This is a genomic window from Sphingomonas sp. AP4-R1, assembly GCF_013113735.1.
In the GTDB taxonomy this organism is placed as follows: Bacteria; Pseudomonadota; Alphaproteobacteria; order Sphingomonadales; family Sphingomonadaceae; genus Sphingomonas_I.
Genome location: NZ_CP053346.1, coordinates 509205 through 566350 on the forward strand (window position 1 = coordinate 509205; position 57146 = coordinate 566350).

The window sequence follows — 57146 nt, forward strand, 5'->3', positions numbered from 1 at the left end:
TGCGTCCGAGGATCTCCGACGCCGCATGGGCAAGCTCCGCTGCGTCGCCCGACGCGCTCAGGCGGTCGCCCAGCTGCAGCAGAGCCGCCATCCGCAGTTCCGCCGTCTTGCGCGCGTGGATATCGAAGCTGATCCCCGGAAAGCGCAGCGGCGTGCCGTCCGCCGCCATCTCGCAGCGCCCCTGCGCCAGCATCCAGCGCCAGTTGCCGTCGGGCCCGCGCAGCCGATATTCGATCGTGAAGGGATCGCCCGTCGTCATCGCGGCCTGCACGCCCAGCCGCGTCTGCTCGACGTCGTCGGGATGGATGCCGTCGAAATATTCGGCGATCGGCGCGCCCTTCGCCGCACGCTCCGGATCCACGCCGAACAAGGTCGCGGCGCCCACGTCCGCCACGACCCGATCGTTCGGGACGTCCCAGTCCCACACGCCGATGCTGCGTGCGGACGACGGGTCCGCCGCGCTCCGCCGCGCGCCCGCGCCGCGCTCGATCTCCAGCGCGGTCTGCCGGGCGAGCGCCTCCAGCGCCAGCGCCTGCCGCTCCGTCAGCCCCCCGGGCCGGGGCGCGGTATCGATCGCGCACAGGCTGCCGAATGCATGGCCGCCGCGCCCGACCAGGGGAAAGCCCGCATAGAAGCGGATATGCGGCGGATCGGTGACGAGGCTGAAGTCGCGCGTGCGCGGATCGGTGGCGAGATCGGGGATCACGAACAGATCGTCCTGCCGGATCGCCAGCGCGCACACCGACGTCTCGATCGGCGTCTCGTCGACATCGACGCCGCATTTGGCCTTGAACCATTGCCGATCGCGATCGACGAGGCTGACGAGCGCGATCGGCGTGTCGCAGATGGCCGCGACCATCGCCACGATATCGTCGAAGCGCTGCTCCGCCGGCGTATCCAGAATGTTCGCGTCGGCCAGAGCGGCCAGTCTCTGATCTTCCGAGGCGTGCGCCGCCTTGCTCACCCAGTCTTCCATATGAGGCGCATAACGAAGCTCAGGCCCTTCGGCTGCATCAAACTCTGTAAAGAGCCGCACCTCCGTTGAACGCGCGGGAGCATCGCCATAAGCTCGGTTTGGCGGCAGGACGGAGACAGAGATGGCGCTGGAGCTTCGGCCCAATTGTGAATTTTGCGACCGCGATCTGCCGCCGGATGCCACCGAAGCGCGCATCTGCACCTATGAATGCACGTTCTGCGCGGAGTGCGTGGAGACGCGCCTGTTCAACGTCTGCCCCAATTGCGGCGGCGGCTTCGCGCCGCGCCCGATCCGTCCCGCCACCGAATGGCGGCCCGGCCTCTCGGTCGCGCAGCGTCCTCCGTCCACGCAGCGTCGCTCGCTCAACTATTCTCCGGCCGAGATCGAGGCGCTCTCGCTCCGGCTGCGCGATATTCCGCCGGAAAAGCGATAGGCCCCGCGCGCTTCACAAGCGCGGCCCGCTATGCGAGCCATGCGGCATGGATGAGACGGACGAGCAGAAGGCCCGCGCCGCGGCGGCCACGGTGGGGATCGATCTGCCCGAGGCCTGCGTGCCGGGCGTGATCGACAATCTGGCGCTGCTGGCCGCGCACGCCGCCTTGCTCGATCGCTTCCTTGCCGAGCATCCCGACCTGTGAGCCGCCCCGCCGCGAGCATCGCCGCGATCGCCGCCGATGTGCGGGCAGGGAAGCGCAAGGCGGTCGACATCGCCCGCGAGGCGCTCGATCGTCTGCGCGCCGATCCTTGCGTGGCCGTCACCCGCATCCTGTCCGAACGCGCCTTGGCCGAGGCGGAAGCGGTGGATGCGACCGTCGCGGGCGGGGGCGATCCGGGGCCGCTGGCGGGCGTGCCATATGGCGTGAAGGATCTGTTCGACGTGGCGGGCCTGCCGACCACGGCGGGCAATGCGGCGCGGCTGGAGGCGGAGCCCGCCACGCGCGATGCCGAGGCGATCCACCGCCTGCACGCGGCGGGCGCGGTGCTGACCGCCACCCTCAACATGGACGAATTCGCCTACGGCTTCGCCACGATCAACGCCCATTTCGGCACGACCCGCAATCCGCACGATCCCGCGCGGCTGGCCGGTGGCTCCTCCGGCGGATCGGCGGCGGTGGTGGCGGGCGGTCTGCTCCCGCTGGCGCTGGGATCGGACACGAACGGATCGATCCGGATCCCGGCGGCGCTCTGCGGCGTCTACGGACTGAAGCCGACGCATGAGGCGCTGCCGCTGGAGGGCGTCTATCCCTTCGTCGACAGCTTCGACGATATCGGCCCCTTCGCCGCCGACATCGAGGGCCTGCGCCTTGCGACCGAGACGCTGCGTGGCGCCCCGCTCCAGGCCGCCATGCCGCGCAGCATCGCCCTGCTGGGTGGCTGGTTCGCCAGCAATCTCTCGCCCGACATGATCGCCGCGCGGGCCCGCATCGCCGCGCATCTCGGCGCCGGCGAGGCGGAGCTTCCCGCCGTGGATGTCGCGCGCTCTTCCGCCTTCCTGATCACCGCATCCGAGGGCGGGCGCTTCCACGCGCCGATGCTGGCCGATCGCGCGCTGACCTATGATCCGGCCACGCGCGATCGGCTGATCGCGGGCGCCACCCTCTCCTCCGCCATCGTCGCGGATGCGCGGCGCTTCCGCCGGTGGTTTGCGGCGCAGGCCGATGCGCTGTTCGCGGAGTGGGACGTGCTGATCGCGCCCGCCACGCCCTGCGCGGCGCCCCCGATCGCGGACCCGATGATCGCGGTGGGCGGCCAGCGCGTGCCGGCGCGCGCGCATCTCGGCATCCACACCCAGCCGCTCAGCTTCATCGGCCTGCCCTCGCTCGTCGTGCCGCTCCGCGACTGCGGCGCGCTCCCGCTCGGCCTGCAGCTGGTGGGGCCGCCGGGCGGCGAGGCGCGGCTGTTCGCGCTGGCCGCCCGGCTGGAGGCGGACGGGCTCGTCGGCGGGTGGCCAGCGTGCGGCGCGTAAGGGCGGCTTGTAAGGGCAAGGCCGTGTGCTAGACCTTCCCGACAAGGGACGAGAGCCCGGCCGGGAGAGGCGGAGATTGCGATCGGGGGACGGAATTTGGCGACATCGTCGGGGAGTGACCTGGGCTTTACGGGCTGGCTGGAGCGCCGCTTTGGTCTCGCCGAACGCGGCACCGACCTTCGCACCGAGATCGCCGCCGGCACCACCACCTTCCTGACGATGGCCTATATCGTGCTGGTGAACCCGGCGATCCTGGGACAGGCGGGATTGCCCGTCGCCGCCGTCGCCGCCGCCACCTGCTTCGCCGCCGCCTTCGCCAGCATCCTGATGGGCTTCGTCGCCAACGTGCCGCTCGCGCTGGCGCCGGGCATGGGGCTCAACGCCTATTTCAGCTTCACCGTGGTGCAGGGCATGGGCGTGCCCTGGCCGGTGGCGCTGGCCTGCGTGTTCATCTCCGGGCTTTGTTTCCTCGCGCTGACTTTGGGCGGCGTGCGGCAGGCGATCGTGCGTGCGCTGCCGCCGCATCTGCTGGCGGCGACGGCGGGCGGCATCGGCCTGTTCATCGGCTTCATCGGCCTGAAGAATGCGGGCATCGTCGCCTCCTCGCCCGCCACCGCCGTCACGCTGGGCAACCTCCACGCGCCGGGCGCGTGGCTCGCCATCCTCGGTCTGCTCATCATCGCCGGCCTGAGCATCTGGGGCGTGCGCGGCGCGATCCTGATCGGCATCGTCGTCACCACGATCGTCGCCTGGGCTTTGGGCGAAGTCTCGATGACGCCCGCGCCGTATGATCTGGGCGCGATCGCGGGCACCGCCTTCAAGCTGGATTTCGCGGGCGTGCTGGGCTTTGGCGGCAAGGCGGGCCTCGGCGTGTTCGAGATCCTGTTCGTGTTCCTGTTCGTCGATCTGCTCGACAATATCGGCACGCTGGTGGGCGTCACGCGCCGCGCGGGGCTGATCGGCGCGGACGGGGAGATTCCCCGGCTCAACCGCATCCTCGTCGCGGATTCGGTCGCGACGATGGTGGGCGCGGTGGCGGGCACCTCCACCGTCACCTCCTATGTCGAGAGCGCCGCCGGCGTGGAGGCGGGCGGCCGCACCGGGCTCACCGCGATCGTCACCGGCCTGCTCTTCTTCCTCACCATGTTCGTCGCACCCTATGCGCAATTGGTGCCGCTCGCCGCGACGGCCCCCGCACTGATCCTGGTCGGCGCGCTGATGATGGCGCCTTTGGTCGATATCGAGTGGGACGATCCGATGGCGGCGATCCCCGCCTTCCTCACCGTCGCCCTGATCCCGCTGACCTTCTCGATCGCCAACGGCCTCGCCTTCGGCATCACCGCCCATGCCGCGCTCCGCATCCTGCGCGGGCAGGCCGGGCGCAAGGATGCGGCGCTGCTGATCCTCGCCGGCCTGTTCGTGGTTCGCTTCGTCTGGCTCTCGGCCGGCTGATGCTGGAAACGCCGCGCAGCCTTAGGGGGATGGTGACGTCGCCCCACCATCTCGCCAGCCAGGCGGGGCTCGACATATTGAAGGAGGGCGGCAGCGCGATGGAGGTGGCGGTGGCGATGGCCGCGTGTCTGGCGGTCGTCTATCCGCACATGACCGGGATCGGCGGCGACGGCTTCTGGCTGATCGCGGAGCCCGGCGGCGCGGTGCGGGGGATCGACGCCTGCGGCCGCGCGGCATCGGCTGCCGATCTCCCGCTCTACGCCGGGTATGAGACGATCCCCACGCGCGGTCCGCTCGCTGCCAATACGGTCGCCGGCACCGTCTCGGGCTGGCAGGCCGCGCTCACACTGTCCGGCTCGACCCTGCCGCTCGACCGCCTGCTGCGCGATGCGATCCATCATGCCGAGCAGGGCGCGCCCGTCACGCGCAGCTTCACCGAGACGCTCGCCACCAAGCGGCCCGAGCTGGAAGCCCTGCCCGGCTTCCTCGACAGCTACACGGCCGAGGGCACCCGCCTGCGCCAGCCGCGCCTTGCCGAGACACTGCGCCGTATCGCCGCCGAAGGCTGCGAGAGCTTCTATCGAGGCAGTCTCGCCGCCGACATCGCCGCCGATCTGGCCGCCATCGGCAGCCCCGTCGTCGCCGCCGATCTCGCCGCGCACCGCGCGCTGGAGGTGACGCCGCTCTCGGTCGAGGCATTCGGCGCCACCCTGTACAACATGACCCCGCCGACGCAGGGCCTCGCCTCGCTGCTGATCCTCGCCGTGCTGGACCGGCTGGGCGACCTCGGCCCCGAAGACGGCTTTAGCCATCTCCATGCTCTGGTGGAGGCGACCAAGCAGGCCTTCCTGATCCGCGACAAACATGTCGGCGATCCCGATCATATGACGATCGATCCGCAGGCCTTGCTCGACGATGCCGCCGCGCTGGATGCGATCGCCGCGCGGATCGATCCCGCCCGCGCGCTGCCCTGGCCACAACCGCCCTCGGCGGGTGACACGACATGGTTCGGCGCGATCGATGGCGAGGGCCGCGTCGTCAGCGTGATCCAGAGCATCTTCTTCGAATTCGGATCGGGCATGGTGCTGCCGAAGACCGGCATCGTCTGGCAGAACAGAGGCTCCAGCTTCCGGCTGGCCGAAGGCGGCTGGAACCCGCTGCGTCCCGGCGCCAAGCCCTTCCACACGCTCAATCCCGCGCTGGCGCGCTTCGCGGACGGGCGGACGATGGCCTACGGCACGATGGGCGGCGAGGGCCAGCCGCAGACGCAGGCGCAGATCTTCGCGCGCCATGTGATCTACGGCGCGTCGCTGCAGCAGGCGGTGACGGCCCCGCGCTTCCTGCTCGGCCGCACCTGGGGCGAGCAGAGCGTGACGCTGAAGCTGGAGGATCGCTTTCCGGCCGGGACGGTGGCGGCGTTGCGCGCGGCGGGCCACGATGTCGAGATGCTGCCGCCCTTCACCTCGACGATGGGCCACGCCGGGGCGCTGATCCGCCACCCGGACGGCCTGCTGGAAGGCGCGACCGATCCGCGCAGCGACGGTCAGGTGGCGGCATGGTGAGCGCAGCTTCCGGCGCGCGGGCCAAGGCGCGCTGCGATGCGCTGGGCGTGGCCCCCTATAGCGACAGCGAAACCGGCCTGTTCCGCGCTTATCTGACGCCCGCCCATGCCCGCGCGCAGGAAGCGATCGGCGCATGGATGGTCGAGGCCGGGATGAGCGTTCGGCTCGACCCGGCCGCCAATCTGGTCGGCCGCTACGAGGGGAGCGATCCCGCCGCGCCCGCTCTGCTGTTCGGCAGCCATATCGACAGCGTGCGCGATGCCGGCCGCTATGACGGGCCGCTGGGCGTGATGCTCGCGATCGAGCTGGTCGCGCGGCTGAACGAGGCCGGGCGGCGCCTGCCCTTCCCGATCGAGGTGATCGCGTTCGGAGACGAGGAAGGCTCGCGCTTCCCCGCCTCGATGCTGACCAGCCGCGCCGTGGCGGGCACGCTGGAACCCGGAGCGCTGGCCGTGGCGGATCGGAATGGGGTGACGATTGCGGATGCTCTTCGTGCCTTCAATCCTGACGAGGCTAACGACGAAACTGCGATTACTCCGTGGCCCGATCGGCTAGGCATCAGCACCTTCTTTAAAGCCGCCCGTCCCCCCGGCTCGATCCTAGCCTACGTAGAACCCCATATCGAGCAAGGCCCCGTCCTCGAATCCGAAGGACGGGCGGTCGGGACCGTCACCGGCATCGCCGCCCAACTCCGCTATCAGGCGACCATCACCGGCACGGCGGGCCATGCCGGCACCACCGCGATGGGTCTGCGCCGCGACGCGCTGACCGCCGCCGCCGAGATGGTGCTGGCCATCGAGAGCGTGGCGCGCGGCGCGGGCGGCGATGTCGTCGCCACGGTCGGGCGGATGCAGGTCGGCCCCGGTGCGGTCAACGTGATCCCCGGCAAGGTGGACTTTTCGATCGACGTCCGCTCGGGCGACCCCGAGGCGCGCAACGAGGCGGCCGAGCGCATCGTCGACACGATCGCCGACATCGCCGACCGGCGCGGCGTCGATTTCCTGGTGGAGCGCGTGCAGGATCTGCCCGCCGCCCCCTGCGATACCGGGCTGATGGACCTGATGGATCGCGCGATCGCGGCGACCGGCCAGCCGCCGCGCCGTCTGGTTTCGGGCGCGGGGCATGATACGATGGTGATGGCCGCGCTCGCGCCCACGGCGATGCTCTTCATCCGCTGCGAAGGCGGCATCAGCCATAATCCGGCCGAGAGCGTGACGGGCGAGGATTGCGAGGTCGCGCTGGCTGTCCTCACCGCCTTCGTCGACCTGCTGGGAGAAGACTTCGTTGCCTAATTCCTTGGGGCCTGACCTGTTTCGTGAGATCGATCCGCCGCAGCGCCTGCTGATGGGCCCCGGCCCGATCAACGCGCACCCGCGCGTGCTGCGCGCGATGGCGGCCGATCTGCTCGGCCAGTTCGATCCCGAAATGACCGCGTACATGAACGAGGTGATGGCGCTCTATCGCCCGATCTTCGGCACCGACAATCGCTGGACCTTCCTGGTCGACGGCACGGCGCGCGCGGGGATCGAGGCGGCGCTCGTCTCGATGGTGACGCCGGGCTCCAAGGTGCTGGTCGTCCATTTCGGCCGCTTCGGGCTGCTGCTGACCGAGATTCTGGATCGCATCGGTGCGATCGTCGAGATCGTCGAGGCGCCGTGGGGCGAGGTGGTGCCGCTCGACCAGATCGCCCACACGATCGAGCGCTTCGGCCCCAAGGTGGTCGCCACCGTCCACGGCGACACCTCGACCACGATGGCGCAGCCGCTGGAGGGGCTGGGCGACCTCTGCCGCGCGGCGGGCGCGCTGTCCTATGTGGATGCCACCGCCACGATCGGCGGCATGGAGATCGCCGCCGATCGCTGGGGCGTGGACGTGGTGACGGGCGGCCTGCAGAAATGCCTCGGCGGCCCCTCCGGCTCGGCCCCGATCACGATTTCGGAGGCGGCGGCCGAGAAGATCTTCTCCCGCCGCCATGTCGAGCTGGGCCTGCAGACCCCCGGTGGCGCCAGCGAAAATCGCGGGCGGCGGATCGGCTCCAACTATTTCGATCTGGCGATGATCATGGATTACTGGTCGGACAAGCGCCTGAACCATCATACCGAGGCGACGACCATGCTCTACGGCGCGCGCGAATGCGCCCGGATCGTGCTGGGCGAGGGGCTGGAGACGCGCTTCGCCCGCCATGCGAGCGCGGGGCGCGCGATGACGGCGGGCCTGCGCGCGATGGGCCTCACCGTCTATGGCGACGATCGCTATCGCATGACCAACGTGACCGGCGTGCTCATCCCGGAGGGCGTGGACGGCGAGGCCGTGCGCCGCCGGATGCGCGAAGATTTCGAGATCGAGATCGGCACCGCCTTCGGGCCGCTCGCCGGCAGGATCTGGCGGATCGGCGCGATGGGCTACAATGCGATGAAGCATAAGGTGCTGATCACGCTGGGCGCGCTGGAGGCGGCGCTGCGCGCGGAGGGGCATAAGGTGCCGCCGGGTGCGGGCGTGGATGCCGCGCTGGCGGCGTGGGAGGCGTGAGGGGGATGCGGCCCCCTTATTATCCGTTCGTCCTGAGCGTAGTCGAAGGACGGGCTTCAAGCGCCGTCCTTTGCAGCACGTCCTTCGACTGCGCTCAGGACGAACGGGAGTTGGGGTGCGCGCGCCTCCCGCAAGCGGGAGGCGCTTAAGTGACCCGCGACTTGGTCGGTTACGGCGCCACCCCGCCCGCCGCGCACTGGCCGGACGGGGCGCGCATCGCCGTCCAGTTCGTGATCAATTATGAGGAAGGCGCGGAGAACAGCGTCCTCAACGGCGACGAACGCTCCGAGGCCTTCCTCTCCGAAATGGTCGGCGCCGCTGCGCACCCGGCGCGCGCGATGGCGATGGAGAGCCTCTACGAATATGGCAGCCGCACCGGCTTCTGGCGGCTCCACCGGCTCTTCACCGAACGCGCCACGCCCGTCACCGTCTTCGGCGTGGCCAAGGCGCTGGAGACGAACCCCGAAGCCGTCGCCGCGATGCAGGCGGCCGACTGGGAAATCGCCAGCCACGGGCTGCGCTGGATCGATTACCAATATGTCCCCGAGGAGGTGGAACGCGCGCATATCGCCGAGGCGATCGCGCTGCACACCCGCGTCACAGGTGCCCGCCCGCTCGGCTGGTATCAGGGCCGCACCTCGCCCAACACCGCGCGTCTCGTCGCGGAGGAAGGCGGCTTCCTCTACGACGCGGACAGCTATGCGGACGATGTGCCTTATTGGGACCGCCAGCATGGCCGCGCGCAATTGATCGTGCCCTACACGCTCGACGTGAACGACATGAAGTTCGTCGCGCTCAACGGCTTCACCGCACCCGATCAGTTCTTCGCCTACCTGCGCGACACGTTCGAACAGCTCCGCGCCGAGGGCGGTCGCATGATGTCGATCGGCCTGCACGGCCGCATCGCCGGCAAGCCCGCGCGCGCCGCCGCCGTGGTGCGCTTCCTCGATCATGTGATCGCCAGCGGCGACGCCTGGATCGCCCGCCGCATCGACATCGCCCGCCACTGGATGGAGGTTCACCCGGCATGATCTACAACGATCCCGATACCGTCGCCGCCGTCCGCAAGGCGTTCGACGCCTATGAGGCGGCCTTGATGGCGGACGATGTCGCCGCGATGGACGCGCTGTTCCACCATGCCGACACCACCGTCCGCTACGGCGTGGGCGAGGTGCTGTATGGCATCGACGAGATACGCGCCTTCCGCAAAGGCCGCGGCGGCTCCCCCCAGCGCGTGCTGGAACGCGTGGAGATCGCGACCTTCGACACCGACCTCGCCATCGCCAATGCCGAATTCCGGCGCAGGGACGATCCCCGGCGCGGCCGCCAGAGCCAGACCTGGGTGCGCTTCGAGGATGGCTGGAAGGTCGTCTCCGCGCACATCTCGATGGAAGGAGGCCATTCGTGAGGATCGAGGAGATCAACGCGCTCCCGCCCGACGCCTTCGTCGCCAGGTTCGGCTTCCTGTTCGAACATAGCCCGTGGATCGTGCGCGAGGCCGCTGCCCGCCGCCCCTTCGCGCATATCGTGGATATGGAAAATGCGATGGCGGCGGTGGTGGCCGGGGCCGCGCATATCGATCAGCTGAAATTGCTGCGCGCCCACCCGGAACTGGCCGGCAAGGCCGCGATCGACAAGACGCTGACCCACGCCTCCAACGAGGAACAGGCCTCAGCCGGGCTCGACCGACTGACGGAGGCGGAGTTCGACCGCTTCCACGATCTGAACCGCCGCTATCGCGACCGCTTCGGTTTCCCCTTCATCATCTGCGTGCGGCTGACCGACAAGGCCGGGATCCTTGGCCAGATGGAGGCGCGGCTGGGCCATACGGAAACCGAGGAGATCGCGACGGCACTCGCGGAGATCGGCAAGATCGTCCATCTCCGCCTGCGGGACGCGCTGGCGTGAGCAAGTCCTACACCCCACCCGTTCGTGCTGAGCGAAGTCGAAGCACGGGCTCCGAACGGTGCCGCCTGAAGCCCGTCCTTCGACTTCGCTCAGGACGAACGGTTTATGACGTGAGGACGGAGGCATGAGCCTCGCCGCGCTGGAGCAGCGCGTGCGCGAGGATCTCGCCGCGCTCGATCATGGCAAGCCTACGTGGGTGAGCCCGCGCGACGGCGTGCAGGATGTCGTGATCGTCGGCGGCGGCCAGTCCGGGCTCGGCGCGGCCTTCGGGCTGATGCGCGAGCGCATCTCCAACATCCTCGTGATCGACGAGAATCCGGCGGGCTATGAAGGCCCGTGGGACACCTATGCGCGCATGATCACGCTGCGCACGCCCAAGTGGATCACCTCGATCGACCTCGGCGTGCCGAGCCTCACCTTCCGCTCTTATTGGGAGGCGCGCGCGGGCAAGGCGGCGTGGGAGGCGATCGACAAGATCCCCCGTCGCGACTGGATGGACTATCTGCGCTGGTATCGCGCCGTGCTGGACCTGCCGGTGCGCAACGAGACGAAGCTGACCCGGATCGAGCCGCTGGAAGGCGGCGTGCATCGGCTGCATGTCGAGGGTGCCGGCGCGCCCGAAGGCGGCGTGATCCTCGCGCGCAAGGTGGTGCTGGCGACGGGCATTCAGGGCGGCGGCGAATGGCATGTGCCGGGCTTCATCCGCGCGAGCCTGCCCGCCGAGCGTTACGCCCACACATCGGAAGCGATCGATTTCGAGGCCCTTCAGGGCGCGCGCATCGCGATCCTGGGCGGCGGCGCCTCGGCGTTCGACAATGCCCAGCATGCGCTGGCCGAGGGCGCGGCCGAGGCGCATGTGTTCCTGCGCCGGAAGGAGATGCCGCGCGTCAATCCGATCCGCTTCATGGAAGGCTCAGGGCTGATCGGCCGCTTCGCCGCGCTGGACGACGCCGGCAAATATGAGGTGATGGAGAGCTTCTTCCGCCGCAACCAGCCCCCCACCAACGACACGTTCGGCCGCGCCGCCGCGTATCCGGGCTTCGCGCTGCACCTGGGCGAGCCGTGGGAGAGCGTGCGCGAGGAAGGCGACGCCGTGATCGTCGAGACGCCCAAGGGCGCCTATCCGTTCGATTTCCTGATCCTCTCCACCGGCCTGATGACCGATCCGAAATTGCGCCCGGAACTGGCCGATCTGGCGGACGACATCCTCCGCTGGCGCGACCGCCATGTGCCGCCGGCCGATCTCGCCAATCCGCTGATCGACGCGCACCCCTATCTGGGCTCCGGCTTCGAGATGCAGGGGCGCGACGCCGAGGCGCAGGCGCGCGTCCACGGCCTGTTCGCGTTCAACTATTCGGCGCTGATCAGCCTCGGCCTTTCGGCCGCCGCTCTGTCCGGCCTCAAATATGCAATCCCGCGCCTCGTGGAAGGGATCGCCCGACAGATCTTCCTGGATGACCGGGAGCAGATATTGGGCGATTATCATGCCTATGCGGAGGTGGAATTCGGGGGCGACCTCTCCGCCGGGGAGGTGCTGCCATGAGCCTTTCGACCCATGTGCTGGACACCACCCACGGCCGGCCGGCGGCGGGCGTCGCCTTCTTCCTCGTGCTGGCCGACGAGATCATCTTCCGGGGCTATACGGATGCGGACGGCCGCTGCCCCGACCTGAAGGGAATGAGCTTCCAGCGCGGCCGCTATACGTTGAGCTTCGCGGTGGCGGACTATTTCCGGGGGCTGGGGCTCGATCTGCCCGATCCGCCCTTCCTCGACCGCGTCCGCATCGATTTCGGCATTTCCGACGAGGCGGCGCATTATCACGTGCCCCTGCTCGTCTCGCCCTACAGTTACTCCACCTATCGGGGGAGTTGAGGGCTTGGGGCCGGTTTGCGAAATGCGAGGAAGATCGCATTTCGAGGCGGCACCGGCCCGCACCCCCACCCGGCCGCCCAAACAGAGTATCCTGGATGGGCGGTCGGGTGGGGGTGCGGGCCGGCCGTAAGGCGCATCCTCACGAAATGAAGAAGCGGCTCAGCCCCATTTCGCGCAGGCCACGCCGGTAGATCATCGAGCTCATGTCGGCCGGGATGTGCGCCTCCATCGTCGGATCGAGCGGCAGGCATTCGGGCATCTGCGCCTCGACGATCGCCTTGTCCTCCTCGAACACGCGCAGGTTGAAATCATAGACGTCCTGCACCGGCAGATCGGTGTCGAAATTGCGCGCCATCGGCGCGAACAGGCGCGTCACCCGCGCGGAGACGGGCGAGGCCGCGTTCATGATGACGAGCCGATCCGTGCCGGGGAAATGGATTTCCAGCGTCGCGGTGAAGGGCAGATGGCAGCGGAAATGGCGCAGCCAGTTGAAGCCCGGCACGCCGCGCCCCTCCACCCCGATCGGATAATTGCCGACCGTGCTCCAATATTCCGCCTCGAAGCCGGTATCGGTGCGCTTGGGCGTATAGTTGGGTACCTCGGCATTGTTCGCATCGCCGAACGTGGCGGTGTGGACGAAGGCGAAGTGGGCGACGTCGAGGAAGCCCTCCATCTGCCGCCCGGCAAAGCCGAAGATATCGATCCACGGGCACACGATCTGCTGGAATGCGGGCTCGTCCCAATGCGGCATGTCGACGACCTCGCCCGGCTGCGGCGCCGAGGCCGACGGGCGCAGGCAGGTCCAGATCAGGCCGTAGCGCTCGACATGCGGGAAGGTGGCGAGGTGCATGCGCTGGGGAATGTCCCGCGTCGGATGCGCGGGCACATGGGTGCAGCGCCCGCCCGCCCCGAATTTCAGGCCGTGATAGGCGCAGACGACGCCGCTTTCGGTCTGCGTCCCCATGCTCAGCGGAACGCCGCGATGCGGGCAGATGTCGGGCGCCACCACGGTCTCGCCATTCGCGCGATAGATGACGAGCGGCTGATCGAGCAATTTCGTGCGCACGGGCGCCTCGCCCACCTCGCGTACCAGCGCGATCGGATACCAGTGGCGGGCGAGGATCGCCCAATCCTCGGGCTCGAACGTGCAGTTGCGCGGCAGCACGATGTCGTTCGTCGAGTCCAGTGCGGTCGCCAATGCTGATCTCCGGTTCGGGTCTTTCCACCCTGCGGCGCTTGACATGCGGGATCAAACGCATTGATTTCCACGGAGCGTTGCAAAAAAGAGAGCGGTCATGCCGGTCTTCTCCCGTTTCCTTCGATATTTCGTCGCCGTGGGCCGCTCGGGCTCGATCCGCCGCGCGTCCGAGGAACTGAACGTCTCCGCCTCCGCCATCGATCGGCAGATTCTGGCGGCCGAGCAGGAACTGGGCGTGGCCCTGTTCGAACGCCTGCCGACCGGGCTGCGGCTGACGAGCGCGGGCGAGATGATGATGGCCTCCGCCAGCGGCTGGCAGAAGGGGCTCGGCGATCTGCGCGCACGGATCGAGGATATGCGCGGCCTGCGTCGCGGCCATGTCACCGTCGCCGTGATCGATGCGCTCGCGCGGGGAACGGTGCCCGCGCTGATCCGGCGGGTGCAGGCCGATTATCCGGGCATCAGCATCGATCTGCGCGTGCTGGACAATCGCGACGTCGCCGACGCCATCCGATCGGGCGCGGTCGATTTCGGCATCCTGCTGGATCCCCGCTTCTCGCGCGATCTCACCGTCTGCGCGCATGCCGACGTGATGCTGGGGTTCGTCACCCTGCCCGGCCATCCCCTCACCGAGGCGCCGCGCCGGCGTTTCTCGGCCTCCGCCGGGCACCGCCTGATCGTGCCCGCGCCGCCGCTGGCCCTCGCGGAGCAACTGGCCGTGCTTCAGGGCGTGACCGGCGTGGCGATCGATCCGGTGGTGACGGTGGACAATGTGCAGATGATCAAGTCGCTGGTGCAGGAGGGTGCCGGGGTCGGCATCCTCACCTCGCTCGACGTGCATGACGAGGTGGCGGCGGGCGACCTCGCCTTCACGCTGATCGGGGACGCGATCGCGCGGCCGATGACGCTGGCGCTCTGTGTCGGCTCGCCCCGCCAGCTGTCGGCCGCCGCGCAATTGCTGCTGGAGTCGTTCGGCACGATCTTCGCCGGGTTCGGCGGCCGCCTGCCCGCTTCGCCCGCCGCCCAGGCGGCACTGGAGCCGACAGCGTGAGCGCATGGGCCATTCGCGCCGAATTGCTGGCCGTGCGCGCCGATCCGGCGATCGCGGGGACGGAGGCGATCGTCCACCATGCGGATGGCATGCTGCTGATCGAGGACGGCATCGTCGCCGCCTTCGGCGATCATGCCACGCTGGCCGAACGGCATCTGGACGTGCCGGTCGAGGATCGGCGCGGGCTGCTGCTGGTGCCCGGCTTCGTCGACTGCCACGTCCATTATCCGCAGACCGAGCGGATCGCCGCCCACGGCGCGCAATTGCTCGACTGGCTGGAGCGGCACATCTTCCCGGCCGAACAGGCCTTCGCCGATCGCCCGCATGCCGATGCGGTCGCCGCCTTCTTCCTCGACGAGATGCTACGCAACGGCACGACCAGCGCGCTCGTCTTCGCCACCGTCCACGCGCAATCCGTGGACGCCCTGTTCGACGCGGCGCTCGCCCGCGACATGCGCATCATCTCCGGCAAGACCCTGATGGACCGGCAGGCGCCCGAGGCGCTGTGCGACACGCCGGAGAGCGGCAGGGCCGAGAGCGAGGCGCTGATCGCACGGTGGCGGGGGCGCGGGCGGCTGGGCTATGCGGTGACACCGCGTTTCGCGCTCACCTCCACGCCAGCGCAACTGGCGAGCGCGGGCGACCTGCTCGCCGCCCATCCGGACGCCCTGCTCCACACGCATCTGTCCGAAAATCTCGGCGAGATCGCCGCCGTGGGCGAGGCTTTTCCCGAGGCGGCCGATTATCTGGATGTCTATGCCCGCCACGGGCTGGTCGGCCCGCGCTCCGTCTTCGCGCACGGCATCCATCTGGACGACGGCGCGATGGGGCGGCTCGCCACCGCCGGCGCCGCCATCGCCTTCTGCCCCACGTCGAACCTGTTCCTCGGCTCCGGCCTGTTCGATCTGGCGCGCGCGGACGCGCATGGCGTGTGCGTCGGCATGGGGACGGATGTAGGCGCGGGCACCAGCTTCTCGATCCTCCACACCTTGGGCGAGGCCTACAAGGTCTGCCAGATGCGGGGGAGCAGCCTCGATCCCTTCCGCGCGCTCTGGCTGGCGACGGGCGCGGGCGCGGCCGCGCTCTCGATCGCGGATCGCGTCGGCGGGCTCGCGGTCGGCCAGGAGGCCGATTTCATCCTGCTGGATTCCGCCGCCACGCCCTTGCTCGCGCGGCGCACGGCGGCCCGCCCGCTGGCCGAACGCCTGTTCGCGCTGCAGATATTGGGCGACGATCGCGCGGTGGCGGAAACATGGCTGGCCGGGCGCCCGGCGCATCGGCGAGGCTGAACGCCCCCCTCCCTTCCTCGTCGTCACCCTGAACTTGTTTCAGGGTCCATCGACCGACCGGTGCGCCAAGCGGAACCGTCAGGTCATGGATGCTGAAACACGTTCAGCATGACCGGCCCTCTGCAGAAGGCCAGGCCGCATGATCCAAACCTAAACGCTCGCCACGGCCTCCGCCGTCATCATCGCCGCAGCCACCGCCGCCGAAAGCCCCGCCAGCGTGTAGGGCTTGCGCAGCACCTCATGGCCCGCGAAGCTCTCCGTTTCGCCCGCCTCGCCGACATAGCCGGTCACGAACAGCACCGAGACATGCGGGAAGCGCGGCCGCATGATGCGGACCAGTTCGGGCCCGGTCATGCCCGGCATCAGCACGTCCGTGATCATCAGGCGGATATCGTCGCGATCGTCGAGCAGGATCATCGCCTCGTCGCCCGATCCACACAGCAAGGGATGATAGCCCAGCTCGGTCAAAGCCTCGCCCGTGGCCGATCGCACGCGCACGTCATCCTCGACGACGAGGATCGTCTCGCGCGCCACCGGGTCGAACGCGGCGAAGGGCGTCGCCAGCGGCGTCGTTTCGGCCACCGTCGTCACCTCGCCCTTGTGGCGCGGCAGATAGAGCGAGACGGTGGTGCCCACGCCCTCGCGGCTCTGCAGGATCACGTCGCCGCCCGACTGGCGCGCGAAGCCGAAGATCTGGCTGAGGCCGAGGCCCGTTCCCTCGCCCACCGGCTTGGTGGTGAAGAAGGGCTCGAACACGCGCTCCAGCACGGCCTGGCTCATGCCCTTGCCATTGTCCGTCACGGCGATGCGGACATAGTCACCACCCGCCAGCACGCCGATCGCGCCCTCGCGCAGCCGCGCATTGGCCGCCGACATTTCGAGGATGCCCGCCCCCGCCATCGCGTCACGCGCATTCACGCACAGGTTCAGGATCGCATTTTCCAGCTGATAGGGATCGATCCACACCGGCCACAGATCGGGCTCGGCCTTGATCCGCACCTCGATCCGCTCGCCGATCGTGCGATCGATCAGATCCTGCATCCCGTGGATCAGCTGCCCCGCGTCGGTGGCGTGCGGCATCAGCGGCTCGGCGCGCGCGAAGGTGAGCAGGCGGCGCGTGAGCGCGGCGGCGCGCGTCGCCCCGTCCATCGCGCTTTCGATATGGCGCGAGGCTTCGGCCGCCTGCTCCACCACGCGCTTGCGCGCCAGCTCCAGCCCGCCGATCACCACCGCGAGCATATTGTTGAAATCGTGCGCGATGCCGCCCGTCAGCTGGCCCACCGCCTCCATCTTCTGGATCTGGCGGAGCTTGGTTTCGGCCTCCTCGCGCGTGGCCGCCTCCTCGACCAGCGCGCGGTTGGCGGCGCTCAGTTCCTCGGTCCGCTCGGCGACCGCGCGCTCCAGCGCGAAGGCGCGGTCCAGCTCCTGCATCGTCTCCTCATTGGCGATGCGCCGCTCGTTCATCGCGGTCACCAGCATCCAGCCCGCGGCGATCGCCGACAGCATCAGCACCGCGCCCGTGATCGACATCATCTGCGTGAGCCGGTTCGAGCGATAGGTGGAGGCGGCCGCCTGGCTGTCGCGCTTGTCGAGCTGGGCGCGCTCGGTGTCGACGATCTGGCGCTGGAGCAGAGCGATATCCAGCACGTCGTCCGATCGCGCGGCGCGGCCGAAGATCGCGAGCGAGGCGCTGTTCTGCTTGTAGTTCAGCCGCGTGGCGGAGGCGCGCAATTCCTCGCCGCGCTGATTGTAGAGCGCCTGCAGCGCATCGACGCGCGCCAGTTGCGGCGGATCATCCCGCACCTGATCGCGCAGCGCGGAGAGCTTGCTGCCCGCCGCCTGCCACTCGTCGTAGAACAAGGTTCCCTTCGCGCGATCCGTATTGATGATCGCGCGGCCCAGCGCCGCCTCCGCGCGCGCCATCGCGCCGTCCACCTCGCCGGTGAGCAGGATCACGTTGAAGCTGTGCTGCTTGCGCGCCTGCGCCGCCTCGCGCTCCTCGGCCGAGCGCTGGACCACGATGATCAGCGCCGCCAGCAGGAACGCGGCCAGCAGCGTGAACAGCCCGGCGAGGATGCGCGCGCGCAACGGTCCGCTATCGGACCTGGAAAAATCGCCCCTGTCCGTCATTTCACTATCCTTACGCCCCGCCCCTATCCGGCGAAAGCGGAAGTGTTAGTTAATATGACCGATCGCGCGCCCGGCGGCTGCGAAGATGTCGAGGATCTCGCCCACCTGATCGTCGCTATGCTCGGCGCAGAGCGAGCAGCGCAGCAGATAGGTGCCCGCCGGCGTCGCCGGGGGCCGCGCGAGATTCACGTAGAGCCCGCCTTCCAGCAGCGCCTGCCACAAAGCCACGGCGGTTTCCTGATCCTTCAGCACCACGGCGATGATCGCGGACTGCGCAGTCTCGGTCGCGATGTGGAAGCCCAGCTCGCGCAGGCCGGAATGAAGCCGGCGGCTGTTCTTCCACAGATGCGCGCGCTTGTCCGACGCGTGCATCAGCTTGCGGATCGAGGCGGCGGCGGTAGCGACCACCGACGGCGGCAGCGAGGCCGTGAACACATAAGGCCGGCAGACGAGGCGCAGCACCTCGAAATCGGGATGGTTGGACACGCAGAAGCCGCCGACCGTGCCGACCGACTTGGAGAAGGTGCCGACGACGAAGTCGATATCCTTCTCGACGCCCATCTCCTCATAGACACCGCGCCCGTTAGGCCCGAAGAAGCCCATGCCGTGCGCCTCGTCGCACAGGATCATCGCGCCGTGCTTCTTGGCGACGGCGACCATCTCCGGCAGCGGCGCCACGTCGCCGAACATCGAATAGACGCCTTCCAGCACGACGAGCTTGCCCGCCTCGGCCGGCAGGCGGCCTAGGCGCTTGTCGAGATCCTCGACGCTGTTGTGACGGAAGCGCACGATCTCGGCATTGCCCAGCCAGCAGCCGTCATAGATCGACGCATGGCTGTCGGCATCGAGGATGATGTAATCCCCCTTGCCCGCGAGCGTGGAGATGATGCCGAGATTGGCCTGATAGCCGGTCGAGAACACGATCGCGTGATCGGTCCCGTAAAATTCCTTGAGCGCGTCCTCGCACTCGCGATGGCCCTGATAGGTGCCGTTCAGGACGCGGCTGCCGGTCGTGCCCGCGCCAAACTCGTCCAGCGCCTTCTTGCCGGCGGCGACGACGTCCGGATCGAACGTCATGCCCATATAATTGTAGGTGCCGAGCAGGATCGTCTTGCGGCCCTGGATGATCGCCTCGGTCGGCGAGGTCACCTTTTCCATCACGATCGCGAAGGGATCGCGCACGCCGGTGGCCAGCAGCGCCTCGCGCTCCTCGATCAGCGGGCGGAACTTCGCCATCAGGTCGCGCCCGCCGGGGGCGACGCGGTCGGTGGCGGCAATGGCGTCGGGCGTTTCCACGGAATCCGTCACTTGGCGGCCTTCAGTTTCTCGACCGCATCGACCAGCTGGCCGACCGTTTCGATCTCGGCCTGCATGTTCATCGTGATCAGGATATCGAACTCGTCCTCGATCGCCGCCACGAAATCCATGACGGTCAGGCTGTCCCACTCGAGATCGCCCGCGAAAGTCGTACCTTCGGTCAGCGCCGCGCGCTTCTTGTTGAAAGGCTCGATCTGCTCTGCAATCTGGGCGAATATGTTGTCGCGCTCGCTCATCGGGTTCCTTTAGGAATGACGGTCCCGATTGCCAAGCGATTGCGGCGGCGATGTGACGCGTCCTGACCTCGCCTTCCGGAACCCCGATGACCGACGATCCCGCCAACGATCCGCGCGCGCCGAAGCCACCGGCCACGCCCGCGAATGCCATCCACCTGATCCGCACCACCCAGCAGGCGCATTATACGCTGAGCCAGATGGCGGACCAGAAGGCCTCGATCCTGATGGCCGCCACCTTCGTGATCTTCACGATCACGATCGGCCAGGCCAAGCCGGGCGGGCATCCGCCGCTGGCGCTGGTGGTGCTGGGCGGCTTCGCGTTCGTCTCCGCGATCCTGGCGATGCTGGCGGTGCTGCCCGCGATCGGCGGCAAGCCCGGGGGCAAGCCCAACCTGCTCTTCTTCGGCTCCTTCACCCAGCTGGACGAGGAGGATTATGTGCGGCGGATGCTGATCGCGATGGAGACGGACGAGTCCATCTTCCGCACGATGGCGACCGATATCTACCAGAACGGCACCGTGCTGGCCCGGAAGAAATATCGCCTGCTGGGCTATGCCTACCGCGTGTTCCTGGTGGGGCTGACGGCGAGCCTGCTCACCTTCATCGCCCATTATCTGTAGGACATCGCCCGAAACCGTTTGTGCTGATCCTGTCGAAGCACCGCCTCTCTTTTTCAGTCGAGGATAAGAAGGACGGCACCCTTCGACTGCCTGCCAAGACAGGCGCTCAGGACAGGCTTCGACAAGCTCGGTGCAAACGGAGGAAATGGTTCCCCTCCATCCCCCGCATTTCCGCCACCGGCCCGCCTCATCTCGCTATTGCCGCCTTGCCGCACTGCACCATGGCCGGTAGCGATAGCGGCGGGAGCATCGCGGGGACGGGTGGCATGGCCGCACATGGTTGGATGGCCGACGATGGACAGCGCGCCTCGTCCGCGCGCATCTTCCCTGCATCCCTCACACAGATCGATCCGTCCGGGAGTAGCGAATGAGTATGCCTGACAAGCCCTTCCCCGTGCTCGTCACCGGCGGCGCCGGCTATATCGGCAGCCATGCCGTGCTGGCCCTGCTGGATGCCGGCTGGCCGGTGGTGGTGCTGGACGATCTTTCGACCGGCTTCCGCTGGGCCGTGCCCGACGCGGTGACCTTCGTGGAGGGCAATGTCGCCGACATGGACCTCGTCGGCCGTACGCTGGCCGATCACGGGATCGGCGCGATCCTCCATTTCGCGGGATCGATCGTGGTGCCCGAATCGGTGGTCGATCCGCTCAAATATTATCGCAACAACACCGCCGCGAGCCGCGCTTTGATCGAGGCGGCGGTGACGGCGGGCGTGCCGCATTTCATCTTCTCCTCTACCGCCGCCACCTATGGCATTCCGGACGAGGTGCCGATTCGCGAGGACATGCCGAACCGGCCGATCAATCCCTACGGCACGTCCAAGCTGATGACGGAGCATATGCTGCGCGACGTGGCGGCGGCGCATCCGCTGAACTTCTGCGCGCTGCGCTATTTCAACGTGGCGGGCGCCGATCCCGAGGGCCGCTCCGGCCAGTCGACCGCGGGCGCCACCCACCTCATCAAGATCGCGGTGGAGGCCGTCACCGGCAAGCGTGCGCATGTCGGCGTGTTCGGCACCGATTATGACACGCCCGATGGCACCGGCGTGCGCGACTATATCCACGTCTCCGATCTGGCCGACGCGCATGTCGCAGCCCTCGAATGGCTGATCGAAAATCCCGCCGAAAGCCGCATCATGAATTGCGGCTATGGCCGCGGCTATTCGGTGATGGAGGTTCTGGACACGGTCGACCGCGTCACCAACACGCCTATCGTCCGCAAGCTGGAAGCGCGGCGCGCGGGCGACCCCGATCTGCTGACGGCGGACAACAGCCTGATCCTCGAAACCCTGCCCTGGCGCCCGAAGCGCGACGACCTCTCGCTGATCGTGCAGCATGCGCTGCAGTGGGAGCATAAGCTGGCGGAGCGGCGCGGGGAGAGCTGAGGCCGCGCGCCTACGGCCGTTCGGTTCGAGCCTGTCGCGCCCCTCCTCCCCGTCATTCCCGCGAAAGCGGGAATCCATGGACGGCGCAACGATCGCGGGAGCGCATCAACAGCAGCAAAACGCTTCCATGGATTCCCGCTTTCGCGGGAATGACGGATGTAGTGGTTAGCTGCCGCCCATTTGGCGCGCAGCACCCGTCTTCCGCACCCGCCCGGCGCACGATCGCAACCAGCCCCCCGGTTCAATCCGCGCCGCTTTGGCGCTAGGCACGCGCCATGACCCATCACGCCGCTTATCCCGCCCTCCGCCTTCGCCGCACCCGCCGCCATGCCTGGAGCCGGGCGATGGTGGCCGAAAACGTGCTGACGCCCGCCGATCTGATCTGGCCGCTGTTCGTCACGGAAGGCGCGCAGACCGAGGAGCCGATTGCCACGCTCCCCGGCGTCTCGCGCTGGTCGATCGATCTCATCGTCGAGCGCGCGAAGGACGCGGCAGCGCTCGGCATTCCCTGCCTTGCCCTCTTCCCGAACACGCCCGCCGGGCTCCGCTCGGAGCGGGGCGAGGAAGCGCTCAATCCCGACAATCTGATGTGCCGCGCCTCGCGCGCCATCAAGGAAGCGGGTGTTCCGATCGGCATCCTCACCGATGTCGCGCTCGATCCCTATACCGCGCACGGCCATGACGGCCTGCTCGACGCCGAAGGCCGCGTCCTCAACGACGAGACGATGGAGATCCTCGTCGAGCAATCGCTCAACCAGGCGCGGGGCGGCGCCGACATCATCGCCCCCAGCGACATGATGGACGGGCGGGTCGGCCTGATCCGCGAAGCGCTGGAGCGCGAGGGTTTCGCCCATGTCCAGATCATGGCCTATGCCGCCAAATATGCCTCGGCTTTCTATGGTCCGTTCCGCGACGCGGTCAGCTCGCGCGGGCTGCTGAAGGGCGACAAGAAGAATTACCAGATGGACAGCGCCAATGCCGAGGAGGCGCTGCGCGAAGTCGCGCTCGATCTGGCCGAGGGCGCGGATACGGTGATGGTGAAGCCGGGCCTGCCCTATCTCGATATCGTCCGCCTCGTGAAGGAGCGGTTCGAGGTGCCGGTGTTCGCCTATCAGGTGTCCGGCGAATATGCGATGATCGAGGCTGCGGTCGCGGCCGGCGCGGGCGAGCGCGACGGCCTCGTCATGGAAACCCTGATGGCGTTCAAGCGCGCCGGAGCCTCTGGCGTGCTGACCTATCATGCGCTCCACGCCGCCCGCCTGATGGCGGGATGATCCAGACCGGTCGTCTTCTGCTGCGGCCGATCGGCCCGCAGGATCGGGAGGCGATCGCGGCCCTGCTCGGCTCGTCCGTGGTGCGCCACTATCTCGGCGGCGCGCGCTTCGGCGATGCGGCCGAGCGGCGGATCGAGGAGTCGATGCGCTATCAGGCCGATCACGGCATGTCGCGCTGGGGCATGGAGCGCCGCACCGATGGGCGGCTGATCGGCCAGTGCGGGCTCGTCCCCTATCTCCATCCCGATACGCCGATCACCGGCGACATCGAGATGGGCTGGCAGCTGGCCGAGGACTGCTGGGGGCAGGGCTATGCACGCGAGGCGGCCGAGGCTTCGCTGGCATGGGGCTGGGCCAACCTCACGGCGCCCCGCATCGTCGCGATCACCGTGCCCGCCAACCGCGCGAGCGTGGCATTGATGGAGCGGATCGGCATGACGCCGCGCCCCGATCTCGATTTCGATCACCCGCTCTATCCGCCCGGCGACGCACTCCGCCGCCACATCGCCTATGAGGTTCTGCGTCCATGATCGAAACCGAACGCCTGATCCTGCGTGGCTGGCGGGATGCGGACATCGCCCCCTTCGCCGCGATGTGCGCCGATCCCGAGGTGATGGCGCATCTCGGCGGCCCGCAATCGCTGGCCGAAGTGGAAGCCGCCGTCGCCCGCCAGCGCGATTTTAAGGAACGGCTCGGCCATTGCTTCTGGGCGATCGCGCGGCGCGAGGATGGCGCCTTCCTCGGCTTCTGCGGGATCAAGCCGGGCGGCCATCCGGGCACGCCGGTATCGGACGAACTGGAAATAGGCTGGCGCCTGCGCCGCGACGCCTGGGGCCGGGGCTATGCACGCGAAGCCGCCGAAGCCGCGCTGGCGTGGGGCTGGGCGCATACGGATCGCCCGCGAATCGCCGCCTGGACGATCCCGCCCAACCGCGCCTCCTGGACGCTGATGGAGCGGCTCGGCATGGCCCGCCGCCCCGATCTGGATTTCGCCCACCCGTCCTTCCCGGCCGATCATCCGCTGTCGGCCCACATCGTCTATGCGGCGGAGCGGACGTGCTGAGGGTGCCTGTCCTTGCTCAATTCCCCGTTCGCACTGAGCTTGTCGAAGCCTGTCCTGAGCGCCTGCCTCGGCAGGCAGTCGAAGGGTGCCGTTCTTCGTTCACCACGCGCGAGAGAAGAAGGACGGTGCTTCGACAAGCTCAGCACAAACGGGTTGGGGGAAAATGCGGAAGGCGAATCGGCTAACCGCCGACCTTGTCGACCGCCGCCGCCTCGTCGCGGGCGAACCCCGCCACCTTCGCCGCCGCCGCATCGATCGCCGCACGATCGCCGGTGCCGGCATAAGCGGGATCGACCCGCAGCGTATCGATGGCCCCCGCCGCGTCGCGCACCTGCGCCCGCGCCGCATCCAGCGCACTCAGCGCCTGCTGGCCCGCAATCCACGCCTCGCTGCCCTCGGCCGCGTTCCGCGCCTGCTCCAGCACCGTCGCATTGCCGCTGCGCTCCTTCTCGAACGCGGCATGCCCGGCCGTCGCATCGCCGACGAGCTTGGCCAGCTGCTGCTCGAGAGCGGAGGTCACGGGCGTCTGCGGCTCGCTGGCCGGATCGGGCGGGAGAATCGGGCGATGCTCGATCGGCCGGGGCTTGAGGCTCGGCACGTCGGCCAGATTCGCGCTGCACCCGGCCAGCACCAGCCCGAGGGCGACGGAAAAAGAGGCGGATCGCATGGGCCGCCTTTATCGGCCCGCACCCGCGCCGACAATCTCGGCGATAATCCGTTCGAGAGGGGTTGCGTCCCCTGAAACCTTCCCCTAGTGGAGCGCCTCCCAAGCGCCCGTAGCTCAGCTGGATAGAGCATCAGACTACGAATCTGAGGGTCGGACGTTCGAATCGTTCCGGGCGCGCCATTTTCTTCTCGGTGTTACAAACACTTAGGAGGCGATGGGTATGATGGTGGAAATCTCGGCTTGAGATTGAATCGCCACCGAGTCGCCACTGCGATCCGATCGTCCACACAGCTCTAAGTGTTCAGCGTGGTGGCGCCCAGGCAGGCAGCGACGCAGCATACTCCCGAAGAGACTCCAGCGGTATCAGCGTCCGCTTTCCGCTTTTGACGGCACGAACCTCTCCGGCGCTCAGCAACTTGTAGAAAGTGGCACGGCTCAGGCCGAGCATCGCCGCCGCTTCCGTGACGCTCACTAAGATCGTTCCGGGAACGCTCACGGCTTAGATGCTCGCCGAAGAAAATCGCGAGCCGGGCTCCACATACACTCCGAAGAAGATCGCCTTGGCGAACCCGTCCGTCAGCTCGTCGCGAGCCGGCGCGGCCACGATCTGAAGGGCTTCATAGGTTCTCTTTATCAGCGCCTGTTCGCCCGTAGCGCGAACGCGATCGAGGGTGGCGGCGCCGAGCAGTCGGCCAGCGCCAAACCGGTCGCTCGCTTGGAATGCGGCGCCAACCATGTCGAAAATCTCTCTCGAAACTGCATCCGCAACCATACTTCGCTCCCTGTCTAAGCGCGTCAAATAGCGTGCGCGGGCGTCTGCCTAGCAGAGATGCGAACACACACAAGATTGCCAATAGTTGACGAACTTTCGCATAAATAGTGAATGCTCTTCTACATCATGAGTTTGAGCTATAAATCGGAGAGGTGATCAATTTTTTATGCTATAGAGCCCGCATACATTCTAAGGATGATTCCATATGGCGCAGCACCGTCCTCTCAGCGAGCATGATGTGAGCGACATAGCCCATGAGTATGCAGAACTGTTCGGCTACATGCTCGACAATGTTCCTTGCGGCTACAATCTAAACTACAGTGATGCGGTGGCGGCGGCTGCGCGAATGATGGTTGTGGATGTGCCGTCCGCGTTTCGTCAGATCGTCGCCCGCGGAACAGGGGCATCGCAGGAAGAGGTGCAGGCCATGCCCTGGCCTACCGTCGTCAAGACGGGATGCGCGATTATCGAAGCAACTCGCGATGCTTGGCCCGATGGCACGCTACAGCCCATCATTGCGGACGCTATCCGGCCGTACAGCACCTTACTGAATCAGGCGCGTCAGTGATGGGCGGCGGCTGGGCAATGCTGCTTAAGGTATCCGCCGCATGAGCAGCCGATCGACTGATGTGAACTTGATTGTTCGCGCTCGCACTGAAGGCGAGAAGGCGATATCGGCTCTCGGCGACGCGATCGAGACGCTGCTGAACAATGCCAATGGCGGCTCCGCAGATATCGCGGAACTCGGCAAGACGCTTGCTTCCTTGGACAAGGCTGCCGCGACGATCGTCGGCTCAGTCGACAAGGCCGGCGCCGCGCTTGATCGGCAGAAGACCAGCATCACCCAGAATAAGGCGGCCCTCGGCGCCCTGGTCGCACAGCAGCAGGCGGCCTCGTCAGCGCTGGATCGCATCCAATCCACGATCGTGGATCGCCTCTTGGGCGGACACGATACGACGCAGCAGGTCGCCCAGCTCCGGGCTTTGGGCGAAGAGCAGCAGCGCCTTGGCGGGCAGGTCGATCGGCTCCGCGAGTCCATCCGACGCCAGGAGGCCGAACTCACCGGCGCCCAGTCGTCGTTGATCCAGCTGTCGTCGACCAGCCGTGCCATCTCCGAAGGACAGGCTGCGGCCGAGGCGCAGATCGAACTGACCACGCAGGCACTGCGGGAGCAGGCGGCGGCGGGCGAGCGCGTCACTGACGTTCAGCGGCGGATCAACCAGATCACGGGCGTCGATCGTCCGAATGCCACCGGCAGTGCCGCCTCTGTCGCACAGATCCTTGCCACCGCAGACGCCGAATATCGCGTCGTCGAAGCGCGCGCGGCCGAGATTGCCAAGCTCCGCGAACAGGAAGCTGCTACGACCGCACTGGCCGTGGCCGAGGAGCGCCAGCGCGCATTCACCGCGTCGCAGGGCATCGGTAGCGATCCGCGGGGCGCGCAGGCGCGAGAGTCCGCCCGCATATTCACCGAAGCGGCCGAAGCCGAAGATCAGATGGCGCGGGAGGCGGCACATCTGCGTGCTCAGCTCGATCCCTTGGCGACGATTCAAAACCGAGTGAACGATCAGCTCGCGCGCCTTCACGAGCTGGCGGCGGCCGGAAAGCTCAGCGTTACCGAACTGGCGGCGGCCGAGGCTCATCTCGCTCGGGAGGCTGAGCAGGCGCGACAGGCGCTGGTGGTCGGCGGCGGAAAACCGTCCGCCAGCCTCGGATTATTCGGTCTGAAGCCGTACGAACTCCAAAATCTCGGCTATCAGGTCAACGACATCATCACCCAGTTGATGTCAGGCACGAGCTTAACACAGACGCTCGGTCAGCAGGGCGGCCAGATCCTGCAGCTGTTCCCTCGCGTCACCAGCCTGCTCGTTGATGCGCTGACTAACCCCGCCGTGCTGGCCGGTGTCGCCACAATCGGTGTGTTGGCGCTCAGCCTGAAAGAGGCTGCCGATCAGGCGGCGCGGCTGCGCGACTTCAGCACCACCCTGACGTTCAAGGCGGACGGCGGCAGCTATAACGCCAAGGATCTGACGGACCAGGCGGATGCGCTGGAGCGCATGGGCGCGAAGGCCACCGAAGCCACCGCCGCCGTCAAGACGTTCGTGGACGACGGCATCAACCCGGACGCTATCGCGCAGTTCGGCCGCGCCGCGCTCGAAACCTCGAAAATCCTCGGCGTCGATCTGGCACAGGCGGCGAAGGATGTCGGGTCCGCCTTCACCGGCGGCTTCGACGGCATCGCGAAGTTCGACGACAAGCTGAACTTCCTGACCGCGTCCGAGCGCGACCATATCCGCGAGCTGTTCGCTGAGGGCAATGCGCAGGCCGCGCGCACCGAGGCGCTGAACGCCTACACCCGGCAGGCCGATGCGGCGGCCGAGAAGCAGCGCGGTCCGTGGGGCAATGCAGCCCGTTCGCTCGGGAACGCTTGGGATGCCCTGATAAAGTACATCGCGGATTCGGTGCCGATCAAGGCAACGATCTACGTGCTGGGCGAACTCGCCGGTGCCGTGCAGGCCGTGGGCGACGCGATCACGAGCGCGCTGGGCGGCAGCACGGGCGCTGGCGCGCCGAACCAGGCGTCGAAGATCGCCGAGGTGCAGAACCAGATCCGGTCGCTGCAGGACGACATCGACAAATACGAAACGGCGATCAAGAACAAGTCGCGATCGCGAGCACGCTGCAGCGCCTGCTTGATGAGTCGAAGCGCCAGCTGGCGTCGGCACAATCCGCGCTCACCGCGCTCGAAAAGGGCGCGCCCGATACCCTGAACGACGACCCGAACGGCACCGCCGCGAAGCAGCGAGCGGATCGCCTGTCGCAGATCGATCTGGAGCAGCAGCTGGGCGCGCTTCGCAATCGCGCGCAGGCAGGTCTCAACGCCGCAGATAGCAAGCGCCGTGAGCAGCTGGCCGGCGAGCTTGCCTATCGGCAGGAAATGGCTGCGACCGGCGACGCGATCGTCGCCAACCGGCTCCGCGAAATCGCGGTGGCCAAGGAGACGGCCGAAACCGACAAGGCCAATGACACCGCTCGCAAGGCCGCCCTGGCAGAGCGCGAACGCGAGATCCGGCAGTTCGAGAGCCGTGTCGTCGGTGCCGAGGGCGGGGCGGGGAAGAACCCCTATGGCAGCGCCAGTGGCTACGGCCAGTTCACGAAGGAGACGTTTCTCAATCAGTTCGCCACGGTCTTCCCGGAGCAGGCGCGCACGCTGTCCGAGCAGCAGATCCTCGCGCTCCGGCAGAACGAGCAGGTCGCACGCGCGATCATCGACAATTACTCGCGCGAGAACGCCAAATTTCTAGAGTCGTTCGGCGCGAAGGTCACGGCCGGGAACCTGTATCTCGCGCATTTCCTCGGTGCCGGTGGCGCGAAGGCGGTGTTGACGGCGGCCAGCGACACTCCGGTCGACCAGGTGATCGCGAAGCTGCCGCGTGCCGGCCAGATCCTGAGCGGGAATCAGGGCTATCTTCGCACCGATGGCGGCAAAGGCCGGTATCGCACGGCGGGCGAACTGCAGTCGTTTCTGGCCAACCGCGTTGGCGATACAGGACAGGCGCAGACGCAGGGGCAGGTGGCGATCAACTCGCTGCTCGAAGATTCCAAGCGCAAGCAGGACGCCTTCAATCTCGCCGTACAGCACGGCAACGAGGACCGCGCCGACGCCATCAAATATCTGGAGAAGGAGGGCGGGCTTCGCAGCACCGCGCTCATCGCCGCTCAGCGGGAAAAGGCCGTCGCGGATGCGGAGCGTGAACTGCGCCAGAAGGCCGAGGACGCCAACCGGAATCTCAAGCCCGGCGAAACCCCCGTGGTCGTTGACCCGGCAGATGTCGAGCGCGCCAAGGACCTCGCTGGTGCGCTGTTCGACGTGCAGCACGCTCGCGAGGCACTCAGCGCCAGACTGGATGATCTGGAGCGTCCGCTCGACATCCAGAAGCAGCAGATCGACCTACTCGTGCAGGAGCGCGACCTGCTCACGTCGATGGGCGAGTTCAAGGCCGCCGGGCAGGTCCAGAAGCAGATCGACGATGTTGGCAGCCATATCGGCGATGCCTACGATAAGGTGATCGCATTCTATAAGGCCCTGAGCCCGGAAGATCAGGTGCGGCTCGGGATCGACGGCGGTCAGATCGATGTGATCATCGATAAGCTGGAGCGTGCTAAGGACGCGGCCGTCGCGTTCAACAAAACTCTTCTGGGCGGAACGGTGAGCTACCGTCAGTTCGTGGATGCCTTCACATCCAGCGCCTCGGAAGCGTTCACAAGCTTCATCCAGCATGTCGCGGCCGGCAAGAACGTCTTCAAGTCCTTCGGTCAGGCGATCGTGCAGTTCGCGGCATCGTTCATCACGGCACTTGGGCAGATGATCATCAAGGCGCTCGCGTTCACGGCGGCGCTCTACGCCTTGGCCGCGATTACGCACATCCCCATCCAGGTGCTCGCGGCAGCAGTGACGGCGAGCGCGGGAGTGCATCACACCGGCGGCATTGTGGGCTCGGCTGGCGGCACACAGCGGCAAGTGGACCCGGCAATCTTTGGCGCTGCGATGCGCTATCACACGGGCGGCATCGTCGGCTTCATGCCCAACGAAGTGCCGATCATCGCGAAGCGCGGCGAGGAGGTGCTAACCGAGGGTGATCCCCGTCACAGGGCAAACGGCGGCATGTCGAACAGGACTGCCCCGTCTAGCGGCGACATCAAGATCGTGAACGTTCAGGACCCTGCCGCAGCCTTGTCTGCCGCGCTTGAAACGAAGGCCGGCGAGCGTGTTCTGATCAATTACGTGACGAAGAACAGCCGCGCGTTCAAGGCTGCCCTAGGATGATAGATCGTCGTACCGACAGCATCCTCCGTCTCGGGGAAGTGCGCGCACGCACGGGCCTATCGACCGCCACCATATATCGCCGGGAGGGTGCAGGAACGTTCCCGAACCGTATCAGACTCGGCGCGAAGATGGTCGGTTGGTACGCATCGGATATAGGGGAATGGATCGCTGACCCGTTCGGCTATCGGAATCCCGCCCGCGTGGTGAGTGACGATTGATGAAAGATCGCCGGACCGACAGCTTCCTTCGTCAGGAGGAGGTGATTGCACGCACCACGCTATCGGAATCGACCATTCGGCGGAGGGAGCGCGCCGGCACTTTCCCGCGCAGAGTTATGCTCGGCGCTAACTCGGTGGCTTGGTACGCGTCCGACATTGACGACTGGATCGCCGATCCGATGGGATATCGAGTTTCAGGGGCAGCGTAATTGCATGCAGGCTGATTTAAGATGCGATGAGTGCTGCTAAGGCCGGAAGCATCGGCGCGAAGACACCGATGTGATCCGCTGTTAGCCCGATAAATCTCTGATAAGCCGACAAAAGATTCGTCTTATCGCTTGCCCCCTCCATCTCCTTTACACTGTCTATAATAGATCTAACCAAAACTCCATCCGGAACGCCGCTTCGGGCAGCATTTTCGATATCGCGAAACACTGACTTACTGGAAACATTGTTATGCGATCGATCTTCAGATCCATGATTCACTCTCGCATTATTTCCAACAACATCGCCCGAACTAAAACTACCGTTTAGCTGACCAATGTGGATGTGCGCCCCGGCAGCCCTGCTCCGCTCCTCCATTGTAAAACTCAGCCCCTCTCCGGTTATTCCAGCGCGCGCCAATTCGAGCGACCAGTCTAATATCATGTTACGAACTTGCTCGATGACGTTTCCAATAACTCCTCGCGGAAATTCTATCGCCGCCTTAGGTATATCCCATCCCGTCACGCTATTCATCTGAGTTACTATAGATGGGTTTATTGGTTTCAGCAAAGAGCCCGACGTACTTTCATCGAATAGACTTTCATACACTCCAATCGGGTCAAACAAAGTCACTTCACTTAGCATTTCGTTAATCTGATCGTCGCCAAACATCAATGGCTGCCACCCGTGGTAAGGGTTCCAAGCTACCGGATTACCTCGCGCCTCACGATACGACGGCAAATCTGAACGATCTTTATAGCCGTCCAACTCTCGCTGCACCCATTCAAGAGCGTCGGGGAGCGACAGCTTGACGGCCGCAATCTTTACTTTCCGTAACAGAGCGCTGATCGATGATTTTGGATCGAGTGAATCAGCCTGCAGTTGGTCTACCAAGCCGCTCATTCGAAGACCCGTTCGCTGTTTGTCCCATCCCGTCTTAGGCGAGTGCCCGGCAGTATGTCATGCAGTTTCGCACGGTCGTCATCACGGCAATATACTCTTCACGGCCGCGTCGATTTTCTCGCGATCAGCCAAATATGCGAATACGGGGCCACTGATCGCAGCTAACGCCAAGGCAAGGTTCCAGAGCTTAAATATCACCGATGCCCGCGCGGCTTCGGCCCGGCTCGGCTTCAACAGGCCGAACGCAGCCAGAATCGATAGCGGGAGGGATGAGACTGCGGACCACCCCCTGGCAATACAGGTCCCGAGTTTGCCCGCCTTCTCGTTTAACGCTTCGCTCCGCTCAAGACGCCGCCCAAGGTGCCGGAACAGTACGGTCTGAGCGGCGTCCGCAATTTCGCCTCCGCGATCACGCCAGCCGATGCCGTCGCCATACTCACGTCGCATCTCCTGAAGCGCGAGCGGGAATAGACGGGCACCGTTCAGCATGTACATGCCGATCCGGACCCCGCTTACGATGTTATCCCAGCCTAATGCAGCCTCTAGTGCGGTTGATTGCATGCTCAGCCGCCGAAAGGCCGCCTGATCGGCACCCTGCGAGTTAGCGTAAATTACCAGCTCGCTATGAAAGTCTGCGACTGTCTGCGCGCGCCGCTCGTTCTCCGCTATCGCCCGCACGAAGCTGATCCTGCCTATAAAGGCCAGGGCCAGGAGCACGAACGCAAGCGCGACGGTGGCCGCCATCACGGTTAGTATCATGATGCGAACCTACCCATCTTTGCCAGGTCCACAATCGCGTTTTCCCGGCAACGGGTCCCTCCTGCAGATCTACGTACGGGCGGTGGGCGCTGAGCCGCACAACTTATGGCAGTCCGAATCTGCCTAAGAGGCAAATAGGCAATTTCAGGACCAGGCATGGCGACCGGACACTGGACACACCCTATAGGGATGTGTCCGTGTCTGTCCGGTTCGCACGACGTTATGCCGATCGGACATCTCACCGGACATTTCCGGACATTTCCGGACATCGCCGCTGGGACAAATAGCAGTTTCAATATCTTAGCAGGTTGGTAGTTTGTCTGGCCAATGTCCGGCGGCAGGCGGGGCGATCAGCGCTTCCATGGGAGAGCCGCGCGTCCGGCAAAGCAAAATGTCCGGTTTTTATACGCCGATAATCATGCGTGATGATGGATCGCAGCGCTTTTCGGTAATTCGGGTATTTGTCCCACGGAGCGGCCAAATTAGGCGCGCCGCCCCTCGTGCTGGATCAATGCGCGTCAGTCGACTTCTTCCTGGTCGAACGCATTTTCCAGGCTAGTGGGCCGCCGCACCAATCCTCCTTCCATTAGGACGGCGCCTTTCCGAGCTAGGCCTTCGAACGCTCGTTTGGCAGCCTTGCGCCTGCTGTCCGCATCCGCTGATGCTGATACCGTCGCCGACGCGACACACGCCTTTCGCCAGGCATCCTCCGTAACCGCGCCGGCCGTGCTTAGCGCTTCGAAGATCTGCAGCGCCGCCCGCTCGCTCGGCGTTAGCTTCTCGCGCTTCGGCGCGGCGCCGGGCGCCAGCTCGTCGACAAGAGCCGTGGTGATCGCGTCGCCATCTTCATCTTCACCCAGACATTCGGTCGCGATCCGAAATGCGATGTCCCGATCACACGAGCCGTTGCGATTCTTGGTGAGCTTCCCCCGAACAATGCCGGCCTCGTCCCGCGCAAAAAGCTGCAGTCCAACATCAAGCGCGCCGTTCAACAAGCTATGGCCGCGCGGCGTCGCACCCTGCGCTTTCGTATCGTGATGAATCAGGACCACCGCCGCTCCGTGGCCGGTCAGGCTCCGCGCAATGGCGACCACACGCCCCATGTCCTCCGCCGTATTCTCCTCCAAACCGGGAAAGCTCATCGCGAGCGTATCGAGGAAGATTAGGGAGGGGCGCTGTTCGGCAACCGCGCTCCGCAGCGCGGCGAGATCAGGACTACCGCTCGCCAGCAAATCCGATACCCCCTCCACCAGGATGAAATCAGGCGCATCTCCGTGGCGACGGCGCAGACCGGTCACACGACCGCGCATGCCGTGAGGGTCTTCGGCGGCGACATAGAAGACGCAGCCAGGCTTGGTCCGCATTCCGAAGGCGGTGCGGCCTAGTGCCGCTTGGTAGCCGATGTGGGGCGCGATCAGAGATTTTCCGGCGCCCGGCGCACCGAAGATGCACGCTAGATCGCGTGGAGCAAACAGCCCCTTCACGACATATCCCCGCGACGGCGTGTCCGCGCACGCAGATGGCGGGAGGAAGCGAAGCGCCGTTGGCGCGGTTGCTGCCGCCTGCTCCGACGCAGCGAAGCCAATCTGGTCGATCACGTCAGGCTCGCCCGGTGCTGACGACTGACTCCAACCGTAGCGCTTCGCGAGATCGAACAGCGTGCCGATGCGAACGCGCTTCCCGTCTCGGCGTCCTAGCGATTTCCAAGTGCGCTCCTGGTCGCGACGATTGTATTTCTCACCATCCTTGGACCACGCATCCCATCGATCGAAGCCGTCATCACTGCCGCCGCTCACTTGGTGCAATGCTTGGCCGATCCTCAGCCATAGATCGCGACCCCCCGTATCCTGGTGATCAGCATCCTTCACCGGAATCGCGCTCAACGCGCTTTCAATGCGATCCCAGTCGGGCGCGGGCTGCCAGTCCAGTTCGTCATCATCGCCATCTGGCGCGCTGACAGCGGTAACCAGCGGGGCGGGAGAAGGCGAATAAGGGGTGCCGTGCCGTCCGATCGCAGCGGCGTCCAGATCGTTAGCGGCGTCCAGTGGCCGCCCCTCGACGATCGCGACCTCCGGTGCAGAGGCCCCTTTTACGTGCCCAAAATAGTAGGACTGGGAAAGCGTGAAGGACTCGCCGGATAGGATGCCACCGAGAGCGCCGTTCAGCCGCGCGCACAGGCGCTCACGTTGTTCGGGCGCAGTACTGCTGCCAAGGGGGCATACCACGCGAAATCGCGGCTTGTCGGGCGTATGTGATGGACTGGAATAGATGAGGGCGGCGATGTTCGCATTCCGCAACCATGCTGCAGCGTCGGCTACACCGACGAGTCCACCATCATAATCGCCTTCGATGCCTTCGATTTCGAGCACGTTGTCATTGTTGCGAAGTGATCCCTTGGTAGTCGACACGTTGCCGAACCGCGCAAGTTTCATCAGGGGAAGATCTGCTTTCGCCCTAGCGCTCGGATCGTGCACTTCCTGTGCGAATTGCCTCAGTGAAATTTGTCGCTCAGATTTTCGCTGTGCAAGTTCATCTGCGAATATCGTGATGGTGACGCTTCGATCCAGAGGTGAATCTCCGCCTAGAAGGTCATCGAAACTGCTTACGGCTTGGGAGACCATAGACATAATTCGGGCATGTCCTTGAATCGTGTCCCGAACGACGCTATGTCAATTCTGACCTGTGATGGGGTCGTCCAGGAAAGTTGTAAACGGCGCGCCGGGATCCCCTCCAGCGCGCCGTTCTTGCTTATGCTGCTCCGGCTGGAGTCAGCATCGACAAGCTCGCATTTAGCTTTTCAATCTGCTGTTCACTTAGACCCGCCGATTCCCCGACCAGCGCAAACGACAGCGCACCGTCACGGTTGACGCATCTCAGATCAGCCCCAAGAGCTCGATCTTCGCCGATAACTGAGGCGGCATGCTGTCGTGCACGCGCCTCGGCATTCGCAATGCGCCAAGGCCACGGAACCGGGATGCCGCTTGCCATCAGCGTTCCGTGACGCTCTTGGCGCCAACGTATCCAGCGGCTGGATAGTTTGAGCCTCTTCACGGTGCGGTTCGGTAGCCGGGAACGCCTGCCGACCGGACGAGAGCTAGCGTGGACTGCAGATCATGCTCCTCTTTTTCGGCCGCAGATAAGGCTCGGCCGGAAGCGCTGAGCAACCCCCTTGCCTCGGTGAGCGACATGTTGGTGTTGAAAGCGATATGGTTTGCCTGAGCCTCGCGGCCTTTGGCTTCGGCGCATCCTAGGATCGCATCGATGCGGGTGCGATCGGCGCTCATGCGTTCACCGCCGCGCGCAGTTCTTCCTGAAGCTCCCGCCGCCGATCAATGACCCCCGCAAACCTTTCCGGATGCCATTGGCCGTGCTCCAAAAGCCAGGCAGGTTTGACGGAATACGGGTATGTCTCAAATGCTGTGTGATGCAGGGCGCCGATAAATTCGGCGGCAGGACCGTACGGTTCCAAGGCATTATAATAACCCCTGGTACTTCGGTAGCTCTCCTCTGCCACCCTGTGAGCTGCCATGAGATTGATCAGCGCCCATGCGAGCGTGTTCCATGCGTTATGCACTTCATCTAAGGCCGGGGTGATTGTATGCTCATGGATGTAGTCGGAAGTCGCTTTCCCAAATTCCTCTTTTTTCTTTTTCTCTTCAGCCTCTGCCGCCTCGATTTTCGATTTGAGCCTTTCGAGTACCGGGCCGTCGATCTCGACTTCCCTTTTGAGCTTAGCAAGATCGTCCCCGCTCGGCGGCAGTGCCGCCAGCACATCCCCCGCCCCGAGGGATATCTCATATTCCATCACAAGCTGCGTGTCGGCGGCCAGCTGTGCCTTGCGCTTATCGGCAGCGCTCCGCCTGCTGGAGATCTGGATTCTCAGATCGCGGACATCTGCCTGGCACTGCTTCAGCTTGGCGTCGGCGGCTTTCATTGCCGCGAGCGCGCTCATCGTGCGCCTCCCATCGCAGCGGTGGTGCGCGCCTCAGCCCAAGCACGCAAGCCAGCGACAGGGTAAAGCACCCTCCCGCCGCACCGGAACCACGGAGGGGAGTCGGGACTCCTTTGCGCCCGGTGCCGCCATAGGGTCGCGAGCGAAAGCCCGGTTATGCGAGCGGCATCATGCGCGCTAGCGCACTCACCCAGATTATCGAGCACGGTAGGTTTGGAAAGTTCCTGATGCATGCTGCACCTCCTTATTTCAGGAGGCTTCAAATAAACTCAAATATAATCAAAGTCAAAAATGACTATTTTTCAGATTTAATCTGAGAAAGTTTCACATCTTATATGAAAATCATTCATTTAGTTGAATCTGTATTAGACAAACGAACCGCTAGCGCAGAAGCAATCGCGCCCGAGATCCGATCCGTAGCGTTTCGCAGGGGCGTTGCAGCAAGGTGGGCATATCTCGCCGTAGTTTGTGGCGTGGAATGTCCAAGAAGCTTACCGATCACCGGTAAACCAAGATCCGCAGCAGCGCCTACGCTGGCGAAACTATGCCGAAGGTCGTGGATACGCAGCCCTACCAAGCCTGCTTCGCGCGTAAGCATCGACCATGGCCGCTTCAAATCAGCCTTCGGCGCCAGAAGATCTCGACTAGGAAAAACAAATGGTGAAAGCGGCTTATTAAGCGGCGGCGCACCAGGCTCCCGTTGAATGGCGCGCTCCCAAAGATGATCGAGGGTTTCCACAGCGGATCGCCCGAGGACAACGGTTTTGCGACCAGTCTTGGAATCCGGCAGAAGCAACAATGCTCTCTGTCGATCATAATGATCCCATTCCAAGCGGAGGATTTCTCGCAATCTCGCCCCGGTGAACAGGAGTAGACGGATCGCATCAGCCGCGTTCGAATCAATCTTGGTTCGGCGGTTCGCATCTTGTTTGGGAGCATGCTTCGACAGTTGGCCGGCCGCTTCACGGCCCCAGATGATGCCTTCACTCTCGGCTCGTTCGAGCGCCGCACCTAAACGTCCCAATTCCTCTTCGGATAAGTACCGCTCCCTCCCGGCCTCTCCGAACTTTTTAACTCCCTCACAGGGGTTGCATCCTGTCGGCACATAATCAGATTCAGCGGCCCAGCCGTAGAAATGGGATAGAAGCGTGACGACGCGGTTGGCGGTAGTCTTGTGTGTTTTACCGATGTTGCGGTGAAGCTTTATGATGTCTTGTCGGGAAACATTTCGTGCGACGAGGTTGCCCAACGCTGGGATAATGTGGCTGTCCCAATAGCCCCGATAAAGCTGCACTGTACGGGGCTTACGGACTGGATCAACTTCAGCCGCATAAAGGTCGCGCAGGTCGCGGACGCTCTTGGCAGCTCGCTCCCTTGCTCGATCGGAATTGGGATCTCCTCCCATCCGCACATTTGCCAGCATGGTCTTTGCAATATCGCGCGCTTTCTCGGGAGACAGCGTCTCAGTCGACCCAAGAGAGATCCTGCTCTTCGCAACGCCACGCCCGCCCGCTCCCGGTCGATATTCCACAATCCAAGTGCGGCATCCCTTTGGGTTTCGTCCACTGGGTGGGCTCAGGCGCAGCCCGAACCCCTTCAGCTCGGTATCATAGAAGACAGTTGGTTTAACTACTTCCGGAAGGGCAGAAAGTGCCCGTCTGCCAAGCTTAACTTTTCCCATATCGCCACCGAATCGCCACTGAGAATGATCTCAGATGAAGTCGCGTTAATTCGCATGATGCGATTATGTCAATTTTTTCCTTTACTTTCAGTTACATTGAAGTCGCTTGATGTCTGGTGAAGTCAGATGATGTTTTATTATCTCAGACTACGAATCTGAGGGTCGGACGTTCGAATCGTTCCGGGCGCGCCATTTTCTTCGAGAATGGCTTGATAGTGGGTTTGAGGTTCTGATTTCGTTGCCGGTCCTGATAGGTACGATCACCTAACAGACGAGCGATTCGGTAGCACGCCTGAAGTCCGATCTTCGTGCCGTGCCTTGATCCCCAGAGTTAACGCTCCATACTTGAATGCATCCATCATTGGGTAGCAAAGCCGTCGGAGCATTGCTGCGGCAGCTCTTACACTTGGTTGAAAGCTGGCGCCGCTCTTCCAGAACGATAACCTCACGATCACAAGCTTCCCTGCTGACAATCGCGCGCTATGGTATTGGCTCGCCAGCGAGCAGCTGACCATGTCGCGAGGAGGGCTTAATGCGAAATCTTCTTTGTTTGACTGCTATCGCTATTACCATCCTTATTACCGGCCCCGCTGATGCCGCGCTAATAACAAGATCGTATATCGCTAGATTTAGATACTCACAAGGTCCCGTTTTAGAGGTAACCCAGTATTTTACGCTGACATATGATCCAAATGGACCTACTTTCTACGATAAATCTGTAGACTCTTATTATTCTGACTCCGATATTTCTTCATTCAATCCTACAGGCGGTGTACTGTTTACATATCTCAGCTACGGATCGGACGGGATAATATTTATGGGAGGAGCGCCATCCGGGGCAGTGGCCTCAACGCCCGCAGAGCCGGATTTCTATACATATTTCCGAACTAATGGTTATGGCGAGGGCCACATAGGAACGGATGCGCCCGTGGGCTACAACACACTCACGAACAGTTACTATGCGGACGTTCAATATTTTACCAACTTAGCGCCATCGGCAGTTCCTGAGCCAGAAAGTTGGGCAACGTTCATCAGCGGCATTGGCTTGATTGGCATGACAATTAGGCGTCGTAAGAAACTGAACATTCGCTTCGCTTGATTCACCGCAGTAGCGGAGTGATTCTGGAAGCCGCTGGCCCGACGAGCGGGCGGCTACCTTAAACGCTCCATATTCCGATGACGGTCAGTTAAGCGAAAGCTTTGCTGCTGCTGCCGATAAGACATGCTCGATGATAGCAAGGCCCAGTCGAACAAAAATATGGGGGATAAAAGTTGACGCCGGGGCCGCTCGCGCCGGATCGGGTCTGACTGCCAGCCCTTATCCTGAAGGTTTTTTGGGGGGGGAAGACACTGAAGTCGATCGGCGTCCCACCTTCCCCCTTACTAGCCTTTATCACCCGATCATCATCAGGCTCGCATTGCCGCCAGCTGCCGTCGTGTTGATCGAGGTGGAGCACTCCTCCAGCAGCCAATCCAGCGGATAGCGGCCATCGGGGCCCGCGACATGGACGGGCACGATCATGCCCTCGCGCGCGGCCATCTCCGTCACCGCCGCGCGGATCGTCGCGGCATTGCCTTCCACCAGAGCGGCCGCGATCGGGCCGTCGGCCGTGTCGCTCAGCCGCTCGGCGATCGGGCGCGGCAGGCTGGGCGGCACGAGCATCCCCTCCAGCACGCCGCGATTGCCCGTCGCCAGCAACGCCGCCAACTGGTGAAGGAAGCCCGAGCGCGTCCTGGGGCGCAGCAGCACGCGGCCGCGCGGATGCAGCGCATAGAGATTGCGCTCGCCCACAGGGCCGGCCAATTCCTCCTCCACGCCCAGCGCGGACGCATCGCCCGTCCGGCGCACCATCGTCGCGGACTCCGCATCGCCCTGATCCTCCAGCCAGCGGGCCAGATCGTCGAGCAGAGGCGGCGGGCTGGCGGCGCGGCCGGCGAAGACGGGCGCCATGCCCACCAGCCGGCCGAGATAGAGCGGGCCGCCCGCCTTGGGCCCGGTGCCCGAAAGGCCGCGCCCGCCGAAAGGCTGCACGCCGACCACCGCGCCGATCACGTTGCGGTTCACATAGAGATTGCCCGCCTCAATCCGGCCGGTCACGTCCGCCACGGTCTGGTCCAGCCGCGTGTGCAGCCCGAAGGTGAGCCCGTAGCCCGAGCCGTTGATCGCATCGACCAGCGCGCCCAGTCGCTCGCGCCGATAGCGCAGCACATGGAGGACGGGGCCGAACACCTCGCACTCCACGTCCGCGATCCGATCGATCTCGATGATCGTGGGCGCGACGAACGTACCGCGCGCCGCCTCCGGCGGAAGGGGCGATCGCTCCACCTTGTGGCCACGCGCGCGCATCGTGGCGACATGCGCCTCGATCCCATCGCGCGCCTCGGCCGTGATGACCGGGCCGATATCGATCGCGAGCGCCCCCGTGTTGCCGATGCGAAGCTCCGCCAGCGCGCCCTTCAGCATCGCCAGCGTGCGATCGGCGACATCCTCCTGCAGGCACAGGATACGGAGCGCCGAGCAGCGCTGGCCCGCGCTATCGAAGGCGGAGGCGATCACGTCCGCCACCACCTGTTCGGCCAGCGCGGAGGAATCGACGATCATCGCATTCTGTCCGCCCGTCTCGGCGATCAGCGGAATGGGCCTGCCCTCCGCCGACAGCCGCGTGGAAAGCTGGCGCTGGATCAGGCGGGCGACCTCGGTGGAGCCGGTGAACATCACGCCGGCCGTTTCGGGCGCCGCCACCAAAGCCGCGCCGATCGATCCGTCGCCGGGCAGGAATTGCAGCGCATCGGCGGGCACGCCCGCTTCGTGCAGCAGGCGCACCGCCTCGGCGGCGATCAGGGGCGTCTCCTCGGCGGGCTTGGCCAGCACCGGATTGCCGGCGACGAGCGCGGCGGCGACCTGCCCGGTGAAGATGGCGAGCGGGAAATTCCAGGGCGAGATGCAGACGATCGGCCCCAGCGGCGCCTGCGCAGGGCCGAAGGTGGCGCGCGCCTGCGCCGCATAATAACGCAGGAAATCCACCGCCTCGCGCACTTCGGCGATGGCGTTGGCGGCGGATTTGCCCGCCTCGCGCATCGCCAATCCCATCAGCATGCCAATGCGCGCCTGCATCGCATCGGCCGCCCGATCGAGGATCGCGGCGCGCTCGGCCACCGGCGTATCGCCCCACGCAGAACCGGCGGCGCGCGCCACGGCGGCGGCGGCCTGCTCGGGCGAGGCCTCGATCACGGTGCCGACGATATCGTGATGATCGGCCGGGTTGAGGACGGGCGACGAGACGCCGCCGGGGCCTTCCGCCTGCGCTCGCCAAGGCTGCGCGGCGCTCTCCTGCAGCGCCGCCGACAAAGCGGCGAGCGCCGCCTCGTCGCTCAGATCGATCCCCGACGAGTTGGCGCGGTCGGGATAAAGACCGGCCGGCGCCGCGATCGCATCGTGGCGCGCGCCGGGCCGGGGCATCGCCTTCGCCACCTCGGCCGGATCCGCGACCAATTCGTCGATCGAGACGGACGGATCGCCGATCCGGTTCACGAACGAGGAATTGGCGCCATTTTCCAGCAGACGGCGGACCAGATAGGCAAGCAACGTCTCGTGGGTACCGACCGGCGCATAGACGCGGCAGGGGCGACCCATACCGGATGCCGCCACGACCTGCTCGTACAAGGGCTCGCCCATGCCGTGCAGGCACTGATATTCATAATCGCCGACAGTGAAGTCCGGCCCGGCCAGCGTGGCGATCGTTGCCACCGTCTGGGCATTGTGCGTCGCGAATTGCGGGAAGACCGCGTCGCGCGCCGCCAACAGCTTGCGCGCGCAGGCGATGTAGGCGACGTCGGTGTGAACCTTGCGGGTATAGACCGGGAAATCGGCCAGCCCCTCCACCTGCGCGCGCTTGATCTCGGCATCCCAATAGGCGCCCTTCACCAGCCGCATCATCATCCGCCGCTTGGTGTCGCGCGCCAGCCCCACGATCCAATCGATCACGAACGGGCAGCGCTTGCCATAGGCCTGCACGACGAAGCCGAGCCCGTCCCATCCGGCCAGATCGGGATCGCGGGCGAGGCTTTCCAGCAGGTCCAGCGACAGCTCCAGCCGATCCGCTTCCTCGGCATCGATGTTGAGGCCGATGTCATAGCTCCTGGCCAGCCTGGCGAGCGACTGCACACGGGGCAGCAATTCGCCCATCACGCGATCGACCTGAGAGCGGGCGTAGCGCGGGTGAAGCGCGGACAGCTTGATCGAGATTCCGGGGCCCGCATAAACGCCGCGCCCGGCCGAGGCCTTGCCGATCTCATGGATCGCGGCATCATAATCGGCCAGATAGCGCGCGGCATCGGCCGCCGTCGTCGCCGCCTCGCCCAGCATGTCGTAACTGTAGCGAAAGCCCTTGGCCTCCATCTCCTTCGCGCGGCCGAGCGCCTCGGCGATCGTCTCGCCGGTGACGAATTGCTCGCCCATCATCCGCATCGCCAGATCCACCGCGCGACGGATCACCGGCTCGCCCGCCCGCGCCACCAATCGGGTGAGCGCCGCCGCCAGCCCGCGATCGTCGACGCTGCCGACGAGCTTGCCCGTCACCACCAGACCCCAGGTGGCGGCATTGACGAACAAGGGCTTGTTGCCGCCCAGATGCGCGACCCAGTCGCCATCCGCGATCTTGTCGCGGATCAGCGCGTCACGCGTCGCATCGTCGGGGATGCGGAGCAGGGCTTCGGCGAGACACATCAGCGCCACGCCTTCCTGGCTGGACAGCGCATATTCGCGCACCAGCCCGTCGACGCCCGAACCGCGCGGGCGCGTGCGCAGCGCCGTGACCAGAGCCTTCGCCCGATTGCGGATCACCTCACGGGTGGGTCCATCGAAGCTCGCGGCGGAGATCAGCGGCGCCAGCGCTTCCGCCTCGTCCCGGCGATAGGCGGCGGTGATGGCGCGACGCTCCGGCGTCGGCTGGCGAAGCGGCGGGGCGAAAGCGCGGAAATGGTCCATGCGCCCAATATAAAGACTTGGCGCGCGGCGATCTTCCTTCGTTGCGGCAGTCTTCTTGCCGTTTCGACTTATTTGCGGTCGCCTGATAGAGTGATCACATGGAAAATGCCCCTTCGACAGTCCAGCTGGACGAATGGGATCGCAGGATCGTCGCGCTGCTGCGCGAGGACGGGCGGATGAGCGTCACCGATCTGGCCCGCGCGATCGGCCTGTCCAAGACGCCCTGTCAGGTCCGCCTGCGCCGCCTGATCGACAGCGGGGTGATCCGGGGCTTCCGCGCCGTGGTCGATCCGGCGCGGCTGGGGCTGGATCACGTCGCCTTCGCCGAGGTGAAATTGTCCGACACGCGCGAACGGGCGCTGAGCGAGTTCAACGCCGCCGTGCAGCGGATCCGCGAGGTGGAGGAATGCCACATGATCGCCAGCAGCTTCGATTATCTGCTCAAGGTCCGCACCGCCGATATCCGCCGCTACCGGATCGTGCTGGGCGAGAAGATATCGAGCCTGCCCCATGTCGCCAGCACCTCCACCTTCGTCGCGATGGAGACGGTGAAGGAGCAGAGCTGATCGTTTCGGGGCCCTGCATTTTCTCTGCCTTCGGCGCCATTTCCGCTGATATATGGAGGGCATGAGCCTGCACCGCTTCGCCCGCGCCCTGCTCCCGCTGGCGCTCGCCACCGCCGCCACGCCCGCCTTCGCGCAGGGCGCCACCGTCACCTCCGCACCGGAACTGGCGCGCGTGTCCGAAACGCTGAAGCCCGGCCAATGGGTGTGGGCGCCGCAGGTTTCTCCGGCCGGACCCTTGCTCGTCTATGTCGATCTCTCGCGCCAGCGGGCGACCGTCTATCGCAACGGCGTCCGCATCGCCGTCTCCACCATCTCGTCCGGCAAGCCCGGCTTCGAGACTCCGACGGGCGTGTTCACCATCCTGCAGAAGGATGCCGACCACCGATCGAACCTCTATAATAACGCCCCGATGTTCTATCAGCAGAGGCTGACCTGGGACGGGATCGCGCTGCATGCGGGCGGCCTGCCCGGCTATCCCGAAAGCCATGGCTGCGTGCACCTGCCGCTAAGCTTCGCCAAGGCCTTGTTCGGCATCACCAAGCTGGGCGCGACCGTGGTGGTGCAGGACGGCAAGCTCGATCATGTCCGCGCCTCCCCCGCCGGCCTGCTCCAGCCGGTGCTGCCGAGCGGCGCGCCGGCCGAGCAGAAGGCGCTCGACCGGAAAGGCTATCGCTGGAACCCCAGCCTGTCTCCCACCGGGCCGCTCACGATCATCGTCTCCAAGCATGATCAGGCGATCGTGGTGCTGCGCAACGGCGTGGAGATCGGCCGCAGCGACGCGATCATCAAGGATGACGATCCGGGCAGCCATGTGATCAGCTACACGGTGGGCAAGGACGGCCAGCCGCGCTGGATCTATGTCGGCCTGCCCGGCCACACCGAGGATGAGGGCCGCCCGCTGGACGAGGCCACGATCAACCGGGTGCGGATGCCGGCGGGTTTCTACGCGGCGGTGAAGGCGGTGCTGGTGCCGGGCAGCACGATCCTCGTCACCCAATCCAGCGTGGGCGAGGATACGGGCCGCAAGATCACGATCATGGACGCCGTCGCGCCGACGCTGTGAGGTGCCCTGGGAAGGCATCCACACAGCAGGGCTCGCGCGCGCGGAGAGAGCGGCTCCGGTCGGGCGCGGCGTCGTGACGCATGGCTTGCCTTTTTCTGTACAGGACAGGGGAATCCATTTCCGCAAAGGCATTGGCACAGGCCGAACGGTCGAGTGCGGAAGCAGATCGGGGCTTTAGATCCATTTTCGATCGTTTCCGGCAAGTCACGATATCCGGATGGAAGTCGCGATGCCCGGCCCCACCTTCGATTCCACGAATATGATGCGATCAAAATCGGTAAGAGCGGCTCCGCTTCCGAAGAGATATCCGCCAAATCAATAATCTCTTCTCATCGCGCGAGGCTGCTGATATCGCGCCTCACAACACGGGGGAAATCGATTGATGCGGCGTGGTTTGATGTGCCTGACGGGCGCAATGTTTCTTGCTGGGTGCGGTGGTTCGGGAAGTCAGGTCCAGACAACTCCACCGCCGCCCGTGGTGACGACACCCACGCCCCCACCGACCAAAACACCGATTTCGCAGGAAGCGGCACCGGCTGAATTGCCGGCGATCACCAGCGGCACACTGATCGATGCCGTAAAAGGCAATGCGGACTTCCGGACCGGATCGACCGAAGTCAGCTACGATGTTTCCGCGCAAACGGTCCAGAGCCGCAACAAGGCCTATGGCTCGTCGGGCAGCATCCGAGTGTATTTCGAGGCGACCAGTGGCAAATATATCGTTTCGAACATCATCGGCACCGCCCACCGCTTTCCGGACGGATACAGTTCCGGCGGCAATCCCGGCCTGACGAGTTACGGGCAGAACGCCGTGGACGGCACGCGCCGCCTCAATATTCTGACGCCGTCCGCGACCAATCCCAAGCTCGCGCTCACATACACCTCGTACGGCGTGTGGCAGTTCGATTCTTCGGACCGGAGCAATATCGATCCCCAGATCAACGATTATCATTTCTTCTATTTCGGCATACCGACGCCTGCGGATGCGATGCCGCGGACCGGATCCGCCAGCTATTCCGGGCTCGCGCAGGGCATCCTGTTCGATCCCACCGCCACCTATGCGCTCGACGGCACGATGACGCTGAATGCCGACTTCGCCGCCGCGACGGTCAATACCGGGCTGTCGCTGCGTGGCACCAATACGAGCAACGGCCTGCTGATCATCATTCCCGCGATCAGCGGCACGGCGACCATCGGCGCCGGAACCAACGGCTTTCGCGGCGAGCTGACCTCGGCGGACAACAGCCTCGTGGGATCGGTGCAGGGCGCCTTCTTCGGGCCTGCTGCGCAGGAGGTAGGCCTCAGTTTCGGGATCAACAGCCCCGACCTGACGCGGATCGGAGGCGGAGCCGCCGTCGGCAAACGCTGAACACGCATTGCTGATCGACGATGCGTATCAGCGTCGCCCTGATTCTGCTGGCGACGCAGTTGCCTGCCACGGCCGCCCTGGCGATCGGTCAGGAGGCCCCGTCCGCCACGGCGCTCTCGGCGGAACAGGCATTCGCCACGGCCGATCAACTGCTGACGGCCGGCAGGACCGCCGATGCCGAAGAGCTTTTGCGCGCGCTGGCCAACGATCCGTCCCGGCCGTTGCGATCCGAGGCGCGGTTCCGCCTGGGGCGGATCCGTGCGGCGGCCGGCGATTATCGCGGGGCGGTCCGCTGGTATCAGGCGCTGCTCGACGAGGAACCGGGTGCCGCCGCCGTCCGGCTTGAGCTGGCCCGCGTTTATGCGCGCCTCGGCGAAGCGACGGCGGCCGCCCGCGAACTCCGCCGCGCGCAGGCAAGCCGACTGCCGATCGACGTGGCGCGGCAGGTGGACCGGATCAGCGCCGCCCTGCGCAGCAGCGCGCCGCGCGGCCTCGATCTGTCCGTGGGCATCGCTCCGGATACGAATATCAATCGCGCGACGGGATCGCGCACGATCGACGCGCAGGGAATCACCTTGGTGATCAACCGCGATGGTCGCGCGACGTCGGGCGTCGGCCTGCAGATGGGCGCGCGCGGATATTCCAGGCTGCCCCTGACATCCTCGGTCAACTGGCTTTTCGAGGCATCGGGCACGGGGCTGGTCTATCCTTCGGGCCGCTACGACGATGTGTCGGGCACGCTGGCGGCGGGGCCGGAATTTCGGAGCGCGACCGAGCAATTCCATCCGGCCCTGCTGATCGGCCGGCGCTATTTCGACGGGCATCGTCTGCTGGACCAGGCCGGCTTCTCGCTGGAGGGGCGGCACGCCATTGGCCGGACGACACAGATCGCCGGGACGGCCAACGCCATCTACGCCTCTTATCCCGGACGCCCTTATCTGGAGGGCTTCGGCTATGGCACATCGCTGGATCTGGAAAAGGCGATCACGCCGCGTCTGTTCGGTCTGGCAGGGCTTTCGGGATCGCGATCGGATGCGCGGGATCCCGCTTATGCGACGACGAGCGTCGGCGGGCGCATGTTCGTCAGCCGCGATGCCGGGCGCTTCACCCTGTTCGGCGGCATCAGTTACCAGCACCTCTTCGCCGATGCCGTGTTCACGTTATTCCAGCGGCGCCGACGTGAAGACTATCGGGAGTTGCAGCTCGGCACGAGCGCGCGCCTCTTTTCCATTCACGGACTGATCCCGTCGGCACGCGTCACGATCTCGCGCAACAGCAGCACGATCCCATTCTACAGCTTCCATCGCAACCGCCTCGAACTGGCACTGACCCGGCAATTTTAGGCGAAATCCGGATCGTACCGCGCCGGATTTCGCCAGATCGCAGCGCCTGCCTGCGCGCCCGCCCAGCCTCAGCGGGGCAGGCCGACCTCCAGCACTTCGATCGCGTCCTCGCGGCCGGCAAAGGCCAGGATATCTCCCTCCGCAGCGCCCATCAGCGCGCGGGCGAGGGGCGCGTCCTGCGAGACGGTGCCGTCGGCGCGATCGGCCTCGTCATAGCCGACGATCACGATCTCCTGCTCGCGCGCATTGAGGCGGAAGCGGACGCGCGATCCGAACACCGCCTCCTCGCTCTCGCGCGGGGGCACGATCTCGGCCGAGGCGAGGCGGCTGCGCCAGTAGCGCAGCTCGCGCACCACCTTCTTGCGCGCCTCCTCTTCGGTGATGCCCTGAACGGTGGCTTCCAGCGCCACCACCTTGTCCTCGATCAGCCGATGGCCGCGCGCCGTCACCGGATTGGGGCCGGGCGGGATGGGCAGCTCGAACTTCGGCTCCAGATGTTCCTCGTCGCTCTCGCGACGGAAGGCCACGCTCACGTCATTCTCTCCTTGTGCCCGAACGCCGGGCGCGAACGGCGCCGCTCACGCCTTGGCGAGCAGCTCCGCCACGCGCTCCATCTCGGCGCGGCTGTTGTAGATATGGGGGGAGAAGCGGATCAGCGCATCCCCGCCCGCCACCGCCTGCGCGGTGGCCAGCTTATGCTCCTTCCAGAGCTTCGCCCGCATGGCCGTAATATCGCGGCCGGGAAAGGCCACCGTGATGATCGCGCCCGAAAGCGCCGGATCGCCGCTGCCCACGATCCGCGCGCGCGGCACCCCTGCGAGAATGCCGCGCATCTCGGCCGCCTTCGCGCGCGTCTCCGTCTCGATCCACGCCTCGCCCAGCGCATCGAGCCGATCGAGCGTCGCCTCCACCGCCTCCAGCTTGGGATCGTCGCGCTGGCCCAATATCTCGTAGCGCTGCGCCGTTTGCAGGTTGCGCGTGTCGGTGAGCCAGTAGCCGTGGCTCAGCATCGTGGGGTTGAGCCGGTCCTGCCGATCGCGCCGCACATAGAGCAGCCCCGCCTCCAGCGGCCCCATCATCCATTTATGCGTGCTGCCCGCATAGGAATCGACGCCGAGCGCCGGCAGGTTGAGCCGCATCCAGCCGAAGGTCTGCGCACCATCGACATGCAGCCACGCGCCCGAGCTGCGCGCGATCTGGGCGATGGCGGCGACGGGATAAGCGAGGCCGGTGACGTTGGTGACGTGGCTGAGGAAGATGGCGCGCGTGCGCGTGGTGACGGCGCCCGCGATGTCATCGGCCACCTGCTGTGGCGAAGTGGCGGCGAACGGCGTGGGCAGCACCTTCACAACCAGTCCCTCGCGCCTGGCCCTGAGCTTCCAGCTGTCGAGCGTGGACTGGTGGTTATGCTCGGCCACGATCACTTCGTCGCCGGGCTTCAGATCGAGGCCGAGGACCGCGACCGTATTCGCCTCGCTGCTGTTGCGCAGCAAAGCGATCTCCTCGCCCGTCACGCCGAGCCTTTTGCCCAGCCGGGCGCGGAGGCGATCGGCGGCGACCGGATATTTCTCGCGATATTCGCGCGAGGGATTGGCCTGGAAGGCGCGCAGCTCCTTCTCCTGCGTGTCGATCACGCTGCGGAAGGTGGGCGCGATGTTGGCGGCGTTGAAATAGAGCAGATCGGGATCGAGCAGCAGTTCGCGGCGAAGATCGACGCCGGGCGCCGCCGCCGCGGCGCCCGCCAGCGGGGACGCGGCCGCCGCCAGCGCCGCGCCCTGCAGCAAAGCGCGCCGCGTCACGCCCGTCATGTCGTCCCGATCCGTCATCTTTGCCCCCTCGTCGCCCGAACAGAGGCTAGCAGGGCGACGTCGGCTCACAAGCCCGGCGGATCGAAATCGTTGGGCGGCCGGGGCAACGGCCGCTGTCCGGCGAGGGAGAGTATCCCCCTCGATGTGTATCCGTCACCCGGACCTGGTTCGGGGCCCGCCGGGCGGCACGAACCGCAGGCCGTGGCGCGCACAGGGGGGTGGATGCCGGAACAAGTCCGGCATGACGGGGATTGTCCCAGTGCCTTATCTTGATAACACACAGTATCATGCCCATATTCGGGGCATGAACCTGCTGTCCCTGCTCATCGGGCTGATCACGCTGCCGGCGGCGCTGCTCGCCTTCCTGCCTTTTCTGGGCTGGATGTACTGGCTGATCGTGCCGGTGGCGCTGGTCGGCCTCGTGCTAGGGCTGCTCTCCAGCCACACGACCGGACGGTGGCTCAATCTGGCGGTGGTCCTTGTCGGACTCGTCCGCCTGTGGATGGGCTTCGGTATTATCTAGACGCGCCGTGCTCCGGCGAAGGCCGGAGCCCAGAGGCGCAGGCGTCGCGCCTGACGCTCTGGGCTCCCGCATTCACAGGAGTACGGACCCGCTTCAGACGAAGCGCACTCTCACCGAGCGGCGGCGCATCGCTCCCCCGACCAGCCCGAAGCCCGCGATCATCATCATCCAGCTGGCGGGCTCGGGCACATCCGAGGGCGATGCGGCGGCTGCGACCACCACACGCTGCAGCGAGACGCGGGCAGCGACGCGCGCATAGCTTTCGAACGTCGAATTGCTGAGGTTGGTCACGTAACTGATATAGTCGAACGTCGAGCCAGAGGTATCGCTCGGCTGCAGCAGATAATCCATCGGCTGACGAAAATCGGTGATCGTATAGGGACCGTTCACGGGTGCGATGAAATCGTCGATCGCCCGCACACTGGAATAGATGTGCCGGTCGTCGATGAAATCGTTGATGCGATTGGCCACGTCCGCGTTGATGCTGTCGCCGATGTCCGACCAATCGTTGCTGGTGCTGATCGCGCCACCGCCATTGCCCGCAATCGCATAGCTGCCGACGCCGGCCAGCGTGACGAGCCCGGTAAGGCCGCCCGCACTTTCGAAATAGCTCTGGCTCGGCGAACTGTAGATCGTGCCCTTGGTGTCATCGATCGTGTAGACCGACGTGTAGGCCACGTTGGTCAGCACCTGCGACACCACATCCTGCCGCTCGTAGAGCTGCACCTCGCTTGCCGTGCCGTAAAAAGTCATCGTGAAGATCGTCGCGCCGGCCGGCGCGACCGCCCCACCTGCGATCACACCGGCCGCTATCATCTTACGCCACATCACTGGTCTCCCTCTCTCACAATCCGAACCTTGATCGGTCGCACCGTCAGGAGGGGCGCACGGCACGGCCACCTTGCAGCGGCAGCGCGATATGGGGCCCCCACCCGGTCCGCCGCAGCGATCCGCACCCACATCGTTTCGTTAACCGTCCCGATTTCGCTCGTAATCCACCAAATGATGGATGCGCGCGCGGGATCACTGGCCGCTTCGGCCCCATCCCCTTGATCCGGCGGAGTAGGCGCTTCACGCTTCGTTATCCCGCCAAGGCCGTCCGATGGGGAATGGATGACCGACCGCCTGCCTCTGGCGACCTTGTCCGCGCTGATCGGGCGGATCTACGATTGTGCGATCGATCCGACCCTGTGGCCGGAGACGCTCACCGAGCTGCGCCATGATCTGGGCTTCTCGCAGGCGATCCTGACGCTGCAGGCGATGCCCACCGGCCGCGTCCTGCTGAACGTGGCGAGCGGCATCCCGGACGAATGGCTGGTGCGGATCGGCGACTATTCGGCGGACATCGTCGCGCTCTGGGGCGGCGCGGCCGCGATCGCCGCGACCCCGCTGGAGCGACCCGTACTGCTGTCGGAGGTGAACCCCGAGACGGCGAACGGCACCTGCCGCAATCCTTATTATCTCGAATGGCGCCAGCCGCAGGGGATCACCGATACGCTGGCGCTGGGGCTGGGCCGCGATGCGACCAGCCTCGCCACCGCCAGCTTCGTCCGCCACGAGAGCCAGGGCCCGATCGGCGCGATGGAGCGGGAGACGGCCGCGTTGCTCGCCCCCCATCTCCGCCGCGCCGTGACGATCAGCCGCCTGCTCGACGTGCAGACCGTGACGGCAGCGACGTTCGATGCCGTGCTGGGCCTGCTGGCGACGCCGGTGCTGCTGGTGGATACGGCCCTGGGGCTGGTCCACGCCAATCCGGCGGGCGCGGCTTTGCTGGACCGGCGGCGACCGCTGGAGCTGCGCGGCGGACGGATTTCGGGGATCGGCCCCGGTGTCCACCGCGCGATCATGGCCGCGATCGGCGCCGCCGCGACGGGCGAGGCGCGGATCGAGCGCAAGGGCTTCGGCATTCCGGCGACGGACGGACAGGGCGCCTGCGCGATCCATGTGCTGCCGCTGGCCCCCACGATCGCGCGCGGAGGGATCGCGCCGAGCGCGGTGGCCGCGATCTTCGTGGCGGAGGGCCTGTTGCCCGCGCGCGAGACGGGCGCGCTGCTGGCCGGCCTGTTCGGCTTCACCGAGGCGGAGCGGCGCGTATGCGAGCGGATCGTGGCAGGCGCGACGGTGGCGGAGGCGAGCGTGGCGCTGGGCATCGGCGTGGCGACGGTGCGCACGCATCTGCTGCGCATCTTCCAGAAAGCGGGAGTGGGCCGGCAGGCGGAGCTGGTGGCGCTGGCGGCGGCGCTGCGCGCGCCCGTATCGGGCGACTGAACACTGATCTTACGCGCCTCATGGCGCGTTACGGGAGCGGGCCGGTGCCGCAGGATTTGGCGGAGGCCAAATCCGCCACTCCAAAAAATAAGCCCCCGGCGCCGAGGGGAGGGAGCGCCGGGGGCCTGGTTTGCCCGAAGGAAGGTCGGGACTTAGCGCAGCAGGGTCATCACGTTCTGACCGCTCTGGTTGGCCTGGGCCAGCATCGCCGTGGCAGCCTGCGAAAGGATCTGCGACTTGGCGAGGTTGGTCGTTTCCGCCGAGAAGTCCGCATCCTCGATCCGCGAACGGGCGTCTTCGAGGTTGGTGGACGTCGTGGTCAGGTTGTTGACGGTGACTTCCAGACGGTTCTGGATCGCGCCGAGATCGCCGCGGCTCTGCGACACCTTGTCGAGGGCCTTGTCGATCACCTTCATCGCGCTGGAGGCCGAGGCCTGCGTCGCGATCGAGAGCGAACCGGAGACGAAGTCGCTGGAGCCGCCCTGGTTGGCGATGCCCACCTTGGTGAGCGACGCCGCCGAACCTTCGACCTTGATGTCGGCGCCGGCATCGGACTTCAGCGAGATCTGGCCGTGGGCGACCGCGCCGGCAGCGAAGCCGGTGAGAGCCGTACCGTCGGCCGTGCTGGCCGCCGCAACCGCAGCGCTGCCGTTCTTGATCGTGATGTCGTTGCCGCCATCCGAGGTCAGGATCAGGTTACCCTTGTCGTCGGTCGAGGCGACCACGCCGGAAATGCCCGCCGCGTTGATGTTCTGAACCAGATCCGAGAGCGACATGCCGGCGGTGCCGTCCGTGTCGGCCATCGTGACGGTCGCGCCGTTGATCTGCAGATCGTTGCCGACCACCAGTTCCGATGCCGCGACCTGCGCCGTCACCACCGTCTTGGCGCTCGCCGAGACGCCGGTCTGGCCCTTGACCGCGTTGATCGCCGCCGCCTTCGAAGCCGCCGAGGCATCGCTCGACGCGCCCACCGTGACGCCGTTGATCTTGACGTCGTCGGTCGAGGTCAGGGCGCCGGCGCCGGTCGCGCCGCCGGTGACCGTCGTGCCGTCGGTCATCTCGTTCAGGCCCACCGCCACGAAGTCGGCGTGCGTGCCGGCCGTGCCGCGGGTGATCTTGACGTCGCTGCCGTCGGCGCTGTTCAGAGCCACGAAGCCGCCATAGGTGCCGGTCGAGAGACCCGCGACGCCCGGAGCCGTACCACCGATCGCGATGTCCGAACCGGTGTCGTTCGAGAGCGTGAAGGTGCCGTCGCCGTTCAGCTTGGCGGTAACGCCCGCCACGTCACGGTTGATGTGATCGACCAGTTCCTGGGCGTTCGTACCGGTCACCGCGACGCTGTTGATCGTCAGCTGGCCGGTCGACACGCCGCTCGAGGAGAGCGTGCCGCTCGTCAGCGTGTTGTAGGCGGTCGCCGAAACGCCGGTCTGGCCGGTGTTCGTGTTGATCGCCGCGGCGAGATCCTTCGCGGTGTTGCCGGCCGGAGCCGTCACGAAGGCATCCTTGCCGTTCAGCTGGATGTCGCTGGCGCCGAGCGTGGTCAGGCCGGTGCTGCCGACGCGGCCGGTGGTGACCTGACCGTCGACCTTGTACCCGTTCAGGCCCAGCGAGTCGGCCGAAGCGTTGACCATCTTGATCGAGACCTGATCCGACGCGTTCGTGCCGGTCTGCAGGTTGATCGCCTTCGACGAGCCGTCCAGCAGCGCGATGCCGTTGAAGTTGGTCGTCTTGGAGATGTTGTCGACTTCCGAGACGAGCTGCGTCAGCTCGTTCTGCAGGCTGCCGCGATCGGTGTCGGAGAGCGTGCCGTTGGCGCTCTGGACAGCCAGTTCCTTCATGCGCTGAAGCATGTTGGTGACCTGGCCGAGCGCGCCTTCCGCCGTCTGCGCCATCGAGATGCCGTCATTCGCGTTGCGGACCGCAACCGCCAGGCCACGGACCGTCGAGGTCATGCGGCTGGAAATTGCGAGACCGGCCGCGTCGTCCTTGGCCGAGTTGATGCGCTTGCCGGTCGACAGGCGCTCCATTGCAGTCTGGGTCGCCTTCTGGGCAGTGTTCGTGCCCGCCTGGGCCCGGAGCGCCGCGATGTTGGTGTTGATCACAGTCACAGGTTGGTTCCTTTCCCCGCTTAATCCCAGGCGTCGGACAGGGGAGTGTCCTTGCCGCCTCGAAACCGGATAACGACCGTCCTCGCCGGTGCTTTAACCAGGTTTTTTTCGGGACCCCGTCGAAAGGGTGGAAAGGGGCGGATTTCTCGCGCTCCCGCATGTCCACACGGGACGCGCACGCCCCACGCGTACGGATCACACGCGGGTGCCTTTAAGGATTTGATAGTTAATTCGGGCGTAACCAGCCTTCACGGACGGCGAATGGGCCGCCCGGATGTAAGTTTCGAGGGCTGTTGCGGATGACCGAGACAGGATTGAGCGAAGGCGCGGCGAAGGCCAATCCGATGCTGGCAGCGTGGCTGTCGGGCGTGGGGCTTCCCGTCCTCCGGATCGATGCGGCGGCGCCCGCCGCCCGCGACGCGATCCGCATTCTGGACGCCGGCGAGCGCGCTCACGCCCGCTATCGCGACCTGATCGTCACGATCGCCGACGGCGAGCCCAGCTACAAGCCCGCCGCCAACGGCCACCCGGCCGAGATCCGGTTCGGCATGACGGACGCCGCTTTCGGCCATGCGCTGATCGCCGAACTGATTCGCCCGACCGACCGCCCCGCCGCGGGCGAGCCGGAAAGCGCCGCCTTCCTCACCCTCGCCGCGCGAATCGCCAAGAGCGACGCGACCGTCCTCGTCCTCGGCGAGACCGGCACCGGCAAGGAGGGCATCGCCCGCTTCATCCACGCTTCTTCCAAGCGCTCCGACGGCCCGTTCGTCGCGGTCAATTGCGCGGCGCTTCCCGAGACGATGCTGGAAGCGATGCTGTTCGGCCACGCCAAGGGGAGCTTCACCGGCGCCGGCAACGCATCCGACGGCCTGTTCCGCGCGGCCGACGGCGGCACGCTGCTGCTCGACGAGATCGCCGAACTGCCGCTGCCGCTGCAGGCCAAGCTGCTGCGCGCGCTGCAGGAGCGCGAGGTTCTCCCCGTCGGCGCGACCAAGCCCGTGCCGATCAACGTGCGCGTGATCGCCGCCGCCAACCGCGAGCTGGCCGAGGAAGTCGCCGAGGGCCGCTTCCGCGCCGATCTCTACTGGCGCCTCAACGTGATGCCGCTGATGCTGAAGCCGCTGGCGCAGCGCCGCCTGGACGTGCGCGCGATCACCGCGACCTTGCTGCTGCGCCACATGGATGCGGACGAAACCTTCCCCTGGCCGACCAACGCCGCGCTCGATCGCCTGATGGCGCATGGCTGGCCCGGCAATGTCCGCGAGCTGGAGAACGTGCTGCAGCGCGCGATGCTGTTCCGCCGGGGCGACCGGATCGAGGCCGACGACCTGACGATCGAGGCCGGCACGCTCGCCGCCGCGCAGCAGGTCCGCTCGATGCCGAAGTCGGCCCGCGCGACGGCCGCCAACAATACCTCGCCGGTGCGCCTGGCCGATGCCGCCCGCTCGTCGGAAGCGGTCGCGATCGAGGAAGCGCTGGAAGCCTGCGGCGGCCACCGCCTGCGCGCCGCCGAGCGGCTGGGGATCAGCGAGCGCACGCTCCGCTATCGCCTCGCCGATCTGCGCCGGCAGGCCGCATGAGGACTGACCGATGACCAGCATCACCCCCTCCAGCCTGCTCGCGATGCGCGCGGCGATCCTGCAGCAGAACAGCGCGCTGCAGAAGGCGTCCGGTTCGGCCGGCGTCGGCGGTATCGGCGGCGCGGCGCCCATCGGCGGCGTGGCCCCGGCGACCGACTCGACGAACGCCACCAGCTTCACCGGCGCGATGAAGAACGCGCTGGAAAGCGTGAACGGCCTCCAGTCCAAGGCGGAAGCCGTCACCAATTCCTACGAGCGTGGCGAGACCACGGACATCGCCCAGGTCATGCTCTCCCGCGAGCATGCCTCGGTCGGCTTCCAGGCGACGCTGCAAGTCAGAAATAAACTTCTGTCCGCGTACAAGGACATCATGAGCATGCCGGTCTGATATGAGCGACGCAGCCCTCCCCGTCGCGGCCTCGCCGCGCCTTCCCACCGCCATTCCCTCGGGCAACGTGCTGGAGCGCATCCGAGACTTCGCGCGCCAGCCGGCCGTGGCCAAGAGCCTGCCGATGGTGGGCATCATCGGCGCGCTGGCGATCGCCTTCGCGGCGTGGATGACCTTCGCCACCGGCCCGCAGCGCGATCTGTTCGCGGGGCTGGGCGATGCGGACAAGGCCGCCGTCGCCGATCAGCTGACCAGCGGCGGGATCAAGTATCAGATCGATCGCAGCACGGGCGCCGTCACGGTGTCCGAAAACGATTATTACCGCGCCAAGATGCTGCTGGCCCAGGCCGGCCTGCCCAAGAGCGCGCCCGACGGCGACAGCGTGATCTCCTCGCTGCCGATGGGCGCGAGCCGCGCCGTGGAAGGCGAGCGTCTGCGTGGCGCCCGCGAAGTGGATCTGGCCCGCACGATCGAGGCGATCGACGCCGTGGACAATGCCAAGGTCCACCTCGCCGTGGAGCAGCCGAGCGTGTTCGTGCGCGATCAGACGCCCGCCGCCGCTTCGGTGATGCTGCGCCTGCGCCAGGGCCGCGCGCTCTCCGACGGACAGGTGCAGGCGATCGTCAATCTGGTCGCGGCTTCGGTGCCGGGCCTGTCGCCCGATCATGTCTCGGTCGTCGATCAGACCGGCCACCTGCTCTCGCGCCAGGGCGGCGACCCGGCCGGCGATCGCCAGCTGGAGCTGCAGCAGCGCACCGAGCAGCGCTATATCGATGCGATCACCAAGCTGCTGACGCCGCTGGTGGGCGCGGACGGCTTCACCACCGAAGTCCACACCGATCTGGACTTCGCCGAGGTGCAGGCCACGCGCGAAAGCTACCCCAAGGACACCGGCGGCCTGAAGGCCGAAGCCGGCGGCTGGAACAAGGACCAGGCCGGCAACACGCAGGCCGGCGGCATCCCCGGCGCCATCGCCAACCAGCCGCCGACGACGGCGCAGGTGACGCCGACTCCCCCGGCGCAGGTGCAGCCCGGTGCCGCCCCCGGCACCCCCGGTGCGGCGCAGGCCGGCACCACCGCGGCGGCCGACGGCGGCAAGACCAGCGAGACCTACAACCGCACGTTCGAGCTGGGCCGCGAGGTTTCGGTGACGCGCAATCCGGTCGGCACGATCCGGCGCCTGTCCGTGGCGGTCGCCCTGAAGCAGGGCGCCAAGCCCCGCAGCGTGGCGGAACTCGCCCAGATCGAGCAGCTCGTGAAGGGCGCGGTCGGCTTCGACCAGCAGCGCGGCGACCAGTTCGCGCTCTCCAGCCGGACCTTCGCCGACGTGGC

At 66.0% G+C, this 57146-nt stretch carries 54 protein-coding genes and 1 tRNA gene (2 of these 55 cut by a window edge); 35 read left to right on the top strand and 20 right to left on the bottom strand.

What is annotated here, in order from left to right:
• A protein-coding gene (locus HL653_RS02460) for a GAF domain-containing protein (protein WP_171743105.1) crosses the window boundary here: on the bottom strand, positions 1-964 show its 5' end (the start). It extends 1622 nt beyond the left edge of the window; only the first 964 of its 2586 coding nucleotides appear in the window; it begins with the start codon at positions 962-964; its stop codon lies beyond the left edge, outside the window.
• 133 nt (positions 965-1097) lie between these two features.
• Here HL653_RS02460 and HL653_RS02465 point away from each other — a divergent pair, with 133 nt between their 5' ends.
• The 12 genes from HL653_RS02465 to uraH all read left to right on the top strand — a co-directional run bounded on the left by HL653_RS02465 (position 1098) and on the right by uraH (position 12265).
• Entirely contained in the window at positions 1098-1409 is a 312-nt protein-coding gene (locus tag HL653_RS02465) for a DUF1272 domain-containing protein (protein ID WP_171743106.1), read from the top strand.
• 46 nt (positions 1410-1455) lie between these two features.
• Positions 1456-1614 (top strand): AtzG-like protein, encoded by a 159-nt coding sequence (locus tag HL653_RS02470; RefSeq protein ID WP_171743107.1) that lies wholly within the window; start codon positions 1456-1458, stop codon positions 1612-1614.
• A complete protein-coding gene (locus tag HL653_RS02475) occupies positions 1611-2942 on the top strand; it encodes an AtzE family amidohydrolase (RefSeq protein ID WP_171743108.1) in 1332 nt (443 codons plus the stop codon). The genes HL653_RS02470 and HL653_RS02475 overlap by 4 nt, the downstream gene beginning before the upstream one ends.
• Positions 2943-3038: 96 nt before the next feature.
• Complete coding sequence (locus HL653_RS02480; protein WP_171743109.1) at positions 3039-4394, top strand: NCS2 family permease; 1356 nt, start codon at positions 3039-3041, stop codon at positions 4392-4394.
• A complete protein-coding gene (locus HL653_RS02485; protein ID WP_171743110.1) occupies positions 4394-5956 on the top strand; it encodes a gamma-glutamyltransferase family protein in 1563 nt (520 codons plus the stop codon). Before HL653_RS02480 ends, HL653_RS02485 begins: the two co-directional genes overlap by 1 nt.
• Entirely contained in the window at positions 5950-7248 is a 1299-nt protein-coding gene (locus HL653_RS02490) for an allantoate amidohydrolase (RefSeq protein ID WP_171743111.1), read from the top strand. Before HL653_RS02485 ends, HL653_RS02490 begins: the two co-directional genes overlap by 7 nt.
• 52 nt (positions 7249-7300) lie before the next feature.
• On the top strand, positions 7301-8485 hold the full coding sequence (locus HL653_RS02495) for an alanine--glyoxylate aminotransferase family protein (protein ID WP_171746734.1): 1185 nt from the start codon (positions 7301-7303) through the stop codon (positions 8483-8485).
• 149 nt (positions 8486-8634) lie between these two features.
• Entirely contained in the window at positions 8635-9516 is an 882-nt protein-coding gene (gene puuE, locus HL653_RS02500) for an allantoinase PuuE (protein WP_171743112.1), read from the top strand.
• Positions 9513-9893: an oxalurate catabolism protein HpxZ gene (gene hpxZ, locus HL653_RS02505; RefSeq protein WP_171743113.1), complete on the top strand. Its 381-nt coding sequence runs from the start codon at positions 9513-9515 to the stop codon at positions 9891-9893. Before puuE ends, hpxZ begins: the two co-directional genes overlap by 4 nt.
• Positions 9890-10393: a 2-oxo-4-hydroxy-4-carboxy-5-ureidoimidazoline decarboxylase gene (gene uraD / locus HL653_RS02510; RefSeq protein ID WP_171743114.1), complete on the top strand. Its 504-nt coding sequence runs from the start codon at positions 9890-9892 to the stop codon at positions 10391-10393. Before hpxZ ends, uraD begins: the two co-directional genes overlap by 4 nt.
• A gap of 124 nt (positions 10394-10517) precedes the next feature.
• The gene (locus HL653_RS02515) at positions 10518-11936 is read left to right on the top strand and encodes an NAD(P)-binding domain-containing protein (RefSeq protein WP_171743115.1); all 1419 of its coding nucleotides are present in this window, start codon (positions 10518-10520) and stop codon (positions 11934-11936) included.
• Entirely contained in the window at positions 11933-12265 is a 333-nt protein-coding gene (gene uraH, locus HL653_RS02520; protein ID WP_171743116.1) for a hydroxyisourate hydrolase, read from the top strand. The genes HL653_RS02515 and uraH overlap by 4 nt, the downstream gene beginning before the upstream one ends.
• Before the next feature lie 139 nt (positions 12266-12404).
• On the opposite strand, the gene HL653_RS02525 is transcribed toward uraH, so the two are convergent.
• The gene (locus tag HL653_RS02525) at positions 12405-13463 is read right to left on the bottom strand and encodes an aromatic ring-hydroxylating dioxygenase subunit alpha (protein WP_301337950.1); all 1059 of its coding nucleotides are present in this window, start codon (positions 13461-13463) and stop codon (positions 12405-12407) included.
• A 97-nt stretch (positions 13464-13560) separates the two neighbouring features.
• On the opposite strand from HL653_RS02525, the gene HL653_RS02530 reads away from it, so the two are divergent.
• Complete coding sequence (locus tag HL653_RS02530; RefSeq protein WP_171743118.1) at positions 13561-14514, top strand: LysR family transcriptional regulator; 954 nt, start codon at positions 13561-13563, stop codon at positions 14512-14514.
• Positions 14511-15803: a guanine deaminase gene (gene guaD, locus HL653_RS02535; protein ID WP_171743119.1), complete on the top strand. Its 1293-nt coding sequence runs from the start codon at positions 14511-14513 to the stop codon at positions 15801-15803. Before HL653_RS02530 ends, guaD begins: the two co-directional genes overlap by 4 nt.
• Before the next feature lie 150 nt (positions 15804-15953).
• Here the strand turns inward: guaD and HL653_RS02540 are convergent, their stop codons facing one another.
• The 3 genes from HL653_RS02540 to HL653_RS02550 all read right to left on the bottom strand — a co-directional run bounded on the left by HL653_RS02540 (position 15954) and on the right by HL653_RS02550 (position 19486).
• Positions 15954-17933, bottom strand: a complete 1980-nt coding sequence (locus HL653_RS02540) for an ATP-binding protein (protein WP_171743120.1) — start codon at positions 17931-17933, stop codon at positions 15954-15956.
• Positions 17934-17978: 45 nt separating this feature from the next.
• Positions 17979-19169 carry an aminotransferase class I/II-fold pyridoxal phosphate-dependent enzyme gene (locus HL653_RS02545; RefSeq protein WP_171746735.1) on the bottom strand — a complete coding sequence of 397 codons (1191 nt, stop codon included), beginning with the start codon at positions 19167-19169 and terminating at the stop codon, positions 17979-17981.
• Between the two features lie 68 nt (positions 19170-19237).
• Positions 19238-19486, bottom strand: coding sequence for an acyl carrier protein (locus HL653_RS02550; RefSeq protein ID WP_171743121.1), 249 nt, complete (start codon positions 19484-19486; stop codon positions 19238-19240).
• Positions 19487-19572: 86 nt separating this feature from the next.
• Between HL653_RS02550 and HL653_RS02555 the strand changes: the two genes are divergently transcribed.
• The 5 genes from HL653_RS02555 (at position 19573) to HL653_RS02575 (ending at position 23827) form a co-directional block, all read left to right on the top strand.
• The gene (locus HL653_RS02555; RefSeq protein WP_171743122.1) at positions 19573-20106 is read left to right on the top strand and encodes a Pycsar system effector family protein; all 534 of its coding nucleotides are present in this window, start codon (positions 19573-19575) and stop codon (positions 20104-20106) included.
• A 373-nt stretch (positions 20107-20479) separates the two neighbouring features.
• Entirely contained in the window at positions 20480-21490 is a 1011-nt protein-coding gene (gene galE / locus HL653_RS02560) for a UDP-glucose 4-epimerase GalE (protein WP_171746736.1), read from the top strand.
• A 275-nt stretch (positions 21491-21765) separates the two neighbouring features.
• The gene (gene hemB, locus HL653_RS02565; protein WP_171743123.1) at positions 21766-22764 is read left to right on the top strand and encodes a porphobilinogen synthase; all 999 of its coding nucleotides are present in this window, start codon (positions 21766-21768) and stop codon (positions 22762-22764) included.
• On the top strand, positions 22761-23294 hold the full coding sequence (locus tag HL653_RS02570) for a GNAT family N-acetyltransferase (RefSeq protein WP_171743124.1): 534 nt from the start codon (positions 22761-22763) through the stop codon (positions 23292-23294). Before hemB ends, HL653_RS02570 begins: the two co-directional genes overlap by 4 nt.
• A complete protein-coding gene (locus HL653_RS02575) occupies positions 23291-23827 on the top strand; it encodes a GNAT family N-acetyltransferase (RefSeq protein WP_171743125.1) in 537 nt (178 codons plus the stop codon). The genes HL653_RS02570 and HL653_RS02575 overlap by 4 nt, the downstream gene beginning before the upstream one ends.
• A gap of 181 nt (positions 23828-24008) precedes the next feature.
• Here the strand turns inward: HL653_RS02575 and HL653_RS02580 are convergent, their stop codons facing one another.
• Positions 24009-24494 carry a hypothetical protein gene (locus HL653_RS02580; RefSeq protein ID WP_171743126.1) on the bottom strand — a complete coding sequence of 162 codons (486 nt, stop codon included), beginning with the start codon at positions 24492-24494 and terminating at the stop codon, positions 24009-24011.
• Between the two features lie 103 nt (positions 24495-24597).
• On the opposite strand from HL653_RS02580, the gene HL653_RS02585 reads away from it, so the two are divergent.
• Positions 24598-24674 (top strand) — tRNA-Arg (locus HL653_RS02585).
• Positions 24675-24795: 121 nt separating this feature from the next.
• Here the strand turns inward: HL653_RS02585 and HL653_RS24545 are convergent.
• Both HL653_RS24545 and HL653_RS02595 read right to left on the bottom strand, forming a co-directional pair.
• Positions 24796-24942, bottom strand: coding sequence for a helix-turn-helix domain-containing protein (locus HL653_RS24545; RefSeq protein ID WP_171746737.1), 147 nt, complete (start codon positions 24940-24942; stop codon positions 24796-24798).
• A 51-nt stretch (positions 24943-24993) separates the two neighbouring features.
• Positions 24994-25266 carry a hypothetical protein gene (locus HL653_RS02595; RefSeq protein ID WP_171743127.1) on the bottom strand — a complete coding sequence of 91 codons (273 nt, stop codon included), beginning with the start codon at positions 25264-25266 and terminating at the stop codon, positions 24994-24996.
• Positions 25267-25471: 205 nt separating this feature from the next.
• On the opposite strand from HL653_RS02595, the gene HL653_RS02600 reads away from it, so the two are divergent.
• The 4 genes from HL653_RS02600 (at position 25472) to HL653_RS02615 (ending at position 30521) form a co-directional block, all read left to right on the top strand.
• Complete coding sequence (locus HL653_RS02600) at positions 25472-25834, top strand: hypothetical protein (protein ID WP_171743128.1); 363 nt, start codon at positions 25472-25474, stop codon at positions 25832-25834.
• Between the two features lie 40 nt (positions 25835-25874).
• Complete coding sequence (locus HL653_RS02605; protein WP_171743129.1) at positions 25875-28037, top strand: phage tail length tape measure family protein; 2163 nt, start codon at positions 25875-25877, stop codon at positions 28035-28037.
• 2053 nt (positions 28038-30090) lie between these two features.
• Complete coding sequence (locus tag HL653_RS02610) at positions 30091-30312, top strand: AlpA family transcriptional regulator (protein ID WP_171743130.1); 222 nt, start codon at positions 30091-30093, stop codon at positions 30310-30312.
• A complete protein-coding gene (locus HL653_RS02615; RefSeq protein WP_171743131.1) occupies positions 30312-30521 on the top strand; it encodes an AlpA family transcriptional regulator in 210 nt (69 codons plus the stop codon). Before HL653_RS02610 ends, HL653_RS02615 begins: the two co-directional genes overlap by 1 nt.
• Positions 30522-30537: 16 nt before the next feature.
• Here HL653_RS02615 and HL653_RS02620 read toward each other — a convergent pair whose 3' ends face one another.
• The 7 genes from HL653_RS02620 to HL653_RS02650 all read right to left on the bottom strand — a co-directional run bounded on the left by HL653_RS02620 (position 30538) and on the right by HL653_RS02650 (position 37811).
• Positions 30538-31419 (bottom strand): hypothetical protein, encoded by an 882-nt coding sequence (locus HL653_RS02620; protein WP_171743132.1) that lies wholly within the window; start codon positions 31417-31419, stop codon positions 30538-30540.
• An 81-nt stretch (positions 31420-31500) separates the two neighbouring features.
• Positions 31501-32178, bottom strand: a complete 678-nt coding sequence (locus HL653_RS02625) for a hypothetical protein (RefSeq protein ID WP_171743133.1) — start codon at positions 32176-32178, stop codon at positions 31501-31503.
• Between the two features lie 518 nt (positions 32179-32696).
• A complete protein-coding gene (locus tag HL653_RS02630; RefSeq protein ID WP_171743134.1) occupies positions 32697-34805 on the bottom strand; it encodes an AAA family ATPase in 2109 nt (702 codons plus the stop codon).
• 121 nt (positions 34806-34926) lie between these two features.
• The gene (locus tag HL653_RS02635; protein ID WP_171743135.1) at positions 34927-35166 is read right to left on the bottom strand and encodes a hypothetical protein; all 240 of its coding nucleotides are present in this window, start codon (positions 35164-35166) and stop codon (positions 34927-34929) included.
• A 59-nt stretch (positions 35167-35225) separates the two neighbouring features.
• Positions 35226-35462, bottom strand: coding sequence for a hypothetical protein (locus HL653_RS02640; RefSeq protein ID WP_171743136.1), 237 nt, complete (start codon positions 35460-35462; stop codon positions 35226-35228).
• On the bottom strand, positions 35459-36130 hold the full coding sequence (locus HL653_RS02645; protein ID WP_171743137.1) for a hypothetical protein: 672 nt from the start codon (positions 36128-36130) through the stop codon (positions 35459-35461). Before HL653_RS02645 ends, HL653_RS02640 begins: the two co-directional genes overlap by 4 nt.
• 346 nt (positions 36131-36476) lie before the next feature.
• Positions 36477-37811: a site-specific integrase gene (locus HL653_RS02650; protein WP_171743138.1), complete on the bottom strand. Its 1335-nt coding sequence runs from the start codon at positions 37809-37811 to the stop codon at positions 36477-36479.
• Between the two features lie 532 nt (positions 37812-38343).
• Here HL653_RS02650 and HL653_RS02655 point away from each other — a divergent pair.
• On the top strand, positions 38344-38910 hold the full coding sequence (locus tag HL653_RS02655; protein ID WP_171743139.1) for a PEP-CTERM sorting domain-containing protein: 567 nt from the start codon (positions 38344-38346) through the stop codon (positions 38908-38910).
• A gap of 294 nt (positions 38911-39204) precedes the next feature.
• Here HL653_RS02655 and putA read toward each other — a convergent pair whose 3' ends face one another.
• On the bottom strand, positions 39205-42798 hold the full coding sequence (gene putA / locus HL653_RS02660) for a trifunctional transcriptional regulator/proline dehydrogenase/L-glutamate gamma-semialdehyde dehydrogenase (RefSeq protein ID WP_253717478.1): 3594 nt from the start codon (positions 42796-42798) through the stop codon (positions 39205-39207).
• Between the two features lie 98 nt (positions 42799-42896).
• Between putA and HL653_RS02665 the strand changes: the two genes are divergently transcribed.
• From HL653_RS02665 to HL653_RS02685, 5 genes are all read left to right on the top strand, one after another.
• A complete protein-coding gene (locus tag HL653_RS02665; protein ID WP_171743140.1) occupies positions 42897-43364 on the top strand; it encodes an Lrp/AsnC family transcriptional regulator in 468 nt (155 codons plus the stop codon).
• Between the two features lie 61 nt (positions 43365-43425).
• A complete protein-coding gene (locus tag HL653_RS02670) occupies positions 43426-44427 on the top strand; it encodes a L,D-transpeptidase (RefSeq protein WP_171743141.1) in 1002 nt (333 codons plus the stop codon).
• 153 nt (positions 44428-44580) lie between these two features.
• Positions 44581-44967, top strand: coding sequence for a hypothetical protein (locus HL653_RS02675; protein WP_171743142.1), 387 nt, complete (start codon positions 44581-44583; stop codon positions 44965-44967).
• 1 nt (position 44968) lies between these two features.
• Positions 44969-45796, top strand: a complete 828-nt coding sequence (locus tag HL653_RS02680; protein WP_171743143.1) for a transferrin-binding protein-like solute binding protein — start codon at positions 44969-44971, stop codon at positions 45794-45796.
• Positions 45797-45816: 20 nt separating this feature from the next.
• A complete protein-coding gene (locus HL653_RS02685) occupies positions 45817-47139 on the top strand; it encodes a surface lipoprotein assembly modifier (RefSeq protein WP_171743144.1) in 1323 nt (440 codons plus the stop codon).
• Between the two features lie 68 nt (positions 47140-47207).
• Here HL653_RS02685 and HL653_RS02690 read toward each other — a convergent pair whose 3' ends face one another.
• Both HL653_RS02690 and HL653_RS02695 read right to left on the bottom strand, forming a co-directional pair.
• The gene (locus HL653_RS02690; RefSeq protein ID WP_171743145.1) at positions 47208-47672 is read right to left on the bottom strand and encodes a GreA/GreB family elongation factor; all 465 of its coding nucleotides are present in this window, start codon (positions 47670-47672) and stop codon (positions 47208-47210) included.
• A 45-nt stretch (positions 47673-47717) separates the two neighbouring features.
• Positions 47718-48965: an aminotransferase class V-fold PLP-dependent enzyme gene (locus HL653_RS02695; RefSeq protein WP_171743146.1), complete on the bottom strand. Its 1248-nt coding sequence runs from the start codon at positions 48963-48965 to the stop codon at positions 47718-47720.
• Positions 48966-49206: 241 nt separating this feature from the next.
• Here HL653_RS02695 and HL653_RS02700 point away from each other — a divergent pair, with 241 nt between their 5' ends.
• The gene (locus HL653_RS02700; RefSeq protein ID WP_253717479.1) at positions 49207-49470 is read left to right on the top strand and encodes a hypothetical protein; all 264 of its coding nucleotides are present in this window, start codon (positions 49207-49209) and stop codon (positions 49468-49470) included.
• A gap of 93 nt (positions 49471-49563) precedes the next feature.
• Here the strand turns inward: HL653_RS02700 and HL653_RS02705 are convergent, their stop codons facing one another.
• Positions 49564-50298: a PEPxxWA-CTERM sorting domain-containing protein gene (locus tag HL653_RS02705; protein ID WP_171743147.1), complete on the bottom strand. Its 735-nt coding sequence runs from the start codon at positions 50296-50298 to the stop codon at positions 49564-49566.
• A gap of 285 nt (positions 50299-50583) precedes the next feature.
• Here HL653_RS02705 and HL653_RS02710 point away from each other — a divergent pair, with 285 nt between their 5' ends.
• Positions 50584-51738 carry a helix-turn-helix transcriptional regulator gene (locus HL653_RS02710; RefSeq protein WP_171743148.1) on the top strand — a complete coding sequence of 385 codons (1155 nt, stop codon included), beginning with the start codon at positions 50584-50586 and terminating at the stop codon, positions 51736-51738.
• A gap of 152 nt (positions 51739-51890) precedes the next feature.
• Here the strand turns inward: HL653_RS02710 and HL653_RS02715 are convergent, their stop codons facing one another.
• Positions 51891-53846 carry a flagellin gene (locus HL653_RS02715; protein WP_171743149.1) on the bottom strand — a complete coding sequence of 652 codons (1956 nt, stop codon included), beginning with the start codon at positions 53844-53846 and terminating at the stop codon, positions 51891-51893.
• 344 nt (positions 53847-54190) lie between these two features.
• Here HL653_RS02715 and HL653_RS02720 point away from each other — a divergent pair, with 344 nt between their 5' ends.
• The 3 genes in view from HL653_RS02720 to fliF are tightly spaced (at most 10 nt apart) and all read left to right on the top strand, a layout consistent with a single transcriptional unit that may run on beyond the window.
• Complete coding sequence (locus tag HL653_RS02720; protein WP_253718212.1) at positions 54191-55426, top strand: sigma-54-dependent Fis family transcriptional regulator; 1236 nt, start codon at positions 54191-54193, stop codon at positions 55424-55426.
• 10 nt (positions 55427-55436) lie between these two features.
• A complete protein-coding gene (gene fliE / locus HL653_RS02725; RefSeq protein ID WP_171743151.1) occupies positions 55437-55814 on the top strand; it encodes a flagellar hook-basal body complex protein FliE in 378 nt (125 codons plus the stop codon).
• 1 nt (position 55815) lies between these two features.
• A protein-coding gene (gene fliF, locus HL653_RS02730) for a flagellar basal-body MS-ring/collar protein FliF (RefSeq protein ID WP_171743152.1) crosses the window boundary here: on the top strand, positions 55816-57146 show its 5' portion. 448 nt of this gene lie beyond the right edge of the window; the window shows 1331 of its 1779 coding nt (coding positions 1-1331); the start codon lies at positions 55816-55818; the stop codon falls past the right edge of the window.

What these genes read in the sequence shown, in the direction of transcription:
- HL653_RS02465 (WP_171743106.1), top strand. Translation starts at nt 1,098, where the DNA reads ATGGCGCTGGAGCTTCGGCCCAATTGTGAATTTTGCGACCGCGATCTG.
- HL653_RS02470 (WP_171743107.1), top strand. Translation starts at nt 1,456, where the DNA reads ATGGATGAGACGGACGAGCAGAAGGCCCGCGCCGCGGCGGCCACGGTG.
- HL653_RS02485 (WP_171743110.1), top strand. Translation starts at nt 4,394, where the DNA reads ATGCTGGAAACGCCGCGCAGCCTTAGGGGGATGGTGACGTCGCCCCAC.
- HL653_RS02490 (WP_171743111.1), top strand. Translation starts at nt 5,950, where the DNA reads ATGGTGAGCGCAGCTTCCGGCGCGCGGGCCAAGGCGCGCTGCGATGCG.
- HL653_RS02495 (WP_171746734.1), top strand. Translation starts at nt 7,301, where the DNA reads ATGGGCCCCGGCCCGATCAACGCGCACCCGCGCGTGCTGCGCGCGATG.
- hpxZ (WP_171743113.1), top strand. Translation starts at nt 9,513, where the DNA reads ATGATCTACAACGATCCCGATACCGTCGCCGCCGTCCGCAAGGCGTTC.
- HL653_RS02515 (WP_171743115.1), top strand. Translation starts at nt 10,518, where the DNA reads ATGAGCCTCGCCGCGCTGGAGCAGCGCGTGCGCGAGGATCTCGCCGCG.
- uraH (WP_171743116.1), top strand. Translation starts at nt 11,933, where the DNA reads ATGAGCCTTTCGACCCATGTGCTGGACACCACCCACGGCCGGCCGGCG.
- HL653_RS02530 (WP_171743118.1), top strand. Translation starts at nt 13,561, where the DNA reads ATGCCGGTCTTCTCCCGTTTCCTTCGATATTTCGTCGCCGTGGGCCGC.
- HL653_RS02540 (WP_171743120.1), bottom strand. Translation starts at nt 17,933, where the DNA reads ATGACGGACAGGGGCGATTTTTCCAGGTCCGATAGCGGACCGTTGCGC.
- HL653_RS02545 (WP_171746735.1), bottom strand. Translation starts at nt 19,169, where the DNA reads ATGGCGAAGTTCCGCCCGCTGATCGAGGAGCGCGAGGCGCTGCTGGCC.
- HL653_RS02550 (WP_171743121.1), bottom strand. Translation starts at nt 19,486, where the DNA reads ATGAGCGAGCGCGACAACATATTCGCCCAGATTGCAGAGCAGATCGAG.
- HL653_RS02555 (WP_171743122.1), top strand. Translation starts at nt 19,573, where the DNA reads ATGACCGACGATCCCGCCAACGATCCGCGCGCGCCGAAGCCACCGGCC.
- galE (WP_171746736.1), top strand. Translation starts at nt 20,480, where the DNA reads ATGCCTGACAAGCCCTTCCCCGTGCTCGTCACCGGCGGCGCCGGCTAT.
- hemB (WP_171743123.1), top strand. Translation starts at nt 21,766, where the DNA reads ATGACCCATCACGCCGCTTATCCCGCCCTCCGCCTTCGCCGCACCCGC.
- HL653_RS02570 (WP_171743124.1), top strand. Translation starts at nt 22,761, where the DNA reads ATGATCCAGACCGGTCGTCTTCTGCTGCGGCCGATCGGCCCGCAGGAT.
- HL653_RS02575 (WP_171743125.1), top strand. Translation starts at nt 23,291, where the DNA reads ATGATCGAAACCGAACGCCTGATCCTGCGTGGCTGGCGGGATGCGGAC.
- HL653_RS02580 (WP_171743126.1), bottom strand. Translation starts at nt 24,494, where the DNA reads ATGCGATCCGCCTCTTTTTCCGTCGCCCTCGGGCTGGTGCTGGCCGGG.
- HL653_RS24545 (WP_171746737.1), bottom strand. Translation starts at nt 24,942, where the DNA reads ATGCTCGGCCTGAGCCGTGCCACTTTCTACAAGTTGCTGAGCGCCGGA.
- HL653_RS02595 (WP_171743127.1), bottom strand. Translation starts at nt 25,266, where the DNA reads ATGGTTGCGGATGCAGTTTCGAGAGAGATTTTCGACATGGTTGGCGCC.
- HL653_RS02600 (WP_171743128.1), top strand. Translation starts at nt 25,472, where the DNA reads ATGGCGCAGCACCGTCCTCTCAGCGAGCATGATGTGAGCGACATAGCC.
- HL653_RS02605 (WP_171743129.1), top strand. Translation starts at nt 25,875, where the DNA reads ATGAGCAGCCGATCGACTGATGTGAACTTGATTGTTCGCGCTCGCACT.
- HL653_RS02610 (WP_171743130.1), top strand. Translation starts at nt 30,091, where the DNA reads ATGATAGATCGTCGTACCGACAGCATCCTCCGTCTCGGGGAAGTGCGC.
- HL653_RS02615 (WP_171743131.1), top strand. Translation starts at nt 30,312, where the DNA reads ATGAAAGATCGCCGGACCGACAGCTTCCTTCGTCAGGAGGAGGTGATT.
- HL653_RS02620 (WP_171743132.1), bottom strand. Translation starts at nt 31,419, where the DNA reads ATGAGCGGCTTGGTAGACCAACTGCAGGCTGATTCACTCGATCCAAAA.
- HL653_RS02625 (WP_171743133.1), bottom strand. Translation starts at nt 32,178, where the DNA reads ATGATACTAACCGTGATGGCGGCCACCGTCGCGCTTGCGTTCGTGCTC.
- HL653_RS02630 (WP_171743134.1), bottom strand. Translation starts at nt 34,805, where the DNA reads ATGTCTATGGTCTCCCAAGCCGTAAGCAGTTTCGATGACCTTCTAGGC.
- HL653_RS02635 (WP_171743135.1), bottom strand. Translation starts at nt 35,166, where the DNA reads ATGGCAAGCGGCATCCCGGTTCCGTGGCCTTGGCGCATTGCGAATGCC.
- HL653_RS02640 (WP_171743136.1), bottom strand. Translation starts at nt 35,462, where the DNA reads ATGAGCGCCGATCGCACCCGCATCGATGCGATCCTAGGATGCGCCGAA.
- HL653_RS02645 (WP_171743137.1), bottom strand. Translation starts at nt 36,130, where the DNA reads ATGAGCGCGCTCGCGGCAATGAAAGCCGCCGACGCCAAGCTGAAGCAG.
- HL653_RS02650 (WP_171743138.1), bottom strand. Translation starts at nt 37,811, where the DNA reads ATGGGAAAAGTTAAGCTTGGCAGACGGGCACTTTCTGCCCTTCCGGAA.
- HL653_RS02655 (WP_171743139.1), top strand. Translation starts at nt 38,344, where the DNA reads ATGCGAAATCTTCTTTGTTTGACTGCTATCGCTATTACCATCCTTATT.
- putA (WP_253717478.1), bottom strand. Translation starts at nt 42,798, where the DNA reads ATGGACCATTTCCGCGCTTTCGCCCCGCCGCTTCGCCAGCCGACGCCG.
- HL653_RS02665 (WP_171743140.1), top strand. Translation starts at nt 42,897, where the DNA reads ATGGAAAATGCCCCTTCGACAGTCCAGCTGGACGAATGGGATCGCAGG.
- HL653_RS02670 (WP_171743141.1), top strand. Translation starts at nt 43,426, where the DNA reads ATGAGCCTGCACCGCTTCGCCCGCGCCCTGCTCCCGCTGGCGCTCGCC.
- HL653_RS02685 (WP_171743144.1), top strand. Translation starts at nt 45,817, where the DNA reads ATGCGTATCAGCGTCGCCCTGATTCTGCTGGCGACGCAGTTGCCTGCC.
- HL653_RS02695 (WP_171743146.1), bottom strand. Translation starts at nt 48,965, where the DNA reads ATGACGGATCGGGACGACATGACGGGCGTGACGCGGCGCGCTTTGCTG.
- HL653_RS02705 (WP_171743147.1), bottom strand. Translation starts at nt 50,298, where the DNA reads ATGTGGCGTAAGATGATAGCGGCCGGTGTGATCGCAGGTGGGGCGGTC.
- HL653_RS02710 (WP_171743148.1), top strand. Translation starts at nt 50,584, where the DNA reads ATGACCGACCGCCTGCCTCTGGCGACCTTGTCCGCGCTGATCGGGCGG.
- HL653_RS02720 (WP_253718212.1), top strand. Translation starts at nt 54,191, where the DNA reads ATGCTGGCAGCGTGGCTGTCGGGCGTGGGGCTTCCCGTCCTCCGGATC.
- fliE (WP_171743151.1), top strand. Translation starts at nt 55,437, where the DNA reads ATGACCAGCATCACCCCCTCCAGCCTGCTCGCGATGCGCGCGGCGATC.